Source organism: Variovorax sp. Varisp41 (genome assembly GCF_047325085.1).
In the GTDB taxonomy this organism is placed as follows: domain Bacteria; phylum Pseudomonadota; class Gammaproteobacteria; order Burkholderiales; family Burkholderiaceae_C; genus Variovorax.
The window spans coordinates 3,230,367-3,286,055 of record NZ_CP168540.1 but is presented as its reverse complement, the minus strand read 5'-3'; the positions used below and the strand labels follow the sequence as shown (position 1 = coordinate 3,286,055).

The following is a 55,689-nucleotide window of genomic DNA, read 5'->3' as shown; positions in this document are numbered from 1 at the left end:
TGCAGGGCACCCAGACGCACCTGGAGTTCATTCCCGAGCGCACCACCGACTTCATCTTCGCCGCCTATTCCGAGGAATTCGGCCTGGTGGGCAACCTGGCGCTGATCTCGGCCTTCATCCTGCTGATCTTCCGCGGGCTGGCGATCGCGCTCAACGCCACCACGCTGTTCTCGCGCCTGCTGGCGGGCGCGGTGACCATGATCTTCTTCACCTACGCCTTCGTGAACATGGGCATGGTCAGCGGCATCCTGCCGGTGGTGGGGGTGCCGCTGCCCTTCATCAGCTATGGCGGCACGGCCATGGTCACGCTGGGGCTGGGGCTGGGGATCCTGATGTCGATCGCGCGCGCCCGGAAGCTGGCGCAGAACTGAGCGCGGCCCGAGCATCCCGCCGTCCCCGCGGAATGGGGCGGCTGCCTAGAATGGCTCTTATGATCTCCCGCGAACCCACCATCGAGCGCCTCGCCACGGCGCAACAACTGCTGCTCACGCCCTTCGGCCTCGACGAATCGCACCTGAGCAAGGCCCTGGCCGAGATCACCGCGCACCGCGTGGACGACGCCGACCTGTACTTCCAGTACACCCGCAGCGAGGGTTGGAGCCTCGAGGAAGGCATCGTCAAGACCGGCAGCTTCAGCATCGACCAGGGCGTCGGCGTGCGCGCGGTCAGCGGCGAGAAGACGGCCTTCGCCTATTCCGACGACATCTCCGAGGCCTCGCTGCTCGACGCGGCGCGCACCGTGCGCTCGATCTCCGCCGCGGGCCGCACCGGCCGCGTGAAGACCGTGCCGCGCAAGATCGCCTCGAGCCGCTCGCTCTACGCCGGCCTCGATCCCATCGCCACGCTCGACAGCACCGCCAAGGTGAAGCTGCTCGAGAAGGTCGAGCAACTGGCCCGCTCGCGCGACCCGCGCGTGTCGCAGGTCATGGCCGGCCTCGCGAGCGAGTACGACGTGGTGCTGGTGGCGCGCGCCGACGGCACGCTGGCGGCCGACGTGCGGCCGCTGGTGCGGCTGTCGGTCACCGTCATCGCCGAGCAGAACGGCCGCCGCGAGGTGGGCTCGGGCGGCGGCGGTGGACGCTTCGGCCTGGCCTACTTCGACGACGAGCAGATCGCCGAGTACGTCGACCATGCCGTCAAGTCGGCGCTGACCAACCTCGAGTCGCGCCCCGCGCCCGCGGGCGAGATGACCGTGGTGCTCGGCCCGGGCTGGCCCGGCATCCTGCTGCACGAGGCCATCGGCCACGGCCTCGAGGGCGATTTCAACCGCAAGGGCTCGAGCGCCTTCTCGGGCCGCATCGGCCAGCGCGTAGCCGCCAAGGGCGTGACCGTGCTCGACGACGGCACCATCGCCGATCGCCGCGGCTCGCTCAACGTCGACGACGAGGGCAATGCCAGCCAGCGCAACGTGCTGATCGAGGACGGCATCCTCAAGGGCTACATCCAGGACGCGCTCAACGCCCGCCTGATGAAGGTCAAGCCCACCGGCAACGGCCGCCGCGAGAGCTACGCCCACGTGCCGATGCCGCGCATGACCAACACCTACATGCTCGGCGGCGACAAGGCGCCCGAGGAGATCGTGGCGAGCATCAAGAAGGGCCTGTACGCCGTCAACTTCGGTGGCGGCCAGGTCGACATCACGAGCGGCAAGTTCGTGTTCTCGGCCAGCGAGGCCTACTGGGTCGAGAACGGCAAGATCCAGTACCCGGTCAAGGGCGCGACCATCGTGGGCAACGGCCCCGACGCGCTGACCCGCGTGAAGATGATCGGCGACGACATGGCGCTCGATTCGGGCGTGGGCACTTGCGGCAAGGAGGGCCAGAGCGTGCCGGTGGGCGTCGGCCAGCCCACCTTGCGCATCGACGGGCTCACTGTAGGCGGAACGGCTTAAGACTTTCGTCACTTGCGGAGCGTTTCCTCCCGTTGCTAAGCTGCGCCCTTTTGCGACGACGCATTCAAGGAGCATTTCAATGGGGAACAGGATCCACTCGCCCGCCGCCCTCTGGGCCATGACCGCCCTGGTCGCGCTGGCCAGCGCCGGCTGCGCATCGCGCGGCGGCTCGGGCAGCCAGAGCGAGGCCGCGCCCGCGGCGGCCGCGGCCCCGGCCGCCCCCGCGCGCAGCGGTTCCAAGGCCGGCATGGACGCCCAGGGCAATGTCGTCGATTCGTCCAAGGTCGAGGCCGGCAGCGGCCGCACCGTCAAGGGCCTCAACGGCTACGAAGGCGAGATCACCGGCAACCCGGCGCGCAACAGCAAGTTCGCCCGGCTGCAGATCGGCATGAGCGCGCGGCAGGTCACCGACCTCGCGGGGCAGCCCACCGACCAGGGCGCCTACGTGACCGGCAAGGCCTTCATCCCGTTCTATTTCGGCAGCGACCGCCATCGCTTCGAGATGACCTACAAGGGCCAGGGCCGCCTGATCTTCGCGGGTGGCGGCATGGGCGACTACTCGAGCGGCAACCTGATCTGGATCATCCACAACGCCAACGAGTCGGGCTACCGCTGAGCCCGTGTCCAGGCGCCGGCTCCGTCGGCGCCAAAACAACGAACGCCCGGCCTCGAAGCCGGGTTTTGTTTTTCCGTGCTACATTCGCGCCCATGTCCGCCGCTCTCCGCGCCTATTTCTTTGCCTACTTTTGGTTCCCGGTTTCCGGCGGACGAGAGGCGAGCGCGTAAAGCAGACAGGCACCCCTCCCAAAACCGCCGGCGCAAGCAGCCCCGGCGGTTTTTTTATGCCCTGACGATATTCAATCCAACAAGGAACCTTCATGAGCACGAACACTGCCCCGGCCAGCGAGAGCTGGTATGCGAGCGTCGAAAAAACCAGCAAGACCGACGACGAACGCATCAAGGACATCAACGTGCTCCCCCCTCCCGAACATCTGATCCGCTTCTTCCCGATTCGCGGCACGCCGGTCGAAACGCTGATCACGGGCACACGCCGCAGCATCCACAACATCATGGGCGGCAAGGACGACCGGCTGCTGGTGGTGATGGGGCCCTGCTCGATCCACGATCCGGCCGCCGCGCTCGACTACGCGCGCCGCCTCAAGGTCGAGCGCGAGAAGTACGCCGACACGCTGGAGATCGTGATGCGCGTGTACTTCGAGAAGCCGCGCACCACGGTCGGCTGGAAGGGCCTGATCAACGACCCCTACCTCGACGAGAGCTACCGCATCGACGAAGGCCTGCGCATCGCGCGCCAGCTGCTGATCGACATCAACCGCCTGGGCCTGCCGGCGGGCAGCGAGTTCCTCGACGTGATCTCGCCGCAGTACATCGGCGACCTGATCGCCTGGGGCGCGATCGGCGCGCGCACCACCGAGAGCCAGGTGCACCGCGAACTGGCCTCGGGGCTGTCGGCACCGATCGGCTTCAAGAACGGTACCGACGGCAACATCCGCATCGCCACCGACGCCATCCAGGCCGCGGCGCGCGGCCACCATTTCCTCTCGGTGCACAAGAACGGCCAGGTCGCGATCGTGCAGACCAACGGCAACCGCGACTGCCACGTGATCCTGCGCGGCGGCAAGGCGCCCAACTACGACGCGGCCAGCGTCGAGGCGGCCTGCAAGGACCTCGAGGCGGCCAAGCTGCCGCCCACGCTGATGGTCGACTGCAGCCATGCCAACAGCTCGAAGCAGCACCAGAAGCAGATCGACGTGGCGAAGGACATCGCCGGCCAGATCGCCGGCGGTTCGCGCCGCGTGTTCGGCGTGATGGTCGAGAGCCACCTGCAGGCCGGCGCCCAGAAGTTCACGCCCGGCAAGGACAAGATCGCGGGCCTCGAGTACGGCAAGAGCATCACCGACGCCTGCCTGGGCTGGGACGATTCGACCCAGGTGCTCGAGACGCTGTCGCAGGCGGTCAAGCAGCGCCGCGGCTGATCGCTCAGATCAACGCGGCGAGTTCGGGCCAGTGATGGCGCACCGCGGCGGCCTCGTCGCCGTCGGGCGCCATCAGCGAGAAGTCGGCGAAGTCGAAGCCCGGCCCGACCATGCAGGCGACCAGCGTGAAGTCGCCCGCCGAATGGCTTTCGATCGGCCGCGCGGCTTGCCACTGGCCCGCGGGCACCACGTGCTGGGGCCGCGTGCCGTGCACGTCGACCGGCCCGAGCCGCACATGGGCCGGTGCGGTGCGCAGCGCGGCATCGCAGGTCCACAGCGCGAGCGGCACGCCTTCTAGATGCACCCAGACCTCGTCGGACAGCACCCGGTGCCAGCGCGAATGCTGGCCGGCTTCGAGCAGGAAGTAGATGCTGGTGAGCGCGCTGCGGGCCGCGCGCTCGTCGGCGGGAGTCACCTGCACCGCGGAGCGGAACACCTCGCGGTACCAGCCGCCCTCGGGATGCGGCTGCAGCCCCAGCGTGTCGATGAGTTGGGTGGCGCGCTGGGTCATGGGCGGATCCTCGTTCAGGGTGTGGCCGGAAAGTGCCAGCCGGCCAGGTGCTTCAGGTCGCTGGCCTGGCCGCCGGGAATGCGCTCCGGCAGGGGCTGGGCATGCGATGGGGCCGGCACGCCGACCGCGATCCGCGTCACGCCGGTGGTCTTGCCGAGTCCGGCGACCCAGCTCTGCCAGCGCTCGCCGTTGCGGCGGTCGCGAAAGCCGATGCCGGCGATCTGCCCGGCGGTGGGCGGCGTGGGCGAGAGCAGGTCCAGGTATTCCACGCGGCCGCGCACGATGCCGCGATGGTCGGCCTTTACTTCGTGGCAGTAGGCGGCGGTCCACAGGTCCTCGCGCAGCCGCACGGCATGCACGTCGCCCGCGGCCGGTGGCCCGGGGATCGACTTGGCGCGCGCGCCGGCGGCGGGTTTGCGCCGAACCGGTTCGGCGGCCTCGGCAGGCGGTTCCTGCCTGGGGCGTTTCAGATGGCCGAACAGCCGCGCCACCAGTTGCTCGTCGAGACCATCGGCCGCGCGCCACCAGCCCAGCGGGGCCGGTGCCTCGACCTTGGTGGAAGGGCGCTGGTCGCGTTCGACGGCGGTGGTCCAGCGCGTGAAGAGGCCCGGATGCTCGGGCGTCTGCATGACGCCGAGCGTGGCCAGGGCCTCGAGCACCGTCTCGCAGCGGTAGGGATTGTTCACGCGCAACAGCTTCGCGTTCTTGAGCGCAGTGCGCGCCTTGCCGTAGCGCGTGTCGGCCGGCAGGGCGCGCAGCAGGTCGAGCAGGCGATGGAAGACCCAGATGTCGCGCGGTGTCGGTTGCGGCCAGCCTTCGGCCGAGCCCGCGGCTTCCAGCGCGAGCAGGCCTTCGATCGGTCCGCCGGTGCCCCAGCCCGCGCCCTGCAGATGGCGGAAGTAGGCGCGCAGCGTCGGATCGGCGCGCTCCTCGCGGTGGAAGCAGACACGGCAGCTGCCGCCGCCCATGGCGCCCATCGGATGCGCCGGCATCGCGAGGCCGAGGGCGGTGGCGGGCAGCACCGTGAGCCACGCCAGGTCGCTCGAGGTCATCGAGGCGACGAAGGCATCGGCCGCGCGGCGCAGGTCCACGCCGGCCGCGGCCTGCCGCAGGCGGTTCACCGCCTCGTCGTGCGGGATCGCGACGAAGCGGTTGGGCTCGAGGCCCGCGTCGGCCAGCGCCTGCCGCTCGGCTTCGCTGAAGGTGTCGGGAATGCGGTGGCAGTGGTTGCCGTCGGCATCGAAGTAGCTGTTGCCGCTGTCGTACACGCGGCGCAGCAGGCCGAGCAGCGTGTCGTCGGGTGCCGCGGCCGCCATGCGCGATCCCGCTCAGGCGATGCCGTCGCGCAGGGCCTGCAGCAGCTTGTCGTGCACGCCGCCGAAGCCGCCGTTGCTCATGCAGACGATGTGGTCGCCGGGCCGCGCCGCGGCGACCAGTTGGCCCACCAGCGTGCCGATGTCGCCAGCCACCCGAGCGCGCTCGCCCATCGGGGCCAGCGCCGCGGCTGCATCCCAGTCGAGCCCGGCCGTGTGGCAGAACGACAGGTCGGCCGACTCGAGGCTCCAGGGCAGTTGCGCCGCCATCACGCCGAGCTTCATCGTGTTGCTGCGCGGCTCGAAGGCCGCGAGGATGCGCTCGCCCTGGCGACCCGCGGCGTCGAGCTTCTGGCGCAGGCCGTCGAGCGTGGTGCGGATCGCGGTGGGATGGTGGGCGAAGTCGTCGTAGACCGTGATCGCGCCGCCCGCGCGCTCCACCGTGCCGCGCAGTTCCATGCGCCGGCGCACGTTGCGGAAGCTGCCGAGCGCGCGCGCCGCGTCGGCCGGCGATACGCCCACGTGCTCGGCGGCCGCGATCGCGGCCAGCGCATTCATCTGGTTGTGCAGGCCCGACAGCGCCCATTCGACGCGGCCGACCTGCTCGCCCTCGTGCAGCACGTCGAAGGCGTCGTGCGTGCCGCGCGCCTGCCACTGCGCGCCCGGACCTTCGCCGCCGAAGCGCGCGAGCTCGCTCCAGCAGCCCTGGGCCAGCACGCGCTCGAGGCTGGGCTCGGTGGCATTCACCACCAGCCGGCCGGTGGACGGCACGGTGCGCACCAGGTGATGGAACTGCCGCTCGGTGGCCGCGAGGTCGTCGAAGATGTCGGCGTGGTCGAACTCGAGGTTGTTGAGGATCGCCGTGCGCGGGCGGTAGTGCACGAACTTGCTGCGCTTGTCGAAGAAGGCGGTGTCGTACTCGTCGGCCTCGATCACGAAGGCCGGTCCGTCGCCGAGCCGGGCCGAGACGCCGAAATCGAGCGGCACCCCGCCGACCAGGAAGCCCGGCGCCTTGCCCGCGCGCTCGAGCACCCAGGCCAGCATCGAAGTGGTGGTGGTCTTGCCGTGCGTGCCGGCCACCGCCATCACGTGGCGGCCCAGCAGCACGTGCTCGGCCAGCCACTGCGGGCCGCTGGTGTAGGGCTTGCCGGCGTCGAGGATGGCTTCCATCAGCGGAAACTTCGGCGTGCCGTCGGCCAGTCGGGCGCGCGACACCACGTTGCCGACCACGAACACGTCGGGCGCCAGCGCGAGCTGGTCGGCGCCGAATCCCTCGATCAGGTCGATGCCGAGCGCGCGCAGCTGGTCGCTCATCGGCGGGTACACGCCGGCGTCGCAGCCCGTGACCCGGTGGCCTGCCTCGCGCGCCAGGGCGGCCAGACCGCCCATGAACGTGCCGCAGATGCCCAGAACATGAATATGCATGGGGGCGATTCTAGGGAGGCGCATCGCCGCGGCCCGGTGCGACGGCCTTGGAGGCGGTACTGGTGTTCACGTGCGGGCCATGCTCTGCGGGCAAAATGCCCCGATGGACACGTCCAAGCGTGAAATCGCCGCCTCCGCCGCCCGCCTCGTGGTCGAGGAGGGGCTCGAATACGGCCCGGCCAAGCGCCGGGCGCTGCGCGACCTGGGGCTCTCGGCGCGCACCGCGCTGCCGAACAACGACGAGGTCGAGGCCGAGGTGCGCGACTACATCGCGCTGTTCTGCGCCGACACCCAGCCCAAGGAGCTCCATGCGCTGCGGATGCTGGCCCTCGAATGGATGGAGCGCATGGCGGCGTTCCGGCCCCATGTCGGCGGTGCCGTCTGGCACGGTACGGCCACCCGGCTGTCAGACATTTATATTCAATTGTTCTGCGATGATTCGAAGTCGGCCGAGATCGCGCTGATCGACCATCACGTGGACTACGAGCCGCGCATGGTGACCGGCTTCCATGGCGAGCAGGTCGAGGCCTTGAGCGTGCATGCGCCGAGCCGGGCCCTCGGCGAGGAAATCGGCGTGCACCTGCTGGTCTACGACCTCGACGACCTGCGCGGCGCGCTCAAGCCCGACGCCCAGGGCCGTTCGCCGCGTGGCGATCTGGCGGCGCTGCGGCGGCTGATCGAAAGAGAAAAGGACAACGGATGACTTCTTCGGCCACACGACGCGGCCTGTTGTATGGCGGCGTGGCGGTGGCGGCCGCCGCGGCCGGCCTGGGCGGTGCCTGGTGGCGCCATCGTGGCAGCGGCGCGGCCGGCGAAATGCTCGGGGCCGATTTCTGGGCCCAGCGTTTCGAGCGGCCCGAAGGCGGCGAACTCGCCATGACCAGCTTGCGCGGCAAGCCGCTGCTGCTCAACTTCTGGGCCACCTGGTGCCCGCCTTGCGTGGAAGAAATGCCGATGATCGATCGCTTCTTTCGCGATCATGGTGCCAATGGCTGGCAAGTCGTGGGCTTGGCGATCGATCAGCCGAGCTCCGTGCGCAAGTTCCTGCAGCGCACGCCGGTCACCTATCCGACCGGATTGGCTGGTTTGCAGGGCACGGAACTGGTCAAGAATCTCGGCAATACCGGCGGCGGCCTGCCGTTCACGCTGGTGCTGAACGCCGATGGGTCGGTGGCGGCCCGTAAAATGGGCAAGCTCGAAGAGGCCGACCTGGAGGGTTGGCGACGTGAACTCGTTCACAGTTAGAATTAGATACACAGGTCGGCGTTAACCGCCGAAAGCCGACAATCAACGATGTTCGGCCTAGTTGTATCCTAATAACCGGAAAACCCGGCACTGGAGTCCCATGGATCTGCGCAAACTCAAGACACTGATCGATCTGGTGTCCGAATCGAATATTTCCGAGCTGGAAATCACTGAAACCGAGGGCAAGGTCCGCATCGTCAAGGGTGGCGGTGCCGCGCCCGTCCAGTACGTGCAGACCCTGGCGGCGGCGCCCGCCGCGGCACCGGTCGCAGCGCCCGCCGGTGCTGCAGCGCCTGCCGCCGCCCCGGTGGCCGAAGCCGCTCCGGCCGGCCATGCCGTGAAGTCGCCGATGGTCGGTACCTTCTACCGCGCCGCGAGCCCGGGCGCTCCGTCCTTCGTCGAGGTCGGCAGCAAGGTCAACGAGGGCGACACGCTCTGCATCATCGAGGCGATGAAGATCCTCAACGAAATCGAGGCCGACAAGGCCGGCACGGTCACCCAGATCCTCGGAGAAAACGGTCAGGCGGTCGAATACGGCCAGCCGCTGTTCATCATCGAGTGACCATGTTCAAGAAGATCCTGGTCGCCAACCGCGGCGAGATCGCGCTGCGCATCCAGCGCGCGTGCAGCGAACTCGGCATCAAGGCCGTGATGGTCTATTCCGAGGCCGACCGCGACGCCAAGTACGTCAAGCTGGCCGAGGAGGCCGTCTGCATCGGCCCCGCGCCCTCGGCGCAGAGCTACCTCAACATGCCGGCCATCATCTCGGCGGCCGAAGTGACCGATGCCGAGGCGATCCATCCCGGCTACGGCTTCCTGAGCGAGAACGCCAACTTCGCCGAGCGCGTCGAGCAGAGCGGCTTCCAGTTCATCGGGCCGACGCCCGAGAACATCCGCACCATGGGCGACAAGGTCTCGGCCAAGCAGGCCATGATCAAGGCCGGCGTGCCCTGCGTGCCCGGTTCCGACGGCGAGCTCTCCGACGACGCCACGGCCAACAAGCGCATCGCGCGCGCCATCGGCTACCCGGTGATCATCAAGGCCGCGGGCGGCGGCGGTGGCCGCGGCATGCGCGTGGTCCATACCGAGGCCGCGCTGATCAACGCGATCCAGATGACCAAGGCGGAGGCCGCGGCGGCCTTCAACAATCCCTCGGTCTACATGGAGAAGTTCCTCCAGAACCCGCGCCACGTCGAGATCCAGGTGCTGGCCGACAAGCACCGCAACGCGGTCTACCTCGGCGAGCGCGACTGCTCGATGCAGCGCCGTCACCAGAAGGTGATCGAGGAATCGCCCGCGCCGGGCATTCCGCGCAAGCTGATCGAGAAGATCGGCGAACGCTGCGCGGCCGCCTGCAAGAAGATCGGCTACCGCGGCGCCGGCACCTTCGAGTTCCTCTACGAGAACGGCGAGTTCTACTTCATCGAGATGAACACCCGCGTGCAGGTGGAGCATCCGGTGACCGAGCTCACGACCGGTATCGACATCGTCAAGACGCAGATCATGGTGGCGGCCGGCGAGAAGCTGCCGTTCACGCAGCGCCAGATCCAGATGCACGGCCACGCGATCGAGTGCCGCATCAACGCCGAGGACGCCTGGAAGTTCACGCCGTCGCCGGGCCGCATCACGATGTGGCACCCGCCGGGCGGCCCGGGCGTGCGCGTGGATTCGCATGCGTACACCAACTACTTCGTGCCGCCCAACTACGACTCGATGATCGGCAAGATCATCGTCTTCGGCGACACCCGCGAGCAGGCCATGGCGCGCATGCGCACCGCGCTCAACGAGACCGTGATCGAAGGCATCCAGACCAACATCCCGCTGCACCGCGAGCTGATGGTCGACGCCAAGTTCATGGCCGGCGGCACCAACATCCACTACCTCGAAGAGTGGCTGGCCGCGCACAAGCGCTGAGCCGTCCCTGCCCGCCATGTTCGAACTCCGCCTGCTGGCCCCCGAGGAACGCATCGAGACCCTCGGCGACGCGCTCGATGCGCTCGACGCACTGAGCATCTCGGTCGAGGATGCCGACGCGCAGACCGACGCCGAGCAGGCGCTGTTCGGCGAACCCGGCATGCCGCCGCCCAAGGAGGGCTGGCAGCGCTCGCGCGTGATCGCGCTGTTCGCCACCGAGGAACTGGCGCGCGACGCGGGCTCGGTGCTCGCGCTGCAGGACTTCTTCGAAGGCTGCACGCTGCTGGGCATCGCCGAGCTGCAGGACCAGGACTGGGTGCGGCTCACGCAGTCGCAGTTCGCGCCGGTCGAGATCACGCCCGAGTTCTGGATCGTGCCGAGCTGGCACGAGGCGCCCGCGCAGGCGACGCAGGTGATCCGGCTCGATCCGGGCCTGGCCTTCGGCACCGGCACCCATCCCACCACGCGCATGTGCCTGCGCTGGATCGCGACCCGCGGTGCGCTCGCGGGCCAGCGCGTGCTCGACTACGGTTGCGGCTCCGGCATCCTGGCCATCGGTGCCGCGAAGTACGGTGCGGGCGAGATCGACGCGGTCGACATCGACGAGGCCGCCGTGAGTTCGACGCGCCTCAACGCCGAGGCCAACGGCGTGACGCTCGACGCGGGCCTGCCCGAAGCGGCGCAGGGTCAGTACGGCACGGTGCTCGCGAACATCCTCGCGACCCCGCTCAAGGTGCTCGCACCGCTGCTGTGCGAGCGCGTGGCGCCCGGTGGCTCGCTGGTGCTCGCCGGCATCCTCGAGCGCCAGGCCGACGAGCTGAAGGAAGCCTACGCGCCCTATGTGGCGCTCGAAGTCAGCGACAGCGAGGACGGCTGGATCCTCATGACGGCACGCCGCTGAACGCGCTCGCGCCGGGGGCTTTCTCCGGCGCAAACGGCGCCGCCGGCATCGCGTCGCGCCGAGGGCCCAACCCTACAATCGCCCCCTCATGAGCCTCGTCACGCGTTGCCCCGCCTGCGCCACCACCTTCAAGGTGGTGCGCGACCAGCTCCGGATCTCGGACGGGTGGGTGCGTTGCGGTCGCTGCAGCCACGTGTTCGATGCGACGCTCGACCTGCAGGAGACGCCGGATGCGGCCGGCGTCGCGCCGCCGCCGATGCAGCAGATGCCGCCGGCGCCGGCTCCGATGCCGGCTGGTACGCCGGATACTCGGCCCGATGAATCGGGTGTCGCGGACGATGCGAATTCGCCCGTCCCGCCCCGCGTCGAGGAGGCCGACTTCCTCGATGACGAGGTCGGCGAGGAAGCGCCGCCGCCGCCAGGCGCCGAGCCGATGCCGCCCGTTGCGCCCGCGCCGCCGCCGGCCATGGACACGCGCGAAAGCGCGGACTTCGCGCCGCCCGCGCACGGCATCGTCGCCGACGAGCCCTGGTCCGACCTCGAGGTGCGCGAGCCGCAATGGCGGCCGCCGCCGAGCTCGCTGCCACCGTTTCCCGACATCGATCTCGATCTCGCCGCACCGCCATCGCCGCCGCCCTCGCCGGCACCGCCACTGCCCGCGGTGTGGACGCGCCGTTCCAACGCGCCCGCGATCCCGTCGAATGAAAAGCCCGCGGGCTTCGCGACGCTGCGCCGTTCCGGGTCCGACGAAGACAGCGACGAGGACACCGAGCTCGAGCTCGAGCGCGACGACGCCGATGCGCCCGAGGAAGGCGACGACAAGGACCGGCTGCAGATGCAGAAGGCGCTGCGCCGGGCGCGCGCCAAGTCGGCCAAGATCGCCGCCAGCGCCAAGGCGCACGACGAACGCGGCGAACCGGAGGAGCGCGCGAAGAGCGATGACCCTGCGCTGCTGCCCTTCGCCTCCGTGCTCGACGCGGCGGACGAGACCGAGGAGCGCGCGGCGCACCGTTTCGCCGACGAGATCGACGACGACGAAAGAGACGATCGACCGAAGTCCTTCTGGCAGCGCATCGGCAAGCGGCGCGGGCTGATCGCGCTCGCGGCGATCGCGGGCCTGCTGCTGGTCGTGCAGGTCCTGCGGCACGAGCGCGACGGCATCGTCGCGCGCCAGCCCTCGCTGCGTCCCGCGCTGGCCGCGCTGTGCCAGGCGACGGGCTGCGAGCTCGCGCCGCTGCGCCGCATCGGAGACATCGTCATCGAGGGCGCCGCCTTCGCGCGCGAGAAGAGCGGCGGCAACGACTACCGCTTCAGCTTCAACCTGCGCAGCAATGCCGCGGTGCCGCTCGCGATGCCGTCGATCGAACTGGTGCTGCTCGATACGCAGGAGCGAGCCGTCGTGCGGCGCGTGCTCTCGCCGGCGGACTATGGCGCGCCTGCGGTGCTCGCGGCACGCGGCGAACGCGTGGCCTCGCTGCCGATGACGCTGACGGGGCCCGAGGCCGCGGCTCTGCCGCCGATCGCAGGCTATCGTGTCGAGGCCTTCTATCCCTAGGCGCCTGGCGAGCCGCCGGTTGCGCGCCCGCGCCTTCTTTTCTTTTCTCTCACCTCAACGGATCAGCCCATGGCAGCAGTGATTTGCGGTTCCCTCGCCTTCGACACCATCATGACCTTCGAGGGCCGGTTCGCCGACCAGATCCTCCCGGACCAGTTGCACATCCTCAACGTGTCCTTCCTGGTGCCGGGCCTGCGCCGCGACTTCGGTGGCTGCGCCGGCAACATCGCCTACAGCCTCAACGCGCTCGGCGGCACGGCGCTGCCGATGGCCACGCTGGGCAGCGACGGCGCCGACTACATCGAGCGCATGCGTTCGCTGGGCATCAGCACGGAGTTCGTGCGCCAGCTCGACGACACCTTCACCGCGCAGGCGATGATCATGAACGACGCCGACAACAACCAGATCACGGCCTTCCATCCGGGCGCGATGCAGCAGGCCCACGTCACGAAGGTCGCGGCGCGCGAGGACATCCGGCTCGGCATCGTCGCGCCCGATGGGCGCGAGGCGATGCTGCAGCACGCCGAGCAGTTCGCGGCCGCCGGCATTCCCTTCGTGTTCGATCCGGGCCAGGGCCTGCCGATGTTCGACGGCGAGGCGCTCAAGCATTTCGTCGAGCTCGCGAGCTGGGTGGTGGTCAACGACTACGAGGGCAAGATGCTCTCGCAGCGCACGGGCTGGAGCCTGGCGGAGATCTCGCGGCGCGTGCAGGGCCTCGTGGTCACGCTCGCGGCCGAGGGTTGCGAGGTGTGGACGAGCGGCGAGCGCGAGCACGTGCCGGGCGTGGTGCCGGCCGCGGTGATCGAGCCCACGGGCTGCGGCGATGCATGGCGCGGCGCGCTGCTGTTCGGTCTGGAAAAGGGCTGGCCGCTCGCGCAGTGCGCGGCGCTCGGCAACCAGGTCGGCGCGCTCAAGATCGCGCAACGCGGCCCACAGAACTACCAGGTCGATCGCCAGGCACTCGGCCTGGCCTGACGAGCGACGGCGCGGCGGCGGATGCCACCGCCGCGTCGCCTCGCGATCTGTCTTGCCCAATGAAAAAGCCCGACACCTTGCGGTGCCGGGCTTGATGCCTTTTCAGGGCTGCCGAGAAAACTCAGGGCTTGCTGGCCGTGGGGAACGGCCAGGCTGCCTGGGGATTCAGCGTCGTCTGCGCAGCGGGGGCGGGCGCAGCGGCAGCCTTGGCGGGCGCCTTGGCAGCCTTCTTCGCAGCAGGCTTCTTGGCAGCAGCGGCAGGCTTGGCAGCAGGCTTCTTCGCGGCTTTCTTGGCCGCAGCCTTCTTGGCAGGGGCCTTCTTGGCGGCAGCCTTCTTCGCAGGCGCCTTCTTGGCAGCGGCCTTCTTCGCCGGTGCCTTCTTCGCTGCGGCCTTCTTGGCCGGAGCTGCCTTCTTCGCCGGCGCCTTCTTCGCGACGACCTTCTTCGCGGCTACCTTCTTGGCAGCGACCTTCTTGGCCGGAGCCTTCTTGGCAGCGACCTTCTTGGCCGGAGCCTTCTTGGCGGCGACCTTCTTGGCCGGGGCCTTCTTCGCTACGACCTTCTTGGCCGGAGCCTTCTTCGCTGCGGCTTTCTTAGCCGGTGCTTTCTTTGCAGTTGCCATTTCTGTTTTCTCCTTGATCAAGTTGAAAAAATCAACCTATTGAAGCACTCCGCGCATGTTGGTAGCGCTGGAGCGATTCATGGCGTTGGATTCCGTGCTCCAGCACCATGAACACCTGAGCCCTCGTCCATGCCGCGCTCTTCGGCGCGGTCGGTGGCAAGAGCAATTCTTGAATTCATTTATTGTTATCGAAATATTCAATCCCAGGAGAGCGCACCACCCGATTGGTATTCGATCACGCGGGTCTCGAAGAAATTGCGCTCTTTCTTCAGGTCAATCATCTCGCTCATCCACGGGAACGGATTTTCCTCGTTCGGGAAGAGCGTTTCGAGGCCGATCTGCTGCGCGCGCCGGTTGGCGATGTAGCGCAGATAGCCCTTGAACATGGAGGCGTTCATGCCGAGCACGCCACGGGGCATGGTGTCTTCGGCGTACTTGTATTCGAGCTCGACGGCGCGCATGAACAGCGCCTTGATCTCGGCCTTGAACTCTGCCGTCCAGAGGCCGGGGTTCTCGAGCTTGAGCTGGTTGATCAGGTCGATGCCGAAGTTGCAGTGCATCGACTCGTCGCGCAGGATGTACTGGTACTGCTCGGCGGCGCCGGTCATCTTGTTCTGGCGGCCCAGCGCGAGGATCTGCGTGAAGCCGACGTAGAAGAAGAGGCCTTCCATGAGGCAGGCGAATACGATCAGCGACTTGAGCAGCGTCTGGTCGGTCTCGTGCGTGCCGGTCTTGAAGTTCGGGTCGCTGATCGCGTCGATGAACGGAATCAGGAACTGGTCCTTCTCGCGGATCGACGGCACCTCGTTGTAGGCGTTGAAGATCTCGCTCTCGTCCAGGCCCAGCGACTCGACGATGTACTGGTAGGCGTGCGTGTGGATCGCTTCCTCGAAGGCCTGGCGCAGCAGGAACTGGCGGCATTCGGGGGCCGTGATGTGGCGGTAGGTGCCCAGTACGATGTTGTTGGCGGCCAGCGAGTCGGCGGTGACGAAGAAGCCGAGGTTGCGCTTGACGATGCGGCGCTCGTCTTCGGTCAGGCCGTTCGGGTCTTTCCACAGCGCGATGTCGCGCGTCATGTTCACTTCCTGCGGCATCCAGTGGTTGGCGCAGGTGGCGAGGTACTTTTCCCACGCCCACTTGTACTTGAACGGGACCAGCTGGTTGACGTCGGTCTCGCCGTTGATGATGCGCTTGTCGGCGGCCCTGACGCGGCGCGTTTCAGCCGGAGCGCTGGCGCCGACAGATGCGGGCGCGGCCTGGCGGGCAGGCTGCTGCACGGGTTGCAGCGAAGGTTGTGCCATCGATGAAGCCGACACATCCGCACGGCCGGCGGCGACGCCGGTCGATGCGTGATGCTGCAAACCTTGTTGCATGTCCTTTGGCAAGGAGGGCTTGACTTCTTCGTCCCAGGTCAACATAGAAAAATCCAATGCTCAAATTATCCGAGCAACGATGTGAGTTGCAAAGTGCTCGTTCACATCGCACTCCATTTATGTGGTTGTTATGTTGCTCGCATGCATCGCGCGATGTCGGTCAATGCCTTCAACCGGCCTCCGTCATCGCACGACATCGCATGCGCCTCACGCTTCGTCGCGCAGCGCACCGCGCTGTGTTCGCGGTGCGCTGCGTGCATCACTGGCAGGCTTCGCAGGTCGGATCGTCGACGCCGCAGAAGGCGATGTCGGTCGCGGGGATCGCGCTCATCTGTGCCTTCGCCGCGGCGGCCGCGGCCTCGAGTGCGCTCATGCCCGACGGTGCGTCGCTGCCCGAGGACACCGCGTTGAGGCGACCCGACTGCACCGTCGACTTCTCGGCGTGCGTCGCGCTCTGCGTGCGCAGGTAGTAGGTGGTCTTCAGGCCGCGCAGCCATGCGAGCTTGTAGGTGTCGTCGAGCTTCTTGCCCGAGGCGCCGGCCATGTAGATGTTCAGCGACTGCGCCTGGTCGATCCACTTCTGGCGGCGCGCGGCGGCTTCCACCAGCCACGTCGTCTCGACTTCGAACGCGGTGGCGTAGAGCGCCTTCACGTCCTGCGGCACGCGGTCGATGGGACGCAGCGAGCCGTCGAAGTGCTTCAGGTCCATCACCATCACGTCGTCCCACAGGCCCAGGCGCTTGAGGTCGCGCACCAGGTAGTGGTTGATCACGGTGAATTCGCCCGACAGGTTCGACTTGACCGAGAGGTTGCCGAAGCACGGTTCGATCGAGGCGTCCACGCCGATGATGTTCGAGATGGTCGCGGTCGGGGCGATGGCCACGCAGTTCGAATTGCGCATGCCGTCGGCCTTGATCTTGGCGCGCAGCGCGTCCCAGTCGAGCGTGGCCGAGCGGTCGACCTCGACGTAGCCGCCGCGTGCCTTCTCGAGCAGGTCGAGCGAGTCGATCGGCAGGATGCCCTTGTCCCACAGCGAGCCCTTGTAGCTCGAGTACTTGCCGCGTTCGCGCGCCAGCTCGGTCGAGGCCCAGTAGGCGTGGTAGCAGATCGCTTCCATCGATTCGTCGGCGAATTGCACGGCTTCCTGCGAGGCGTAAGGAATACGCAGGTCGTACAGCGCGTCCTGGAAGCCCATCAGGCCCAGGCCGACCGGACGGTGGCGCAGGTTCGAGTCGCGCGCCTTCTTCACGGCGTAGTAGTTGATGTCGATCACGTTGTCGAGCATGCGCATCGCGGTCGAGATCGTTTTCTTGAGCTTCTCCTGGTCGACCTTGCCGTCCTTCAGATGCTGCAGCAGGTTGACCGAGCCGAGGTTGCAGACCGCGGTTTCGGTGTCGCTGGTGTTCAGCGTGATCTCGGTGCAGAGGTTCGACGAGTGCACCACGCCGGCGTGCTGCTGCGGCGAGCGCACGTTGCAGGCGTCCTTGAACGTGATCCAGGGATGGCCGGTCTCGAACAGCATCGTGAGCATCTTGCGCCACAGGTCGGTGGCCTGCACGGTGCGGCTGGGCTTGATCTCGCCGCGCGCGGCCTTCTCTTCGTAGGCGACGTAGGCCTTCTCGAAGTCGGCGCCGAACAGGTCGTGCAGGTCGGGCACGTTCGAGGGCGAGAACAGCGTCCAGGAACCCTTTTCCATCACGCGGCGCATGAACAGGTCGGGGATCCAGTTGGCGGTGTTCATGTCGTGCGTGCGGCGGCGGTCGTCGCCGGTGTTCTTGCGCAGCTCCAGGAACTCCTCGATGTCGAGGTGCCAGGTCTCGAGGTACGTGCAGACGGCGCCCTTGCGCTTGCCGCCCTGGTTCACGGCCACGGCGGTGTCGTTCACCACCTTGAGGAAGGGCACCACGCCCTGCGATTCGCCGTTCGTGCCCTTGATGTGGCTGCCGAGCGCGCGCACGCGGGTCCAGTCGTTGCCCAGGCCGCCCGCGAACTTCGAGAGCAGCGCGTTTTCCTTGATCGACTCGTAGATGCCGTCGAGGTCGTCGGGCACGGTGGTCAGGTAGCAGCTCGACAGCTGCGAGCGCAGCGTGCCGCTGTTGAACAGCGTCGGCGTGCTCGACATGAAGTCGAAGGACGACAGCACTTCGTAGAACTCGATGGCGCGGGCTTCGCGGTCGATCTCGTTGAGCGCCAGGCCCATCGAGACGCGCATGAAGAAGGCCTGCGGCAGCTCGATGCGGTTCTTGCGCACGTGCAGGAAGTAGCGGTCGTACAGGGTCTGCAGGCCGAGGTAGTCGAACTGGTTGTCGCGCTCGGCCTTCAGCGCCGCGCCCAGGCGGGGCAGGTCGTACTGCAGCAGCTTCTCGTCGAGCAGCTCGTTCTCGACGCCCTTCTTGATGAACGAGGGGAAGTAGTCGGCGTAGGCGGTGGCGCGGTCGGCGGGCATGACTTCGCGGCCGACGATCTCCTTGAAGATCGTGTGCAGCAGCAGGCGTGCGGTGGCGAAGGTGTAGTCGGGATCCTTCTCGATCAGCGTGCGGGCCGCGAGGATCGAGGCCTTGTAGACCTCGTCGAGCGGCACGCCGTCGTACAGGTTGCGCATGGTCTCGGCCACGATCGGCGCGGCCGTGATGCTGTCGCCCAGGCCCTGGCAGGCCGATTCGATCAGGCCCTTGAGTTCGCTGACGTCGAGCGCGACGCGTTCGCCGCGGTCCAGCACGTGCAGCGCGGGGGCCGCGATCTGGGCTTCCTGCTCGCCCTGCTTCGCGCGTTCCTGGGTGCGGCGCTCGCGGTAGAGCACATAGGCGCGTGCCACTTCCTGGTGGCCGCCGCGCATCAGGCCCAGTTCGACCTGGTCCTGCACGTCCTCGATGTGGAAGGTGCCGCCGCCCGGACGCGAGCGCACCAGCGCCTTCACGACGGCCTGGGTCAGCGCGTCGACGGTCTCGCGCACGCTGGCCGAGGCCGCACCCTGGGTGCCGTGCACGGCCAGGAAGGCCTTCATCATCGCGATCGCGATCTTGTTCGGCTCGAACGGGACCACGGCGCCGTTGCGGCGGATGATCTGGTAGTGCGCGAGGTTCTGTCCGGTGGGCGAACCGGCGGTGTCGCGGGGGGACTGGGGCGGCGTGGAGGGGATGGCACGCGCGGCGGTGGGTGTGTTCAGTGCTGTTTGCATTCGCTTCCTCTCGGTTGGCAAAATTCTTGTTGGATGAGCGGCGCTGCTGGGGCCGCTTCGTCGGCGCTGAGGCCGGCCGGGAGACACTATATCTAGGGTGCAGGGGGTGTACAACCCACTAGATGTAGCGTTTTCCTTCAGCCTTCAAGAGGGAGAGGAAAACAGTTTTCGTGATTCGCGGCCATCTTTGCCGCATGAACACTGGCTCATCCTCTCGCAACCCGCGCCCCATGCGGCTTTCGAGCCGATTTGGGCCTGCAAGGCGCATGGTTGCTACGCATCGCGTTTGCGAATGGAGCGATTGCTGCACCGCGATTCCAGCGCATCGCACGGCGCGCATCGATTGAAAAAATTAGCGGTCCACCACCTGCGAGGGAAACATGTGTGGACCCCAGCCGAGGTGATCGCGCAGCCGGTGCCAGTCGAAGCCGGCGCCGGGATCCTGCTTGCGGCCCGGTGCAATGTGCTCGTGGCCCGCGATGTGCGCGATCGGATAGTGCTGCGCGATCGCCGCCGCGAGGCTCGCGAGCGTCTCGTACTGCGCGTCCTCGAACGGCCCGCCCTCGAGGCCCTCGAGCTCGATGCCGATCGAGTCGTCGTTGCAGTTGTCCCGGCCGCGCCACGACGACACGCCCGCATGCCATGCGCGGTCGTCGCCGCTCACGAACTGCCAGAGCTCGCCGTTGCGGCGCACGTAGAAATGCGAGGACACCTCGAGTCCGCGAATGCTTTCGAAGTAAGGGTGCGCGTCCCAGTCGAGCCGGTTGGTGAACAGTTGCTGCACCGCGTCGCCGCCGTACTCGCCGGGCGGCAGGCTGATCGAATGCAGCACCACGAGGTCGATGCGCGCGCGCGCAGCCGCGGGGCGCGGCCCGAAGTTGGGCGAGGGCAGCGCCTTCGCGAAGCGGTACCAGCCGTCGCGCCAGAGCGCATCGTCCGTGGGGCCGAGCGCGCCGTCTTCAGTCGTCGACATGGCTGCTCGCGCCATCGTCGCCGTTGGGCGTGCTGATGCCCAGGCGCGCGATGCGGTAGCGGATCTGGCGCAGGCTCATGCCCAGGCGCGCGGCCGCGGCCGTGCGGTTGAAGCCGCTCTCGTGCAGCGCGCGCACGAGGATCTCGCGCTCCTGCTGATCGAGGTAGGCCTGCAGGTCGGAGGGCAGCGGCGTGGGTACCACGGGGCGCGGCGCGGGCGGGGGCGCGGCCACGACGGGCTTCGCTTCGACAGCCTCGGGTGGAGAGGTTGCCGCGGTCGTCGCGGCGTGCGGCGCGGCGGGTCCGGGCGCGGCCGCCATCCAGCCGCCGCTGCCCGCGCCATCCATCAGGTCGAGCTGCAGTTCGTCGCCGTCGTACAGCGCGACCGCGCGGTGCAGCAGGTTCTCGAGCTCGCGCACGTTGCCGTGCAGCGGATGCTGCGCGAGCTGCCGCAGCAGCGCGTCCGACAGGCGCGGCGCGGGCAGCCCGCCGTCCTGCGCGATGCGCGCGAGCAGCGCGACGCACAGCGCGGGCAGGTCCTCGCGGCGCTCGCGCAGCGCGGGCACCGCGATCTCGATCACGTTGAGCCGGTAGAACAGGTCCTGGCGGAAGCGGCCGGCCTGCACCTCGGCGTGCAGGTCCTTGTGGGTCGCGCTCACGATGCGCACGTCGACCGCGTCCTCCTGCGTGGAGCCGATCGGCCGCACGCTGCGTTCCTGGATCGCGCGCAGCAGCTTCGACTGCATCGCCAGCGGCAGGTCGCCGATCTCGTCGAGGAACAGCGTGCCGCCGCGCGCGGCCTGGAAGTAGCCGTCGCGGTCCTGCGCCGAGCCCGTGTAGGAGCCCTTGCGCGCGCCGAAGAATTCGGCCTCGAGCAGGTTCTCGGGAATCGCGCCGCAGTTCACCGCGACGAAGGGGCCTTCGCTGCGCTGGCTGCAGGCATGGACCGCGCGCGCCACCAGTTCCTTGCCGGTGCCCGATTCGCCGCGCACCAGCACCGGCGCCATGCCGCGCGCGACCTTGGCGATGCGCGACTTCACGAGCCGCATCGGTTCCGAATCGCCGACCAGCCGTTCGAGCGCGGAAGCGCCCGCGCTGCCCGCTGCCGCCAGTGCCGAAGCGCCGTCGCCGGCATCCGCAGCCTTGGCCGAACGTAGGGCGGCCTGAGCGACCGGCTGCTGTTGCTGCGCCTGCACCGCGGAGGCAACGACCGCGCGGAACTGCTTGAGGTCGACCGGCTTGGTGAGGTAGTCGAAGGCGCCGGCCTTCAGCGCCTCGACCGCGTTCTCGGCCGAACCGTAGGCGGTCATCACGACGCAGCGCTCGCTGCGCTGGTTCTTCTGGATGCGCTGGATGATCTCCATGCCCTGGCCGTCGGGCAGCCGCATGTCGGTGATCACGGCGTCGAAGCGCGTGGCCTCGAGGTGCTGCCAGGCTTCGGAGACGCTGCCCGCGGCCTCGACCCGGTAGCCTTCGCGCAGCAGCGTGAGTTCGTAGAGCGTGCGAAGGTCGGGTTCGTCGTCGATGACGAGGATCTGCGCGGGACGCTGGGAGGGCGGATGGGAGCTGCTCACGCCGCTATTGTGTCAGCCGGTTTTCGCTCGCGGCGAAGCCGACGAAGAATTCGTTGCCCTCGAGCGCCTCGCCCGCCAGCGCGCGCCGCTCGTAGCCGATGGTCGCGCCATGGCGCCGGCACAGCTCGCGGCACAGGAACAGTCCGAGTCCGCTCGAGCGGCTTTCCGACGAGAAGAAGGGTTCGAACAGGTGGCGCTGCACCGCGGGCTCGAGCGGTGCGCCGTCGCTCCAGACCTGCAAGGTCGGCCGGCCCGGGCTGCCCGCGCGCTGCAGCGTGGTCACGACCTGGATCGCGCCCTCGCGCAGGCTCGCGTAGCGCGCCGCGTTGTCGAGCAGGTTCACCAGCAGGCGGCGCAGATGCTCGACGTCGAAGCGCACCTCGACGCCCGGCGCGTCGAGCGCGAGGGTCACGCCCTGGCGCCGGGTCTGGCGCATCCACTCCTCGGTCAGTGCCTGCACCGTGGGGTCGAGCACCACCTGCTCGCCGAGCGACAGCACGCGCTGCTGGCGCGCGCGCGAGACGTCGAGCACGTCGTCGACGATGCGCGCGAGGCGCTGTGCGTTGTGCTGCACCATGTGCGTGAGCTGGCGGTGCGCGGGGTCGGTCAGGTCCTCGTTGAGCAGCGCGCTGGCCTGCGTGATGGCCGCCAGCGGGTTGCGGATCTCGTGCGCCACCGCGGCCGACATGCGGCCCATGGCGGCCAGCTTCTCGGTGCGGATGCGGGCCTCGAGCTCGCGCAGGTCCTGCAGGAACATCACGCACAGGCTGCCCATGCGGCGGTCGCTCGAGGGCGTGAGGCGGGTGCGCACGCGCACCTCGCGCGCCGCCCCGCGCGCCTGCGCGACCGGGATCTCCTCGGACTGCGGCTCGCGGCGCGCATAGGTCTGGCGCGCCAGCGCGGCCAGCGCATGCCAGGCCGGCTGGGCATGCAGCGGAAAGGGCAGCCGCAGCTGGCCCAGGCCCTGGCCCAGGATCGCGTCGGCCGCCGGGTTGGCCGCGTGCACCAGGCCCTCGGCATCGATCACCAGCACGCCTTCGCTCAGCGTTTCGATCACCAGGTCGTTGACCTGCGCCTGCATCTGCGCGCTGCTGCGGTTGTGTTGCGACACCGCTTCCTCGCGCGCCAGCCGTCGCGCGAGCTCGTGCGCCAGCAGCGCCACCACGAACAGCCCAGTGCCGGTCAGCGCCGCCTGCACGAAGCGCGCGGGCGAGTCGCCGGGCTGCTGGGCCCAGTGCCAGGCGGCATCGGCCAGCAGCAGCAGCGTGACGCCGGCGGTGGTGCCCATGCTCACCATCACCGTGCCGAGCACCGCGCTCATGAGCACCGGCAGCGCGAACAGCGGCGTGTAGTTGATGTTGCCGCCCTGCGTGACCTGCAGCGCCGCGAAGACCGCGAGGTCGATGCCGGTGCTCAGCATCCAGGTGGCGCCGAAACCGCGCATCGGTGGCTCGAAATGCACGTAGCGCGCGCCCAGCGCGGTCGCCGCGAGGTAGCTCGCCGACAGCGCCACCGCCACCGGCTGCATGGTCTGGCCGAGCGCGAAGCTCACGCCCTGCAGCAGCACCAGCACCAGCGCGACGAAGCAGCGCGCGCCCATGAAGCCGCGCCACAGCCGCAGCAGCGCGGCGCTCTCGCGCGCGCCGGGTTCCAGCACGTCCCAGTCGGTGACCGGTTCGCCGCTGGCCCAGAGGGAGGAGCTGCTGCCCATCGCTGCGACGAAGCCGGCGCGGCGCCGTTCAGGCGCGCTCGGCGAGCTGCCGGTGCGCGGCGCTGCAGAAGGGGGTGCCGTCGGCGCCGCGCACCGCGTCGCTCGCGGGCAGGTGCAGGCCGCAATGCGCGCAGCGCACCATTGCCTGCGGCGCGCCCACCGCGGGCGGCGCGGCGGGGCGCGGCGCGCGGGCGGCGCGCTCCTGCATTTCTTCGCGGCGGTTCTTGCGCCAGAGCCAGATCGCGACCCAGACCACCGCGAGGACGAGAAGGTATTTCATCGAATGTTTTCAGACGGGCGGACGCGCCAGCACCACTTCGAGCACGAAGCGCGAGCCCACGTAGGCCAGCAGCAGCAGCGCCGAGCCCGCGTAGAGCACGCGCCGCGCGGTGCGCCCGCGCCAGCCGAAGCGCGCGCGGCCGATCAGCAGCACCGCGAAGCTGATCCAGGCCAGTACCGAGAAGGCCGACTTGTGGTCCCACTTCCAGGCCCGGCCCGCGGCGCCGTAGAGCTGCTCGCTGAACAGCAGTCCGGCCAGCAGCGTGGCCGACAGCAGCACGAAGCCGGCCGTCACGAAGCGGAAGGTCAGGCGCTCGAGCGTCAGCAGCGGCACGCCGCCCTGCGGCTCGGTGGCCAGGCGGATCTGCTTTTCGGCGCGGGTCGTGAGCCAGGCGTGCACCACCGCGGCGGCGAACAGGCCATACGAGGCGATGCCCAGCGCCAGGTGCAGCGGCAGCCAGGGCGAAGCCGACACGTGCAGCGGCGTGCCGGGAAAGAGGATCGCCAGCAGCACCGCCGCCGCGCCGAGCCAGGCCAGCGCGCGGCGCACCCGCAGTTGCGGGTACATGCGGCTTTCGACCGCGTAGACGGTGAGCACCAGCCAGGCCGTGACCGAGAGCGCGGGCGCGAAGCCGAAGCGGGGTTCGTGGCCGACCATGCCGTGGCCGAGCGCCGCGGCATGCAGCAGCCAGGCCAGGCCGAGCGCCCACTGGGTGGCCTGCCGGCTCAGCCGGGCGCCTGCGGCGGCGGCAAAACCGTAGGCGGCCGCGGCGGCGATGCCCAGCGCCACGCCGAGTGGGGAGGGGATCGCTAAAATCATCGATCGGAGTTTAGCCGCTCACCCTTGCATTTCCGGGTGCCGCGCGCCAGCTTCCCTCCTACCCGTCTCCCGCGACTTCTCCCATCCGTCCCGCCGCAGCGGGCAGCAAGCAAGGCATCCCCTCCATGGCCAGCGCTCTCACCGAAAAATTCTCCCGCCTCGTCAAGACGATGAGCGGCCAGGCGCGCATCACCGAAAGCAACGTGCAGGACATGCTGCGCGAAGTGCGCATGGCGTTGCTCGAAGCCGACGTGGCGCTGCCCGTGGTGCGCGACTTCGTCGCCCGCGTGAAGGAAAAGGCGCTCGGCCAGGAAGTGCTGGGCTCGCTCAAGCCGGGCCAGGCGCTGGTCGGCATCGTCAACCGCGAGCTCGCCGCCACCATGGGCGAGGGCGTCTCCGACATCAACCTCGCGGCCCAGCCGCCGGCGGTGATCCTGATGGCCGGCCTGCAGGGCGCCGGCAAGACCACCACCACCGCCAAGCTCGCCAAGCACCTGATCGAGAAGCGCAAGAAGAAGGTGCTCACGGTCTCGGGCGACGTCTACCGGCCCGCCGCCATCGAGCAGCTCAAGACCGTCACCAGGCAGGCCGGCGCCGAATGGTTCCCGAGCACGGCCGACCAGAAGCCGCTGGACATCGCGCGCGCCGCGCTCGACCACGCCAAGCGCCACTTCTTCGACGTGCTGCTGGTCGACACGGCCGGCCGGCTCGCGATCGACGAGGTGCTGATGGCCGAGATCCAGCAGCTGCACGGCGCGCTGAACCCGGTCGAGACCCTGTTCGTGGTCGACGCCATGCAGGGCCAGGACGCGATCAACACGGCGCGTGCCTTCAAGGAGGCGCTGCCGCTCACCGGCATCATCCTGACCAAGACCGACGGCGACTCGCGCGGCGGCGCGGCGCTGTCGGTGCGCCAGGTCACGGGCGTGCCGATCAAGTTCGCGGGCGTGAGCGAGAAGATCGACGGCCTCGAGGTGTTCGACGCCGAGCGCCATGCGGGCCGCATCCTGGGCATGGGCGACATCGTCGCGCTGGTCGAGCAGGTCACGGCCGGCGTCGACGTGGCGGCGGCGCAGAAGCTCGCGGCCAAGGTCAAGAGCGGCGCGGGCTTCGACCTCAACGACTTCCTCGGCCAGTTGCAGCAGATGAAGCAGATGGGCGGCCTCTCGAGCCTGATGGACAAGCTGCCCACCCAGATGGCGGCCAAGGCCAGCGAGGCCGACATGACGCGCGCCGAGCGCGACATCCGCCGCAAGGAAGGGATCATCCAGAGCATGACGCCGCTGGAGCGCCGCAAGCCCGAACTGCTCAAGGCCACGCGCAAGCGCCGCATCGCGGCCGGCGCGGGCGTGCAGGTTCAGGAAGTGAACCGGCTGCTCAACGAGTTCGAGCAGATGCAGGGGATGATGAAGAAGATGAAGGGCGGCGGCCTCATGAAGATGATGAAGAAGATGGGCGGCATGAAGGGCATGGGCGGGATGGGTGGTCCCGGCGGGCCGAAGCTGCCGTTCTGAGCCGCGTACATATATAGAGAGATGGACGAAGCCCGCCGGGGACGGCCCGGCGGGCTTCGTCGCTTTCAGGTCTGCACCTCGTAGACCGTCGCATGCGCCTCGATCGGCGTCGGCAGCTCCCAGCGGTGCAGCATGCGCTCGATGCCCGCGTTCGACAGCGTCGTGTCGCGCTCGCGGTTGCGGCGCATCAGCTCGGCATGCGGCACCTCGAGGTACACCAGCTCGATGTGCGCGTGATAGGCCCACAGCAGGTCCAGCGTCTTGGTACGCATCTGCTGGCTCAGGTGGGTGGCGTTCCAGACGAAGTGTTCCTGCCTGCGCAGCAGCGCCTTCGCCTGGTCGACCGCATGGTGCGCGGCGAGCCCGTCGTTCTCGCCGTGCTTCAGGCCCAGCTCGGCGCGCGCATCGTCGAAGGACACGACCGGCCAACCCTTGCGCTGCTGCGCCACCCAGTGGTTCTTGCCGCTCGCGGGCAGGCCGCACATCACCGTCACGCGCGAGCCCGGGTTCTGGAACAGCGGGTAGTCGGGGCTGGTGTCCGCGCCGCGGAAGTAGGCCAGGCGCGTGTGGGCGTCGACCATCCGTCGCGGGCCGTCCCAGCAGCCTTCCTCCTGCGCGAGCTGCTCGAACAGCGCGATGTCGGCCAGGCTGTCGGAGCGCTTCTCGTAGTGCCGCCCCAGCATGTCGCAGCGCGCGACGCAGCACAGGTCGGGCAGGCTCAGCTCCCACGACAGCCGATGCACCAGCCGCTCGGGCCGCTCGCCCTTGCGCGAGGCGAAGGCATGGAACGGAAGCTGGTGCACCGCGACGATCCGGCACACGGCCTCGCGCAGCGCGAAGGGCACGCGCGCCTTCCACATCAGCACGCGCACATCGACCGCGCCGCGACGCGAATGGCCGGGCTGGCCGATGCGGCCGCTGGCCTCGTCGATCACCGTGGTGTCGGGCTTGGCGATGTCGTGCAGCAGGCAGGCCATGAACAGCACGAAGCGGCCGTCGGCATCGGCGCGCCGGTAGTGCTCGTCCTGCAGCAGCGCATCGAGCACCATGCGCGTGTGGATGCCGACGTTGCCCTCGGCGTGGTAGTACGGATCCTGCGGCGTCTCCTCGAGGCGCAGCAGGCCCGGCAGCAGTTCGCAGCAGCGTGCCCAGTCGGCGCCTGCGCCGGGCGCGGGCACCAGCGTGCGAAGTTCGTCGAAAGTCATCGCGGCCTCCCGGTGGTCGTGAGTTCGGCGGGATCGCGCAGCGTGCGCAGTCCCAGGTCATGCCAGCCGAGCGGCGGCACCGGCGCATGCAGGTCCGCGCCCGGCGCCAGCCGGTTGGGCAGCAGCGGCCGGCGGCTGTGGTGCGAGCCCGAGCCGAGGATGGTCTGGACGAAGTCCGGGCGCACCCACTTGTAGCGGCCCGTCACCTGGCCGTTCGACTCGGTCTTGAGGTACAGGCCCTCGGCCAGGTCCGACAGGTCGGTCTGCTGCCGCGCCAGCGCGAGCGGCTGGCCCTCGTCGGCCACGGCCTGTTCGAAGGCCGAGCGCCAGCCCGTGCTGCGCGCGAGCGAGGGCCGCACGAGCGAACGCAGGGCCTTCGGCTGGCGCGGCATCGCGCCCTCGTAGAGCACCGGCACCGACAGCACCGGGCCGCCCGCGAGCAGCGCCTGCCGCGCCGGCGTCGAGAGAAAACGCTGCGCCTGGCGGTCGTAGAGATCGAACTCCAAGAAGAAGGCCGGCAGCCGGTCGTACCAGCAGCTGTGCTTGGCGAAGCACCATTCGCCGTACATCACGTAGCGGTCCTCGAGCCGTTCGAGCAGCGCCGCCTCGTGCGTGGCGGCCCAGTGCTTGAACAGGTTGAACTGGCGCTCGCCGGCACCACCCGCGAGGTAGTGGCCGCGCGACTGCAGCAGCAGCTCGCCGGCCGCGCTGAACGACACGGCGGCGTTCGCGCCATCGAGCTTCTCCTCGATGACCACGTGCAGTCCGTGCAGCGCCGCCAGCGGCGTCTGGCCGTCGTCGCTGTCGCCGGGCTGCAGCCGCGAGCCTTCGAGGTGCGCGGTCCGCGGGTACTTCAGCAGCGGCAGCGACGAGAGGGAAGAAGAAAGGGGAAACACGTTTGTTCTCCGGATGGAAACCAGGAAGAACCGACAACGTGCGGGAGCGAAGCTGAGAGGGATCGGGAGCGACTTCGACGGCCGCTGTTTCCAGCGAAGGGCCGTGTCCGGTCAGCGGATGCGCAGCTTGGCGCCCGACATGACCAGTGAAGTGGTGTTGTCGGCGTCAGAGGGTGGTGACGGCGAATCGGGGCACTTGGCGCTCCAGGGGATCGGGAGGATCCGTGGGTTGAAAAAAGGAAGGCGCGATTCTAGGCGCGCCATGAAAAAAGCCGGCCCCGAGGGGCCGGCTTCGTGCGAGGCGTGTGGCGTGCGCGCGTCAGGCCGTGGCCAGCGCCGCGGGGCGCGAGAGGCGCAGCGCATGCATCCAGGCGCGGCGCAGCACGGCCGGCGAACGCGATTCCTCGGGAATCAGCAGGAAGCCGCGGTCGCGCAGCGTGGTGCCCAGCGCGATCTGGCTGGTCAGCACGGTCAGCGGGATCGCCAGCAGCAGCGGCAGGCCGACCGGCATGAGCCACATCAGGGCGCTCGGGTCGATCATCGCGACGCCGACGGCCAGCAGTGCGATCACCAGCGTCATGGGGGCCAGCTGCGAGGCGGCGACCTTCCACGGCACGGCGGCGGCTTCGCGCGGGGGCGACTTCCAGTCGAGCTTGATGCCGGTGAGGGCGACCAGCACGAACAGCGAGTGGGCCAGCATGCGCACCGGGGCCTGCACGATCGCGAGACCGCTTTCCATCACCGAGCTCTTGACCAGGCCCCACAGGCCGCCGAACTGGCGCTGCTCGCCGCGCATCAGCACGGCGGCGACGCCGAGCACGCGGGGCAGGAACAGCAGGCACAGGGTCCAGACCCAGAGGCCGGCGAGTTCGGCCGGCAGCACGCTCCAACTCGAGATCAGGCTGGAACCGCTGAGCCACAGCGCGGTGCCCAGCGTCAGGAACGCGAGCCACAGCGGGGCGGAAACATAGGCCATGGTGCCGGTCACGAACATCGCGCGGTGCACCGAGTGGATGCCGGGCTCGGCCATCAGGCGGGCGTTCTGCAGGTTGCCCTGGCACCAGCGGCGGTCGCGCTGCAACTCGGCCAGCAGGTCCGGCGGTTGCTGTTCGTAGCTGCCGACCAGGTCGGACACCAGCCACACGTGGTAGCCGGCACGGCGCATCAGCGCGGCTTCGACGAAGTCGTGCGACATGATGCCGCCCGACATGCCGCCGGTGCCCTTGATCGGGGCCAGCGCGCAGTGCTTCATGAAGGGCTCGACGCGGATGATCGCGTTGTGGCCCCAGTAGTGCGATTCGCCCAGTTGCCAGAACTGCATGCCCAGCGTGAACAGGCGGCCCGTCACGCGGGAGGCGAATTGCTGTGCGCGGGCATGCAGCGTCACGTGGCCGATGGCCTGGGTGGCGGTCTGGATGATGCCGGCGGTGGGATTGGCTTCCATCAGCTTGACCATCGAGGCCAGGCAGTCGCCGCTCATCACGGAGTCGGCGTCGAGCACGACCATGTAGCGGTAGTCCTTGCCCCAGCGGCGGCAGAAGTCGGCCACGTTGCCGGCCTTGCGGTGCGTGCGGCGGGTGCGCAGGCGGTAGTAGACCTCGACCTGCGGCTGGTTCGGGCTGTCGGCCAGCGCGGCGCGCAGGTCTTCCCAGGCGGCGCGCTCGGCGGCGGCGGTCTCGGGGTTGTAGCTGTCGGACAGCACGAACACGTCGAACTGCTTCGCGTGGCCCGTGGCCGCGACCGATTCGCAGGTGGCGCGCAGGCCGGCGAACACGGTGGCCACGTCCTCGTTGCAGATCGGCATGATGATCGCGGTGCGGGCTTCCGGGTTCATCGGGTGGTTGGCCACCTGCTTCGCCGAGAGCGCGTGCTTGTCGCCGCGCACCGAGACGTAGAAGCCCATGAGGGCGGTCACGAAGCCGGTCACGACCCAGCCCGAGAGCAGGCCGTAGAGGCCGATCTGGCCGTATTCGAGCCAGACGTTGTCGTAGTCGGGCTGCACGCCCGCGAACAGCGTGGAAGCGACCACGGTGCTCAGCACGGTCAGCAGCATGAAGGCCAGGCGGCGCTGCGAGGCGGCGCGCTGCCACGGCTGCCTGGCTTCGGCCGGGGCGCTTTCGCGCTTGCCGCCGGCGCCCAGGCGGACCAGCAGGGCGGTGCCGAGGCTGTTCCAGAAACCGCGCCAGGGGCGCGGCGTCATCGAGCCGCGGTTGAGCGGGGGCGCGGTGACGGCGTTGGGATGGCGTTCCTCACGCACCGGGCTGCGGTGCGAGAAGTCGGAATCGGCCAGGACATTGAGTTGGGAGAAGTCGTTCGGCTTCATGGTGTTTACCAACGTTGCTTGTCGAGGGAGGAGGAGGTGTCGCCGATGGCCGGAAAGCGCTTGAAGACGCAATCGGTCGCGACGCCGCCGGCGCTGGCGAGCGCGGCTGGCGAATGGCCCGCGGCACGGGGCCGCGAGGCGGAAAACTGCTTTTGACGCAGGCCGTCGCGCTGCGGACGCAGTGCGAAAGATGGGCTGTTGAATGCTGTCATGCGACTACAGGGGCAAACCCTGTGCCAGCATGGAAAAGTGCTTTGGAATCAAGTACTTGGGCCACTTCGACCGGAATTTCCCGGGGCCGGAGGGCCAAAGGGGCCTCAAAACCCCCGTTTTTGTCGCCGAATCCCGACAGGCCTGCCGGCCCGCCGAAAAACACCCATATGAATCAACGACTTAGGGGCGTCGCTCGTCGGCGACACCCTCGCCACCGGCAGCGACAGCGTCGGCCTTGAAGTGGCCCGGAGTGAGCTCATGCTTCTGCAGCAGGCGGTAGAACTCCGTGCGGTTGCGGTCGGCCAGGCGGGCCGCGTCGGCGACGTTACCGTCCGTCAGTTTCAGCAGACCGACCAGGTATTCGCGCTCGAAGCGCTGCTTGGCCTCGGCATAGGTCTGGACCTCCACGGTCGGCACCCGCAGCGCCCGCTGCACCAGCGCCAGCGGGATCAGCGGCGAGCTCGACAGCGCGCAGACCTGCTCGACCACGTTGTAGAGCTGGCGCACGTTGCCGGGCCAGGCCGCGGTGGTCAGCGCCTTCAGCGCCTCGGGCGCGAAGCCCGACAGCCGCTTGCCGTACTTGGTCGAGAGCTTCTGCAGGAAGTGGTTGGCCAGCAGCGGGATGTCCTCGCGGCGCGCCGACAGCGGCGGCAGCGTCAGCGTCACCACGTTGAGCCGGTAGTAGAGGTCCTCGCGGAACTGGCCGGCTTCCATCGCGGCGTCGAGGTCGCGGTGGGTGGCCGAGATGATGCGCACGTCGACCTCGATCGACTGGCTGGCGCCCAGCGGGCGCACCGCGCGCTCCTGCAGCACGCGCAGCAGCTTGACCTGCAGCGCGGGCGGCATGTCGCCGATCTCGTCGAGCAGCAGGGTGCCGCCGTCGGCCTGCTGGAACAGGCCCTTGTGGTTGGCGTGGGCGTCGGTGAAGGCGCCCTTCATGTGGCCGAACAGCTCCGACTCGAGCAGCGCCTCGGGAATGGCGCCGCAGTTGACCGCCACGAAGGGCTTGTCGGCGCGCGCGCTGGCCTTGTGGATGGCGCGCGCCAGCATCTCCTTGCCGGCGCCCGAGTCGCCGCGCAGCAGCACCGAGGCGTCGGACTTGGCGACCATGCGCGCCTCGGCCAGCAGCTCGGCCATGCGGTTGCTGCGGCTCACGATGTCGGCGCGCCAGCTGTCGTCGCCGGCCTTGCTCGGCACCGTGGCCGGCGCGCCCAGCGCGAGCGCCTGGGCGATCTTGTCGAGCAGCTCGCGCCCGTCGTAGGGCTTGGTGAGGTAGGTGAAGACGCCGCGCGCGGTGGCTTCCACCGCGTCGGGGATGGTGCCGTGGGCGGTCAGCAGGATCACCGGCAGCGAGGGATGGCGCTTGCGGATCTCGTCGAACAGCGCCAGGCCGTCGCGCCCGGGCAGGCGCACGTCGCTGAGCACCAGCTGAGGATGCTCGATCTCGAGCTGCGTGAGCGCCGTCTCGGCCGAGGTCACGGCCGTGACCTGGTAGCCCGCCGAACTCAGCCGCATCGACAGCAGCCGCAGCATGTCCGGATCGTCGTCGACGACCAGGAGGCGGGCGCCCGAAGTACTCATGGGGTGGACCTGCTTCCGTTCGGTGCCGAGGCCGGGGCCGCGGGCGTGTTGGGCCGCGCGAAGCTGCGCTCGATGGCGCGCAGGGCTTCGATGCGGTCGTTGAGCTGGTCGATGCGGCGCTGACTGTCGCGCAGCTGCTGCACCTGCTTGTCGCGGTCGTCCTCGACGCGGCGCTGCTCGACGTAGCGCGCGGCCAGCGCGCGCGCCAGCGGCTGCAGCTGCTGGGCCTCGGGCGCGGGATTGGCGATCACGCGCTGCAGCAGGCCCAGCGCGCGCGCCAGGTCGGCCGGCACGCGGGTCTGCGAGAGCAGGATCGCGAGCTGCATCTGCGCCGTGGGCGCGTCGCCGGGGTCGCCCAGGCGCTGGATCTCGGCGCTGAGTTCGCCGCCGTTGAGCGGGCGCACCTTGTCGGCGTAGGCCAGCATGGCGGCCACCGGGCCCTGGGTCATCAGCGTGAACAGCGAGGCCGGCTGGGTGGCCGGCGCTTTCGGCTCGGCCTCGACCGGCATCACGCGCGGCAGCACCGGCGGCGGCGGCAGCGCATCGGCCTCCGCGGGCGGCTTGGGCGGCGCGCTGCAGGCGACCAGCAGCAGGAGCCACGGCGCGGCCAGCGCAGCCAGTGCGCGGGTGGCGGTGGAGGGGCGTACGGACGAAAAAGACATGGACGAGGAAGGACGACGCGGGGCGTTGGCGATGGCTACGGGGAGGTGGGGGCGCCGGGAAGCTCAGGCCGTGCGCGGCAGCTCGATGCGGAAACGCGCGCCGGGCCCCTCGGGCAGCAGGGCGATGCGGCCCCCATGGGCTGCAATGTACTCCTGCACGATGGAAAGTCCGATGCCCGTGCCCTTGACCGCGTGTTCCGGTTGGCGTTCGCCGCGGTAGAAGGGCTCGAAGATGCGGTCGCGGTCGCCCTCGGCGATGCCCGGGCCGGCGTCGTTGACGTCGATGCGCACCGCCTCGGGCGTGCCCGAGACCGCGAGCGTGATGGTGCCGCCGCGCGCCGAGAAGCGGATCGCGTTCGACAGCAGGTTGGCGATCGCGGTGCCGAGCTTGGTGCGGTCCACCGTGAGCGCGATGCGCTCGCCCTCGGCGCGCACCGTGAGGCCGTGGGCCTGCCACTGCAGCCGCTGCGACTCGATCTGCTCCTCGATCAGCGGCAGCAGGTCGGTGCGCTCGCGGCGCAGCTCGCGCGCCTCGAAGGCGGCCGCGTTGAAGCGCAGCAGCGCCTCGATCTGGCCCTGCAGCGCCACCGTGTTCTGGTTCAGGATCTGCGCCACCTCGAGTTGCGCCGGGTTCAGCGCGCCGGTCACGCCGTCCTCCAGCAGCGACACGCCCTCGCGCAGCGCCGCCAGCGGCGTCTTGAGTTCGTGCGAGACGTGGCGCAGGAAGCGCGCCTTGTCGGCATCGAGCTCGGTCAGCCGCAGCCGCAGCCATTCGAGCTGCTGTGAGACGCGCCGCACGTCGGCCGGGCCGCGGATGTCGATCGGCTCGTCGAGCCGGTTCTGGCCCAGGCCGACGATGGCGTGCTCGAGCCGCTTGAACGGCCGCGCCAGCCAGATGCCGAAGGCCAGCGCCAGCGACACCGCGAGCACGCTGGCCGCGACCACCTCGCGCATCAGCCGGCGGCGCGCGTTCTCGATGCGCTTGGACAGCGCGTCGTTCTGCATCTCGATCAGGAACTGGGCCTGCTGCGCGATGTTGGTGTTGAGCGCGTCGAGGTCGCGGAACTGCATCGCCATCGTGCTCTCGCGCTGCAGCGCGCTGTCGGCGCTGCCGCTCATCAGGCCCTCGATCACGCCGAGCTGGGTGCGCCAGGCCTCGGTGCTGGCGGGGGCCAGGCCGTTCTTCTCGAGCCGCTCGAGCACGCCGTGGGCCTCGCGCGCGGCATCGTCGAAGCGGCGCCGCAGCACCGAATCGTTGAGCACCAGCGACTGGCGCCCGGCGCGCTCCATCGCCGCGCTGCGCTCGGCCAGCGACTGGGCCGCGCCCGACAGCCGCAGCGCGCGCGCCGCGGCGTCGCGGCTTTGCGTCATCAAGGTGTCGTACTGCAGCACCGAGCGCAGCGCCACGCCCACCAGCAGCGCGGTGATCAGCAGGAAGGCGAACAGCAGGAGCTGCTGGAACGAGCCCCGTATCGATCGCTTCGCCATCAGGCGAGCGCCCCGGCGGCGGACGCGCTCTCGCGCGTGGGCACTTCGCCGCGCAGCGTGTAGGCCAGCGAGCGCGTGATGCGGATGTCGGTCATTTGGCCCACGAGCCGTGCGTCGCCCTCGAAGTTGACGACCCGGTTGCAGGCCGTGCGGCCCATCAGCTCGCTCGCGTCGCGGCGCGAGGCGCCTTCCACCAGCACGCGCTGGGTGCTGCCCACCAGCGCTTCGCCGAAGCGCTTCACGTTGCCGTCGATCACGGCCTGCAGCTTCTGCAGCCGCGCCAGCTTGACCTCGTGCGGCGTGTCGTCGTGCAGCGCGGCGGCCGGCGTGCCGGGGCGCGGGCTGAAGATGAAGCTGAAGCTGGCGTCGAACTGGCAGTCGTCGATCAGCTTCATCATCTTGTCGAAGTCGGCCTCGGTCTCGCCGGGGAAGCCGACGATGAAGTCGCTCGACAGCGCGAGCTCGGGCCGGATCGCGCGCAGCTTGCGCACCGTGCTCTTGTATTCCATGGCGGTGTAGCCGCGCTTCATCGCCATCAGGATGCGGTCGCTGCCGTGCTGCACCGGCAGGTGCAGGTGGCTCACGAGCTGCGGCACCCTGGCATAGGCTTCGATCAGCCGCGGCGTGAACTCGTTCGGATGGCTGGTGGTGTAGCGGATGCGCTCGATGCCGGGGATCTCGGCCACGTACTCGATCAGCAGCGCGAAGTCGGCGATCTCGGCCGTGTCGCCCATGCGGCCGCGGTAGGCATTGACGTTCTGGCCGAGCAGCGTGACCTCGCGCACGCCCTGGTCGGCCAGGCCGGCGATCTCGACCAGCACGTCGTCGAGCGGCCGGTTGACTTCCTCGCCGCGCGTGTAGGGCACCACGCAGTAGCTGCAGTACTTGGAGCAGCCTTCCATGATCGACACGAAGGCGGTGGCGCCTTCCACGCGCGCGGGCGGCAGGTGGTCGAACTTCTCGATCTCGGGAAAGCTGATGTCGACCTGCGGGCGGTCGAGCCGCTCGCGCTCGGCCAGCATCTCGGGCAGCCGGTGCAGGGTCTGCGGGCCGAACACGATGTCGACGTAGGGCGCGCGCGCGATGATGGCGTTGCCCTCCTGGCTGGCCACGCAGCCGCCGACGCCGATCTTCACGCCGCGCGCCTTCAGGTGCTTGACGCGGCCCAGGTCGGAGAACACCTTCTCCTGCGCCTTCTCGCGCACCGAGCAGGTGTTGAACAGGATCAGGTCGGCCTCGTCGACGTTCTGCGTCGGCTCGTAGCCCTGGGCCGCGTTGAGCACGTCGGCCATCTTGTCCGAGTCGTACTCGTTCATCTGGCAGCCGAAGGTTTTGATGAAGACTTTCTTGGCGGTCATGGGGAGCTCTTCTATATGGGAGGGGCCCTCGTCTTGCGGAGGGCCGGGCGGACACGGGGCTTTCGTGGCGAAAGCGGCGGGGCGTGTCCGCGAGAGGAATGCCGGTGCGGCCGAGGGCCTGCGGGCGAGATGCCTACTGCGTGTTGACCGTGTCGTTCTGCACGAACGGCCAGATGTTGAGGAAGGGCTTGTTCAGCGATTCGCGGCTGGCGGTGGCTTCGTCGGGCGTGAGGATCCAGACCTCGCGCAGCATGCCGGCGGCATCGCGCGTGTAGTTGACCAGCAGGTTCTGGCCGACGATCGCGCCGCTCATCACCAGCATGTTCTGGCCGCTGCGGATGCGCGCGCCGGGCGCGAGCCGGTCGGCGCGGCCGTCGAGCATCACGTCGTTGCCGTCGATCACGCGGAACTTGCCGCGCAGGGTGCCGACCGGGAAATTGCGCCCGCCGACCAGCGATTCGTTCTGGGTCTGTGGCCGGGGCACCGCGTCCTGCGCGCTGGCCTGGAGCGGAAAGAAGCTGGAAGTGGCTGCCAGCGTTGCGCAGGCTGCTATGAAATGAAGAGCGTTCGTGGGTATCTTGCAGCGGTTCATGGGGTTCATCCAGAGGCTGTGGAGCGGGGATTCTAGCGAGCGGGGTGCCTGTCCATCGGTGCTTATCCCGACCGTTTTTACCGGGCGCGGCGCCCTGGCCTTTACTTTTCTTTACGGTGCGGATGGACACTCGGAACCCCCCGCGATCCAATAGCCGCTGTCAGCCCAAAGTGCACAAAAACCCATGAAGAAGAACGCAGTCATCGCCCTCGTGGGCGTGTCGATCGTCGCCGCCGCGGGATGGTGGTGGAGCGGCTCGGGCGAGCGCGCCGCGGCGAAGAGCGCCAAGGGGCCGGCCGCCGCGCCGACCGCGCTGGTCACGCTCGCCACCGCCGTGCGCCAGGACGTGCCGGTCACGGTGCAGGTCAACGGCAGCGTGGTCTCGCTCAACAGCGTGGACCTGCGACCGCAGGTGACCAACACGGTCGACGTGGTGCACGTGAAGGAAGGCCAGTTCGTGAAGCAGGGTCAACTGCTCTTCACGCTCGACGACCGCAACGACCAGGCCAACCTGGCGCGCGCCCAGGCCCAGCAGAAGCGCGACGAGGCCACGCTGGCCGACCTCGAGCGCCAGTACAAGCGCAGCCAGGAATTGCTGGCGCAGAACTTCATCTCCAAGAGCGCGACCGATGCCACGCTGTCGCAGCTCGAGGCGCAGCGCGCGGCGGTCGCGGCCGACCGCGCCGCGGTGCAGTCGGCCCAGGTGGCGCTGAGCTACACCAAGCTGCATGCGCCGATCGCGGGCCGCATCGGCGCGGTCAACATCTACCCGGGCACGCTGGTGCAGCCCACGCTGTCGCTGGTCACGGTTACCCAGCTCGACCCGATCGCCGTGAGCTTCCCCGTGCCCGAGGCCAACCTGCAGGACCTGCTGGCCGCCGCGCGCACCCGCTCGCGCGTCGAGGCCGTGGTCACCGGCCGCAAGGACACGCTGCAGGGCACGCTCAACTTCGTCGACAACACGGTCGACCCGCAGATCGGCACCGTGCGCGCCAAGGCCGTGTTCGACAACGCCGACCAGAGCCTGTGGCCCGGCCAGTTCGTCGGCACCCGCATCACGGTGCGCACGCTCGAGGGCGTCACGGTGGTGCCGGCGGCGGCGCTGATGATGCTGCCCGAGGGCACCTCGCTCTACGTGGTCGACAAGGAACGCAACGCGAGCCGCCGCAAGGTGAAGACGCTGCACACCTTCGGCACCAAGGTCGCGGTCAGCGGCGTCGAGCCGGGCGAGCAGGTCGTGATCGAGGGCAGCCAGAACGTGCGGCCCAACGGCAAGGTGCGCGTCGACGACAAGCCGCGCGGCGACGCGCCCGCGACCCCGGCCGCGCCCGGCGGCACCACGGGCGTGACGCCCGGCAGCGCGGCGTCGTCCGATGGCGTCGACATCCGGTCGACGCAGCGGGAACGCGCATGAACATTTCCGAGCTGTGCATCCGCCGTCCCGCGATGACGGTGCTGCTGTCCGCGGCCGTCGTGGTGGTGGGCATCTTCGCCTACTTCAGCATCCCGGTCGCCGCGCTGCCCAGCTACAACACGCCCGTCATCAACGTCAATGCGCAGCTGCCGGGCGCCAGTCCCGACACCATGGCGAGCTCGGTCGCGCTGCCGCTCGAGAAGCAGTTCTCGACCATCCCGGGTCTGCAGACCATCAGCTCGGTCAACACGCAGGGCGTGACCTCGCTCACGCTCGAGTTCGTCAGCAGCCGCGACATCGACGCCGCCGCGGTCGACGTGCAGGCCGCGCTCCTGCGCGCGCAGCGCCAGCTGCCGCAGGAGCTCACGCAGCTGCCCTCGTACCGCAAGGTCAACCCGGCCGACGCGCCGGTGCTGTTCATCGCGCTGATCTCGCCGTCGATGAATCCCTCGGAGCTCAACGACTACGCCGAGAACCTGATCTCGCCCACGCTCTCGACCATCGATGGCGTGGCGCAGGTGGGCGTGTACGGCCGCAAGGCCTTCGCGGTGCGCATCAAGGCCAATGCCGACCTGCTCAACGCGCGCAACATCACGCTCGACGAGCTCGCGCGCGCGGTCAACTCGGCCAACGCCAACACGCCGGTCGGCGTGCTCGACGGCCCGCGCCAGACGCTGACCATCCAGGCCAACCAGCAGCTCACGCGCGCGGCCGACTTCGCCAAGCTGATCGTCGGCCAGCGCAACGGCGCGCCGGTGCGGCTCGACGAGGTCGCGACCATCGAGGACAGCTTCGAGTCGGTCAAGACCGCCAGCAGCTTCAACGGCCAGAGCTCGATCTCGCTGGCCGTGCAGCGCCAGCCCAACGCCAACACGGTGCAGGTGGTCGACGCGGTGCGCGCGCTGATCCCGCGCTTCAAGGCCGAGCTGCCGCAGTCGGTCGAGATCCAGATGGTCAACGACCGCTCGCTGTCGATCCGCGAGGCGGTGCACGACGTGCAGCTCACGCTGCTGGGCACCATTGCGCTGGTGGTGCTGGTGATCTTCCTGTTCCTGCACCGGCTGGTCGCCACCTTGATCCCGGCCGCCACCATCCCGATCTCGCTGATCGGCGCCGTTGCGCTGCTCTATGCCTTCGGCTACAGCCTCGACAACGTCTCGCTCCTGGGCATCACGCTGGCCGTGGGCCTGGTGGTGGACGACGCGATCGTGGTGCTCGAGAACATCATGCGCTACGTCGAGAAGGGCATGGACCCGCTGGCCGCCTCGCTGCGCGGCGCGCGCGAGGTGGGCTTCACCATCGTCTCGATCTCGATCTCGCTGGTGGCGGTGTTCATCCCGATCTTCTTCATGCCGGGCGTGATCGGCCTCTTGTTCCACGAGTTCGCGGTGGTGGTGGCGCTGGCGGTGCTGGTGTCGGCCATCGTCTCGCTGACCCTGGTGCCGATGCTCGCGAGCCGGCTGCTCAAGCAGGTGCCGCGGCCCGAGGGCGGCGCGCGCCACGACCATGAAGAGGAGCATCCCGAGCCCGGCACCGCGATCGGCCGCGCCTTCGAGCGCGGCTACCGCTGGGTGCACGGCAGCTACATGCGCACGCTCGACTGGACTCTGGCGCACCGCGGGCTGATGCTGCTGATGGCCGGCGCCACCTTCGTCGTCACGGCCTGGCTGTTCATCACGATCCCCAAGGGCTTCTTCCCCGAGGAGGACATCGGCCAGATCCAGATCACGACCGAGGCCGCCGAGGACATCTCCTTCACCGCCATGAAGGCGCTGCAGGACCGCGTGTCCGACGCGCTGATGGCCGACCCCAGCGTCGACTACGTGAGCTCCTTCGTCGGCGTGGGCGGCCCCACCGCCACGCAGAACTCGGGCCGGCTGTTCGCGGTGCTCAAGGCGCGCGGCGAGCGGCCGAAGATGTCGAAGGTGCTCGAGTCGCTGCGCCAGCGCTTCCGCGAGATTCCCGGCATCGCCGTCTACATGCAGCCGGTGCAGAACCTGCGCCTGGGCGGGCGCCAGAGCAAGGCGCGCTTCCAGTACACGCTGCAGAGCGTGAACGCCGGCGAGATGGTGCCCTGGGCCACGCGGCTGATGGAACGCATGCGCGCCGACCCCGACTTCCGCGACGTCACCAGCGATTCGCAGAACCGCGGCCTGCAGGCCACGCTGAAGATCGACCGCGACAAGGCCGGCGTGCTCGGCGTGGCCGTGGGCGACCTGCGCACCGCGCTCTACAACGCCTACGGCGACCGCCAGATCGGCAGCATCTACGCGGCCAGCAACACCTACCAGGTGATCCTCTCGGCGGCCGACAACGACCGGCAGTTCGAGGACGACGTCTCGCGCCTGTCGGTGCGCAGCACCACCGGCCGGCTGGTGCCGCTGTCGGCCTTCTCGAGCATCGAGCGCACCGTGGGCCCGACCTCGGTCAACCATCAGGGCCAGCTGCAGGCGGTGACGGTGTCGTTCAACCTCGGGCCCGACGTGCCGCTGGGCAACGCCACCGCCAAGATCGACCGCTTCAAGGAAGAGCTCAAGATGCCGCAGTCGATCATCACCACCTACGGGGGCGATGCCGCGGTGTTCCAGAGCTCGCAGTCCAGCCAGGCCGTGCTGCTGGTGCTCGCGGTACTGGTCATCTACGTGCTGCTGGGCGTGCTCTACGAGAGCTACATCCACCCGATCACGATCCTCGCGGGCCTGCCCTCGGCGGCGGTGGGCGCGCTGATCTCGCTGAAGATCTTCGGCTTCGACCTGACGCTGATCGCGACCATCGGCATCCTGCTTCTGATCGGCATCGTGAAGAAGAACGCGATCATGATGATCGACTTCGCGCTCGACGCGCAGCGCACCGAGGGCCTGCAGCCGGTGGAGGCGATCCGCGAGGCCTGCCGGCTGCGCTTCCGCCCGATCCTGATGACCACGCTGGCCGCGCTGATGGGCGCGCTGCCGCTCGCGCTGGGCCTGGGCGCCGGCGCCGAGCTGCGCCAGCCGCTGGGCGTGGCGGTGGTGGGCGGGCTGATCTTCTCGCAGGTGATCACGCTCTACATCACGCCCGCGATCTACCTCGCGCTCGACCGCTACAGCGGCAGCGGGCCGATGGTCGACCTGCCGAAGGAAGCGCAGGCCGAGGTCTCGCACGCCTGAGCGAGCGCGGCGGGCTCAGGCGCGCCCGCGCCCCTGCCGCGCCGACGCGGGATCGAGGAACAGCTGGCGGAAGTAGTCGCGCAGCGCCGTCATCGCGGGCGAGAACTCCACGCCCTGTTTCCAGCCGAGTCCGATGTTCATGGTGGGGATCGGGTCGCGCAGGTTGATGGTCTCGATGCGCTTGCCCTCGAGCGACCACGGGCGGTAGACCATGTCCGACAGCACCGTCACGCCGCCGCCGTTGGCGACGGTGCTGCGCACCGCCTCCACCGAGCTGGTGCGCAACCGCACCTTCGGCTGGTGCGGCGTGCGGCCCCAGTACTTGAGCGCGGTGGCCGCGGCCTCGTCGACCGTGAGCATGATGTAGGGCTCGGCCGCCACGTCGGCCAGCGTGACCTCGGCCTTGTCGAGCAGCGGATGCTTGGCCGGCACCCACAGCCGGCGCTGCGAGCCGAAGAAGGTCTCGAGCGAGAGCTCGCGCAGCACCACGTTCGAGGTCAGCACCACGCCGAGGTCGTAGCGCCGCGTGATCAGCCCTTCCTCGATCGCCTCGCGCGCCACCTCGTGCACCTTCAGCGTGACCTGCGGATGCAGCTGCTCGAAGCGCTGCAGGTGGTGCGGCAGGAAGTAGCCCAGCACCGTGTAGCTCGCGGCGATGGTCAGCTCGCCCTGCACGGCGGCGTCCTCGTGGGGCATGCGCTGCGCCTCGTCGGCCGCGGCGAGCACCGCGTAGGCATGGCTCAGGAAGCGGCGCCCGCCCTTGGTCAGTTCCACGCCGTGCGGATGGCGCTCGAACAGCTGCTGGCCGAGCATCTCCTCGAGCTCGCGGATCGCGGTGGTCACGGCCGACTGCGAGATGTTGAGCTGCAGCGCCGCGTGCGAGATGCGGCCTGCCTCGGCCACCGCCGAGAAGTACTTGAGCTGGCGAAGGGTCAGGGACATGGCGGGGCTTCGGGGAGTGGATCGGTATCGGCAACGCGGCGCAGCCGGTGCATGGGTTGGTGAAAACCCGATACCGCGCGATCGAATGGCGCCAGCGTAGCAAGGCACGCGCCGCAACGCAGCATCTGTTTTTCAGATATCGAGCGCGCGGAAAACAATGCTTTTCAGCCTTTGGACCGCTCACTAATCTTCGGCCCGTCCATCGAACAAAGGCTGTCACACGTGAAGAAGAAGCGGATCGATCTGAACTCCGACATGGGCGAGGGCTTCGGCCCCTGGACCATCGGCGATGGCGTCGACGCGGAACTGATGCCCCTGATCAGTTCGGCCAACATCGCCACCGGCTTCCATGCCGGCGATCCGAACATCATGCGGCGCATGGTCGCGCTGGCGCGCGAGCACGGCGTGGGCATCGGCGCGCACCCGGGCTTTCGCGACCTCGTGGGCTTCGGCCGGCGCCACATCCAGGCGCCGGCCGAGGAACTGGTCAACGACATGGTCTACCAGCTCGGCGCGCTGCGCGAGTTCGCGCGGCTCGAGGGGCTGGCGCTGCAGCACATCAAGCCCCATGGCGCGCTCTACATGCATGCGGCGCGCGACGAGGCGCTGTCGCGCACGCTGGTCGAGGCGCTGCAGCGCATCGAGCCCGGCCTGCGCCTGTTCTGCATGGAGTCCTCGGTCACCTGCCGCGTGGCGCGCGAGCTGGGCCAGCCCGTGGTGCGCGAGTTCTATGCTGACCGCGACTATGACCTGAGCGGCTCCATCGTCTTCACGCGCCGCGTCGGCGCGCTCGACCCCGAGGCGGTCGCGGCCAAGGTGCTGCGCGCCTGCACCGAGGGCACGGTGCGCACGGTCGAGGGCGAGGACCTGGCCATCGGCTTCGACTCGGTCTGCATCCACAGCGACACGCCCGGTGCGCTCGCGCTGGTGCAGGCCACGCGGCGCGCGCTGGCCGCGCATGGCATCGAGGTTGCAGGGCTCGCCGCGCAGGGCTGATCCCCCTTTCCCTTCCCCGTTTTCCGTTCCGTCCCCAGGAGTGCATCCCATGTCCGCTACCCATGAAGTCCTGAGCCCGCTGCCGGGCACCTTCTACCGCCGCTCGGCGCCCGACGCGCCGCCGTTCAAGTCCGAGGGCGACACGGTGGCCGTGGGCGACGTGCTGGGCCTGGTCGAGGTGATGAAGCAGTTCAGCGAAGTCACGGCCGACGCGGCCGGCCGCCTGCTGCGCTTCGCGGTCGAGAACGCCGAGCCGGTCGATCCGGGCCAGCCGCTGGCCGTGATCGAGACCGCCTGAGGAAGACGACGCGATGACCGCTGCATTCGACAAGCTGCTGATCGCCAACCGCGGGGAGATCGCGGTGCGCGTGATCCGCGCCGCGCAGGAGCTGGGCCTGAAGACCGTCGCCGTCTACAGCGACGCCGACGCCCAGAGCCTGGCCGTGCAGATGGCCGACGAGGCCGTGCGCATCGGCCCGGCCCATGCCGGCAAGAGCTACCTGAGCGCCGACGCCATCCTGCAGGCCGCGGCCGAGAGCCGCGCGGGCGCCGTGCATCCGGGCTACGGCTTCCTTTCGGAGAACGCCGACTTCGCGGCGCGCGTCGAGGCCGCGGGCCTGGTGTTCGTGGGCCCGACGCCGCATGCGATCCGCACCATGGGCGACAAGGCGGCCGCGCGCGCCGCCGCCATGAAGGCCGGCGTGCCCACCGTGCCCGGCAGCGCCGGCGTGGTGAGCGATGCCGGCGTGGCGGTCGAGCTCGCGCGCGACATCGGCTACCCGATCATGATCAAGGCCTCGGCCGGCGGTGGCGGGCGCGGCATCCGCGTGGCGCACGACGAGGCCGAGCTGCGGCAGCAGTTCGCCACCGCCACCGCCGAGGCGCAGGCCGCCTTCGGCAACGGCGAGGTCTACCTCGAGCGCTTCATCCGCAAGGCACGCCACATCGAGGTGCAGATCCTCGGCGACGGCCAGCGCGTGGTGCACTGCTTCGAGCGCGAATGTTCGCTGCAGCGCCGGCGCCAGAAGGTGTGGGAAGAAGCGCCCTCGGCCGCCATCGATGCCGCCACGCGCGCCGCGCTGTGCGAATCGGCGCTGCGCCTCGCGAGCGCCGTGGCCTACCGCGGCGCGGGCACGCTCGAATACCTCTACGACGACGACACGCGCGAGTTCTTCTTCATCGAGATGAACACCCGCATCCAGGTCGAGCATCCGATCACCGAGATGGTCACCGGCATCGACCTCGTGAAGGAGATGCTGCGCATCGCGCTGGGCCAGCCGCTGCGCCTGAAGCAGGAGGACATCCGGCTCGCCGGCGCCGCCATCGAGGTGCGCATCAACGCCGAGAACGCCGCGAAGAACTTCATGCCGAGCCCGGGCCTGGTGACGCGGCTCGCGGTGCCGGGCGGGCCCGGCGTGCGCTTCGACACCCTGATGTTCGCGGGCTGCAGCGTGCCGGCCTACTACGACTCGCTGCTCGGCAAGCTGATCGTGCACGACAGCGACCGCGCCGCCGCGCTCGCGCGCATGCGCCGTGCGCTCGGCGAGCTGCGCGTGGAGGGCATCCACACCACCATCCCGCTGCACCGCGCGCTGTGCGACGACGCCGCGGTCGCGGCCGCGGCCTTCCACACCGGCTTCCTCGAGCAATGGCTCGCGGCGAACCCGCTGGCGGAGCCCGCCGCTTCCGTCCCGACTCTCGAGAAGGTGCCCGCATGACCGCCGCCATCCTCCCGGCCCAGGCCCGCTACAGCTTCGGCGGCGACGAGCACCTGTTCGTCGAGATCAGCGAATCGATGTCGCTGCCGGCCTTCTTCAAGGGCATGGCGATCTGCAACGAGCTGCGCCGCCGCGTGCAGGCCGGCGAGATCGCGGGCGTCACCGAGATCTGCCCGGCCAACGCGGCCTACCTGGTGCGCTTCGATCCCGACCTGATCGCGCCCGACGCGCTGCAGGCCGTGCTCGAGGGGATCGAGGCCGGCATCGGCGAGGCCGACCTGCGGCTTTCGACCCGCATCGTCGAGATCCCCGTGCTCTACAACGACCCGTGGACGCACGAGACCCTGATGCGCTTCCGCGAGCGCCACCAGGACCCGGCCAGCACCGACATCGAATACGCCGCGCGCATCAACGGCCTCGATTCCGTCGATGCCTTCATCGCCGCGCATTCGGGCGCGCCGTGGTTCGTCTCCATGGTGGGCTTCGTGGCCGGGTTGCCCTTCCTGTTCCAGATGGTCGAGCGCGAGCGCCAGCTCGAGGTGCCCAAGTATCTGAGCCCGCGCACCGACACGCCGCGGCTCACCCTGGGCCATGGCGGCTGCTTCAGCTGCATCTACTCGGTGCGCGGTGCCGGCGGCTACCAGATGTTCGGCGTCACGCCGGCGCCGATCTTCGATCCGGCCCAGCGCCTGCCGTACCTCAAGGAGCTGATGGTGTTCTTCCGTCCCGGCGACATCGTCAAGTGGAAGCCGATCGACCGCGCCGAGTACGACCGCCAGGTGGCGCAGGTGGAGGCCGGCGACTACGCGTTGCGCATCGCGCCGGTGTCGTTCTCGCTGCAGGAATTCCTGGCCGACCCCGACGGCTACAACCGACAGCTGCTGAAGGTGCTCCATGGCGATTGAAGTGCTCAAGCCCGGCCTCGCGACCAGCGTGCAGGACGCGGGCCGTCCCGGCTACTACCACCTGGGCATTCCGCTGTCGGGCGCGCTCGACCAGCAGGGCCTGGTGCTGGCCAACCTGCTGGTGGGCAACGACGAGGGCGCGGCCGTGATCGAGAGCACGCTGCTCGGGCCCGAGCTGCGCTTCGACGCGCCCGCGGTGGTGGCGGTGACCGGCGCGCAGGCCAAGGTCAAGCTCAACGGCGCCGAGAGGCCGCGCAACGAAGCCTTCGCGGTGCAGGCCGGCGACGTGCTCGGCTTCGACTTCATGCTGCTGGGCGCGCGCATGTGCATCGCGGTGGCCGGCGGCATCGACGTGCCGCTGGTGCTCGGCAGCCGCTCGACCTACGGGCTCGGTGCCTTCGGCGGCTTCGAGGGCCGCAAGCTGCTGGCCGGCGACCGGCTGCCGGTGGGCACGCCCTCGGCGCGCGCGCGGCCCGGGCGTGGCGTGGCCGCCGAGCTGCTGCCGGTGCTCGCCAAGGAGGTGACGCTGCGCGTGCTGCCCGGCATCTACTTCCATCGGCTGCAGCAGGACTCGGTGCGCAGCTTCTTCGCCGACACCTGGAGCGTGGGTTCGGAGGCCGACCGCATCGGCTACCGCTACAAGAACGGCACGCCGCTGAAGTTCATCGAGCGTACGCCGCCCTTCGGCGCGGGCGCCGATCCGTCGAACATCGTCGATGCCGGCTATCCCTATGGCTCGATCCAGGTGCCGGGCGGGCGCGAGCCGATCATCCTGCACCGCGACGCGGTCTCGGGCGGCGGCTACGCGATGGTCGGCACGGTGATCAGCGCCGACATGGACCTGATCGCCCAGATGCAGCCCAACCACAAGGCGCGCTTCGTCGCGGTCGACATGGCGCAGGCGCTGGCCGCGCGCGCCGAGCGACGACGGCGCATCGAGCGCCTGCGCGCCGCGCTCGCCGACTGAGCGCCCGGGCGGCGCGGCCGCCCACTCATTTCCTTCCCCGTTGCCACCTAGGAGTTCTTCATGAACAGCTTGCCCCTGCGCGTTTCATTGACCGCCGCCGCCTTCGCCGCCACCGTGCTGTGGCACGGCGGTGCCTCGGCCGCCGACTGGTTTCCCTACAAGGCCGAGGCCACCGAGCCCGCCTTCTCGGCCGAGGGCACGCGAAAGCCCATCGACTACGTGCCGCTGCCCAAGGCCTCGAAGAAGTGGGACCTCTGCGTGTCGTTCCCGCACATGAAGGACGCCTACTGGCTCGGCGTGGACTACGGCGTGATCGAGGAGGCCCGGCGCCAGGGCGTGAAGCTGCAGGTGGCCGACGCGGGCGGCTACACCAACCTCGGCAAGCAGGTCTCGCAGATCGAGGACTGCGTGGCGCGCGGCGCCAACGCGGTGATCATCGGCGCGATCTCGGGCGACGGCCTCAACAACGTCATCAAGGCCACGGCCGCGAAGAAGGTGCCGGTGATCGACCTGGTCAACGGCATCAACTCGCCCGACCTCTCGGCCAAGTCGCTCGTGTCCTTCCACACCATGGGCCAGTCGACCGGCGCCTACCTCGCGAAGAAGCATCCGGCCGGTTCGCCGCCGGTCAAGGTCGGCTGGTTCCCGGGCCCGGCCGGCGCGGGCTGGGTCGAGGCCGCGCACAAGGGCTTCATGGAGGCGGTCAAGGGCAGCGCGGTGGTGGTGCTCGATCCGAAGTACGGCGACACCGGCAAGGAGGCGCAGAGCAAGCTGATCGAGGACGTGCTGCAGGCCAACCCCGACCTGGCCTACCTGGCGGGCACGGCCGTCACGGCCGAGGCCGCCACCGGCATCCTGCGCTCGCGCAACCTCGACAAGAAGGTGCAGGTGCTGTCCTTCTACATGACGCCGGGCGTCTACGAGGGCATCCAGCGCGGCCGCATCGTGGCGGCGCCGGCCGACTCGATGGTGATCCAGGGCCGCATCGCGGTCGACCAGGCGGTGCGCCTGCTCGAGGGCAAGGAGGTCGCGAAGCACGTGGGCCCGAAGATCTTCGTGGTCGACAGCAGCAACATCCAGAGCGTGAAGCAGGCCGACATCCTGCCGCCGACCGGCTTCAAGCCGGTGTTCGAGGTCAAGTAGGCCCGCGATGCCACCCCTGCTGCAGACCCGCGGACTCGGCAAGCGCTATCCGGGCGTGCTGGCGCTCGACGGCGTGGACTTCGAACTGCGCGCGGGCGAGGTGCACGTGCTGTTCGGCGAGAACGGCGCCGGCAAGTCGACGCTGATCTCGCTGCTGGCCGGCGCCAATGTGCCGAGCGCCGGCGAGATCCGGCTGCGCGGCGAGCCGGTGCGCTTCGCGAACGTGCACGAGGCGCGGCGCCACGGCATCAGCGCGGTGTTCCAGGAGTTCTCGCTGATCCCCACGCTGTCGGTGGCGCAGAACCTGAGCCTCGGCGAGGAGCCGCGCCGCGGCGGCCTGCTCGACCGCGGCGCGCTGCGCGAACGTGCCCGCGCGATGCTGGCCGACCTGGGCTTCGCGATCGACGTCGATGCGCCCGTGGCCGGCCTCACGCGCGCGCAGCAGCAGATGGTGGAGATCGCCAAGGGCCTGCGCGGCGAGGTCTCGGTGCTGATCCTCGACGAGCCCACGGCCTCGCTGACCGATGCCGAGACGCAGCGCCTGTTCGCGCTGGTGGCGCGGCTGCAGGCGCGCGGCGTGGGCATCGTCTACATCTCGCACCGCATGCAGGAGATCGCGCGGATCGCCGACCGCATCACGGTGCTGCGCGACGGCCGCCAGGTGACGACGGTCGAGGCGCGCGAGACCGATGCCGACCGCCTGATCGAGCTGATGAGCGGGCGTGCCATCGAACAGGTCTATCCGCGCATCGCCTTTGCGCCGGGTGAGACGGTGCTGGAGGTCGAGGGCCTGCATTCGCCCAACGGCGTGCGCGGCGCCAGCCTCAGGGTGCGGCGCGGCGAGGTGGTCGGGCTGGCCGGCCTCGTGGGTTGCGGCAAGTCGGAATTGTTCCGCGCGGTCTGCGGGCTCGATGCGGTGAGCGCGGGCCGCGTGCTGTTCAAGGGCCAGCCGCGCACCGGCGCCAGGGTGCGCCGGCTGCTCGACGAGGGCCTGTTCTACCTGCCGCCCGACCGCAAGGGCGAGGGGCTGGTGCTGGGCTTCAGTTCGCGCGCCAACATCACGCTGCCGCTGGTGCACGGCCCGCTGCGCGGCCATGGCGGCTGGCTGCGCAAGCGGCTCGGGCGCCGGCTGTCCACGGCCGCGGCCGAGCGCGTGGAACTCGCGCCGCGCAACCTCGAGCGGCCGGTGGCGCTCTTGTCGGGCGGCAACCAGCAGAAGGTGCTGTTCGGCAAGGGCATGACGCGCGACGCCGCGCTCTACGTGTTCGACGAGCCCACGGTGGGCGTCGACATCGGCACCCGCAGCGCGCTCTACCAGGTGATCCGCAAGCTCTGCGAAGGCGGCGCGGCGGTGGTCGTGATCTCCTCCGACCTGCCCGAGGTGCTGCACCTGAGCCACCGTGTCTACGTGATGTGCCGCGGCGAGATCGCCGGCGAGCTGCAGGGCGACGCCATCGGCGAGACCGCCGTGCTCAATCTCTTCTTCGGTCCCAGCGAGAACAACAAGCCATGACTTCGTCTTCCTCCGTCGCCACCGCCGTGCCTTCGGCACCGGGGCCCGCCGGCCGCGCGCTGGCCCTGCTGCGCGCCCTGTTCCTGCGCCTGGGCGTGCTGCCCTTCATGCTGGCGATCGCCTTCGTGGTGTTCGGCACCCTGTCGGACCAGTTCCTCACGGTGCAGAACCTGGTCAACCTGCTGCGCCAGTCGGTCTACCTGATCCTGGTGGCCATGGGCCAGATGCTGGCGCTGGTGACCGGCGGCTTCGACCTCTCGGTCGGCACCGTGATGGCGATCACCTCGGTGGTGGCGGCGCTGGCCATGCAGTTCTTCGGCGCCGCGCTGCCCGACGCCGCCTGGCTGGCGATCGCGCTGGGCTGCGCCTGCGGCATGCTGGCCGGGCTCGCGGTGGGGCTGGTCAACGGCATCGGCGTGGCCTTCATCGGCGTCTCGCCCTTCATCGTCACGCTGGGCGTGCAGTCGATCGGCTTCGGCCTGGCGCTCTACCTCACGGGCGGCGTGCCGGTGTCGGGCCTGCCCGCGGGCTTCAGCGAGCTGTTCGGCTTCGGCACGCTGCTGGGCGTGCCGGTGCCGATCTGGGTCACGGCGGCCTGCGTGGCGGCCATGGGCGTGCTGATGGGCCGCATGCCGACCGGCACCCACCTGCTGGCCGTGGGCGGCAATGCCAAGGCCGCGGCGCTGTCGGGCATCGACACCCGGCGCGTGCTGCTCGTGGCCTACCTGCTGTGCGCGGGCCTCGCGGCCGTCAGCGGCCTGCTGCTGACCGCGCGCGTCGAGACCGGCGAGGCCAACCTCGGCGGCACCGTGGCGCTGGAATCGATCGCGGCCTGCGTGATCGCCGGCGTGAGCCTGCGCGGCGGCCTGGGCCGGGTGCCGAACGTGGTGATGGGCGCGATCTTCATCGGCCTGGTGCAGAACGGCATGAACCTCGCGAGCGTGGGGTCGTACCTGCAGATGGTGGTGCTGGGCGCGCTGCTGATCGTGGCGGTGGTGGCCGACCAGCTGCGCCACCGGATGGTGGCGCCGGGCTCGCACTGACGCACCGAGCTAGTTGGCGAACTCGTCGCGCGGCCCGCCCTCGGCCGCGAGGTGCGAGATGTCGCTCCAGCCCACGAGGCTGAAGCCCTCGCTGCTCCACAGCATGCGGTTGATGGCCGCGTTGCCGAGCTGCCAGGTGCGCGGCGCCTGCAGCTCCTGGCGCGTGGCGGCGCGGTAGAGCACGTCCATCACGCCGCCGTGCGCGACCAGCGCCACCAGCTCGCCCGTGTGGCGCGAGGCCAGGTCGGCGGCCACGCGCGTGATGCGCTCGCGGAACACCAGCAGGCTCTCGCCGCCCTCGGGTTCGAACTCGGGATCGCGCTCGCGCCAGCGCCTGGCCTGTTCGGGCAGCTCGGCCTCGATCTCGGCGAAGCTCATGCCCTCGAAGCGGCCGAAGGCGCGCTCGCGCAGGCCGGGTTCGGGCCGGACCTCGAGGCCGTGCGGCCTGGCGATCTCGAGCGCGGTCTGCCAGGCGCGCGAGAGGTCGCTCGCATAGATGGCGGCCAGCGGCTCGTCGGCCAGCGCCTGGCCCACGCGCTGGGCCTGCCAGACGCCGGTGGGATTGAGCCCGATGTCGAGCTGGCCCTGGATGCGCGTGTCGACGTTCCAGGCGGTTTCGCCATGGCGAACGGCGATCAGGCGGGTGAGGTCTTCCATGGTCGAAATTCTAGGAGGGCGGCATTTCGGATCGTGCCGCCGCTCCAGGCCCGAGGCGGGCCCTTACTGTTGCTTCTTCGCCGTCGGCAGCTCGATGTTGACGCGCCGCACGCCCTCGGGCGGCTTCGGGAAGCCCTGCAGCGCGGCCTGGAACATCACCGGCAGCACCGCGGCGCTCGAGGTGTAGGGGCCGTCGTTGCGCGCGCGGGTCTCGTAGACCACGCGGTTGCTGCCGAGCTCGCGCAGCACCACGCCGACCTCGCGCTCGTACCAGGGATTGGAGGCCTGCGGGATCATCGGCGCGCCATACCAGCCGCCGCCGTACCAGCGCCGGCCGTAGCCGTAGGGGCCGTAGCCATAGCCGTAGCCGAAGGGGCCGTCCCAGAGCCAGGGATCGGCCCAGGGCGACAGCGTGGTGGTCACGCGGGCGCTGATCTGCGCCGTGTAGCGCGGGTTGGCGTCGTCGCGGCGCAGGCCGACCTGCTCGAGCGCGGCGGCGGCCATGGCCTCGAGCGAGGCCTGGCGCTCGCCGTTGGCCTGCTGCGAGGGCAGGCGCTCGAAGCGGTAGGTGGCGCCGGCGGGAACGGTGTCGATCGAGGAGAAGCTCTTCACGTCGCTGTCGACCACCCAGGAGGTGGCGCAGCCGGACAGGGTTGCTACCAAAAGGAGAGCAGGAAGAGCAGAGAAGGCGCGTTTCATGAGGGTCTCCGGGCCGGTGGGCCCAAAATTCCCCTGGGTAGCCGGATCAGCCCTGGACGATGCGCAGGGCGGCGGGTGCCTGGGAGAGCGGGTCGAAGGAGGGCGTGTCGAAGGCCTTGTCGCCGTTCTCGTCGGCCACGCCCGTCGGCTTCAGACCCTTGAAGTCGTGCAGCGTTCCGTCGAGCAGGTGCGAAGGCACCACGTTCTGCATCGCGCTGAACATGTTCTCGATGCGCCCCGGGTACTTGCGCTCCCATTCGCGCAGCATCTCGCCGACCTGCTTGCGCTGCAGGTTCTCCTGGCTGCCGCACAGCGTGCACGGAATGATCGGGAACTCGCGGTGCTGGGCCCAGCGCACGAGGTCCTTCTCGGCCACGTAGGCCAGCGGCCGGATCACCACGTGGCGGCCGTCGTCGCTCACCAGCTTCGGCGGCATGCTCTTGAGCTTGGCCGCGAAGAACATGTTGAGGAAGAAGGTCTGCAGCATGTCGTCGCGGTGGTGGCCCAGCGCGACCTTGGTGGCGCCCAGCTCGTCGGCCACGCGGTAGAGGATGCCGCGGCGCAGCCGGCTGCACAGGCCGCAGGTGGTCTTGCCCTCGGGGATCACGCGCTTGACGATGCTGTAGGTGTCCTGGTTCTCGATGTGGAAGGCCACGCCGAGGTCGCTCAGGTACTTCGGCAGCACTTCCTCGGGGAAGCCGGGCTGCTTCTGGTCGAGGTTGACCGCGACGATGTCGAAGTGGATCGGCGCGCGGGCCTTGAGCTTGAGCAGGATGTCGAGCAGGCCGTAGCTGTCCTTGCCGCCCGACACGCAGACCATGACCTTGTCGCCTTCCTCGATCATGTTGTAGTCGACGATGGCGCGGCCCACCTCGCGGCACAGGCGTTTCTCGAGCTTGTGCGTTTCGCGCTCGATCTTCATCGAGTTGGCGGGCGGGGGCGAGGCGGAGGCGTCGGCGACGGGCGCCTCGTCGATCCAGACGGCGTTCATGGCAAAAGGGCTGCCCGGGGCAGCAAAAAACGGGGGAAGGGGGCGATTTTGCCCCGGATCACCATTCCCCGGCTTCGATGCGGATCGCGACCTCGCAGTCCTCGAAGATCTCGAGCTTGGCGATCTTCACGCGCACGCCCAGCACGCCGGGCAGCTGCAGCAGGCGCTGCGCGAGCTTGCCGATCAGGCTTTCGAGCAGGTTCACGTGCTCGGCCGTGCACTCGTCGATGATGATCCGGCGCACCTTGCGGTAGTCGAGCACGTGGAAGATGTCGTCGTCCTTGGGCAGCAGCGGCTGCGGGCCGAGGTTGAGCTCGGCATCGACCTGGATCGGCTGCGGCGCGACCTTTTCCTGCTCGAGGATGCCGAGGTTGGCATCGAAGCGCAGGCCGTTGAGGGTGAGCGTCTGGCGCCCGAGGGGGGTGGTGGGTGACATCGGGTGGTGCTCGAAAAAAGGTGCGGCGGTCGGCGGGGTCAGCTCACATGTGCGAGAAATCGCGCTCGAACTTCATCAGGTGCTGGCCGCCGTCCACCAGCAGCGTGGTGCCGGTGATCGAGCCGTTCTCGAGCGCGAAGCGCACGGTGGCGGCCACGTCGGCCGGCGTGGACGAGCGCCCCAGCGGCGACAGCTTGTGCAGCTGCGCGAACTTGTCGTCGTCGTGCATGTGGCTCGGCAGCGTGAGGCCGGGCGCCACGCCCACCACGCGCACGCGCGGCGCGAGCGCCAGCGCCAGCATCGGCGTGGCGGCCTCGAGCGCGGCCTTGGAGAGCGTGTAGCTGAGGAAATCGGGGTTGGTGTTCCACAGCTTCTGGTCGAGCATGTGGACCACCGCGCCGGTGAGCGTGCCTTCTGGATCGCGTTGCGCGAGGTGCGCGTGCAGCGCCTGCGCCAGCACGATCGCGGCCCCCGTGTTGCCGCGCGCATGGCGGTCCATCAGCGCGTAGCTGAAGCTGGCCGCGTCGTCGTGCTCGAACAGCGCGGCGCTGTGCACCACCGCGTCGACCCGGCCGAAGTGCGCCGCCACCTGCGGCAGCAGCGCGCGCGTGGCGGCCTCGTCGAGCAGGTCGGCGCCGAAGGCATGGGCCTCGCCCGCGAGCGCGGCGCAGTCGGCCACCGTCTGCTCGGCCTCGGCGCGCGACTGGCGGAAATGCACCGCCACGCGCCAGCCGCCCGCGGCCAGCGCCAGCGCGATCTCGCGCCCCAGCCGCTTGCCCGCGCCCGTGACGAGGACGGTGCGGCGCTCGGGGGGCGTGGCGGTGGAGGAGGGCGCGGCGCTCATGCGGAAGGTGGGGGCTGGAGGATGCGAGGAGAATCGGTGCCCGTGACGACACAGACCCACAGCAGTTTACCCATCGCCCTCGACACCCTGATCGCCCGTGCCGTCGAGCGCGCCGGCGGCTGGATCGGCTTCGACCGCTTCATGGCGCTCGCGCTCTATGCGCCGGGCCTCGGCTACTACGCCAACAGCCTCGCCAAGTTCGGCCAGATGCCCGAATCGGGCAGCGACTTCGTGACCGCGCCCGAGCTCACCCCGCTGTTCGGCCGCGCGCTGGCCGCGCAGCTGGCCGAGGCGCTCGAGAAGACCGGCACCGCCACGGTGTGGGAGTTCGGCGCCGGCTCGGGCGCGCTCGCCGCCCAGTTGCTCGATGCGCTCGATGCCCTGGGCCGCAGCGACGTGAACTACCGCATCGTCGACCTCTCGGGCACCCTGCGCGCGCGCCAGCAGCAGGCCTTGGCGCGCTTCGGCGACCGTGTCGAATGGCGGCTCGAGCTGCCCGCGGCGATGCAGGGCGTGGTGGTCGGCAACGAGGTGCTCGACGCGATGCCGGTGCAACTGCTCGCGCGCCATGGCGGGCGCTGGTTCGAGCGCGGCGTGGTGCGCAATGCGGCAGGCGACGGCTGGGCCTGGGCCGACCGCGAGACCGAGCTGCGGCCGCCGGTCGAGGTGCCGGGCGAGCACGACTACCTGACGGAGATCCATCCCCAGGCCAAGGCCTTCGTCGCGACGCTGGCGGACCGGCTCGAGCGCGGGGCTGCCTTCTTGATCGACTACGGCTTTCCCGAGAGCGAGTACTACCACCCGCAGCGGCACATGGGGACGGTGATGTGCCATCGGGCGCATCTCTCGGATGGGGATCCGCTGTCCGACGTGGGGTTGAAGGACATCACTGCGCACGTTGACTTCACGGGGGTGGCGTTGGCGGGGCAGGAGGCGGGGCTTGCCGTGCTGGGGTATGCGAGTCAGGCGCGCTTTCTGTTGAACTGCGGGCTGGTTTCGTTGATGGAGACGGCTTCCGTGGGGGAGAGGGCGATGGGGGCTCGGCTGGTGCATGAGCATGAGATGGGGGAGCTGTTCAAGGTGGTGGGGTTTGCTGTGGGTGATGCTTGGGAGGCGCTTGGGTTTGTTGAGGGGGATCGGAGTCATACGCTCTGATCTTTTTTGAAGGCGTGCTTTTGTTGAGGCTGTTGGCCGGGTCTCGCCCCGGCGGGCGAGTCACTTTTCTTGTCTCGCCAAGAAAAGTAAGCAAAAGAAGGCGACCCCACTGTCTGCGACCCGCAGCGAAGCTGCGGGCAACCTGCGGTGCTCGCGTTTCGCGGGGTCTCGCAGAACTCGCTTCGCTCAAACAGCTGCGAGCCCTTATCCGCGAAACGCTGCGCTCCTCGGCGCAGCCAGAGGGGGTGGGTCGGGCCATCGCTGCGCTCGGCCCAGCAGACCCTTCGGGCCTTCGCTTCGCTCGGCCTCGAAAGAAGACCCGGAGCGGAAGCATTCCTGCACCCCACACAAGGACGCGCCATGGCGCGTTGACCCTCATCCCCTCTGGCTGTGCCGAGGAGCGCAGGGGAAAGCGGGATAAGGGCCGCAGCTGTCTGAGCGCAACGAAGTGGAGCGAGTTCTGCGGACCCCCGCTTTCCCCGAGCACCGCAGGTTGCCCGTAGCGAAGCGGAGGGACACAGACAGCGGGGTCGCCTTCTCTTTGGTTACTTTCTCTTGGCGAGACAAGAGAAAGTGACTCGCCCGCCGGGGCGAGACCCGGCCGACAGCCTCACCAGAGAGAGCCAAATAAAAAACGCCCCAGACAGTCATAAGCATTCAACGAAGAGTTCGTTGCCCAACCCCCCCATCCCCGCCTACATTGCGGCACATGAGCCAAGTCCTCGTCCCCGAGCGCACCCAATCCTTCGAGATCCGCCCCTTCCCCGCCCCCGTAGGCGCCGAAGTCATCGGCCTCGACATCGCGCGTCCCATCCCGGAAGAAGACTTCGCCCGCATCCACCGCGCCCACCTCGACCACCACGTCCTGGTCTTCCGCAACCAGCAGATCACCCCTCAGCAGCACATCGACTTCAGCCGTCGCTTCGGCCCGCTCGAGATCCATGTCCTGCACCAGTTCCAGCTCGAGAACCACCCCGAGATCCTCATCGTCTCCAACATCAAGGAGAACGGCGAGCCCATCGGCCTCGGCGA

General features: G+C 69.4%; 50 protein-coding genes (2 of these 50 running past the window's edge). 24 read left to right on the top strand and 26 right to left on the bottom strand.

The features are described from left to right. From rodA to ACEN9J_RS15220, 4 genes are all read left to right on the top strand, one after another. On the top strand, positions 1-371 hold the 3' portion of the coding sequence (gene rodA, locus ACEN9J_RS15235; RefSeq protein ID WP_261211311.1) for a rod shape-determining protein RodA. It extends 784 nt beyond the left edge of the window; the window shows 371 of its 1,155 coding nt (coding positions 785-1,155); its start codon lies off the left edge, out of view; the stop codon is at positions 369-371. A gap of 59 nt (positions 372-430) precedes the next feature. Next, positions 431-1,891 carry a metalloprotease TldD gene (gene tldD, locus ACEN9J_RS15230; protein WP_057591162.1) on the top strand — a complete coding sequence of 487 codons (1,461 nt, stop codon included), beginning with the start codon at positions 431-433 and terminating at the stop codon, positions 1,889-1,891. A gap of 79 nt (positions 1,892-1,970) precedes the next feature. After that, positions 1,971-2,507: a hypothetical protein gene (locus ACEN9J_RS15225; RefSeq protein ID WP_216087441.1), complete on the top strand. Its 537-nt coding sequence runs from the start codon at positions 1,971-1,973 to the stop codon at positions 2,505-2,507. A 262-nt stretch (positions 2,508-2,769) separates the two neighbouring features. After that, entirely contained in the window at positions 2,770-3,888 is a 1,119-nt protein-coding gene (locus tag ACEN9J_RS15220) for a 3-deoxy-7-phosphoheptulonate synthase (RefSeq protein WP_057591158.1), read from the top strand. Between the two features lie 4 nt (positions 3,889-3,892). Here ACEN9J_RS15220 and ACEN9J_RS15215 read toward each other — a convergent pair whose 3' ends face one another. From ACEN9J_RS15215 to mpl, 3 genes are read right to left on the bottom strand one after another with little or no spacing between them, the layout of a single operon-like run. Next, the gene (locus ACEN9J_RS15215; protein WP_093353427.1) at positions 3,893-4,399 is read right to left on the bottom strand and encodes a cupin domain-containing protein; all 507 of its coding nucleotides are present in this window, start codon (positions 4,397-4,399) and stop codon (positions 3,893-3,895) included. Positions 4,400-4,413: 14 nt separating this feature from the next. Then, on the bottom strand, positions 4,414-5,715 hold the full coding sequence (locus tag ACEN9J_RS15210) for a hypothetical protein (protein ID WP_413764489.1): 1,302 nt from the start codon (positions 5,713-5,715) through the stop codon (positions 4,414-4,416). Positions 5,716-5,727: 12 nt separating this feature from the next. Beyond that, complete coding sequence (gene mpl / locus ACEN9J_RS15205; RefSeq protein WP_413764488.1) at positions 5,728-7,137, bottom strand: UDP-N-acetylmuramate:L-alanyl-gamma-D-glutamyl-meso-diaminopimelate ligase; 1,410 nt, start codon at positions 7,135-7,137, stop codon at positions 5,728-5,730. A gap of 103 nt (positions 7,138-7,240) precedes the next feature. On the opposite strand from mpl, the gene ACEN9J_RS15200 reads away from it, so the two are divergent. The 7 genes from ACEN9J_RS15200 (at position 7,241) to ACEN9J_RS15170 (ending at position 13,727) form a co-directional block, all read left to right on the top strand. Beyond that, entirely contained in the window at positions 7,241-7,840 is a 600-nt protein-coding gene (locus ACEN9J_RS15200; protein ID WP_057591151.1) for a hypothetical protein, read from the top strand. Beyond that, entirely contained in the window at positions 7,837-8,382 is a 546-nt protein-coding gene (locus tag ACEN9J_RS15195) for a TlpA family protein disulfide reductase (RefSeq protein ID WP_261211303.1), read from the top strand. The genes ACEN9J_RS15200 and ACEN9J_RS15195 overlap by 4 nt, the downstream gene beginning before the upstream one ends. A 100-nt stretch (positions 8,383-8,482) precedes the next feature. Further along, complete coding sequence (gene accB, locus ACEN9J_RS15190; RefSeq protein ID WP_057591148.1) at positions 8,483-8,944, top strand: acetyl-CoA carboxylase biotin carboxyl carrier protein; 462 nt, start codon at positions 8,483-8,485, stop codon at positions 8,942-8,944. Between the two features lie 2 nt (positions 8,945-8,946). Then, complete coding sequence (gene accC / locus ACEN9J_RS15185; protein WP_057591146.1) at positions 8,947-10,296, top strand: acetyl-CoA carboxylase biotin carboxylase subunit; 1,350 nt, start codon at positions 8,947-8,949, stop codon at positions 10,294-10,296. Between the two features lie 16 nt (positions 10,297-10,312). Next, a complete protein-coding gene (gene prmA, locus ACEN9J_RS15180; RefSeq protein WP_057591145.1) occupies positions 10,313-11,197 on the top strand; it encodes a 50S ribosomal protein L11 methyltransferase in 885 nt (294 codons plus the stop codon). Positions 11,198-11,285: 88 nt separating this feature from the next. Then, positions 11,286-12,752 (top strand): zinc-ribbon and DUF3426 domain-containing protein, encoded by a 1,467-nt coding sequence (locus ACEN9J_RS15175; protein WP_413764487.1) that lies wholly within the window; start codon positions 11,286-11,288, stop codon positions 12,750-12,752. A 69-nt stretch (positions 12,753-12,821) separates the two neighbouring features. Beyond that, complete coding sequence (locus ACEN9J_RS15170; RefSeq protein WP_413764486.1) at positions 12,822-13,727, top strand: carbohydrate kinase family protein; 906 nt, start codon at positions 12,822-12,824, stop codon at positions 13,725-13,727. A 121-nt stretch (positions 13,728-13,848) separates the two neighbouring features. On the opposite strand, the gene ACEN9J_RS15165 is transcribed toward ACEN9J_RS15170, so the two are convergent. From ACEN9J_RS15165 to ACEN9J_RS15130, 8 genes are all read right to left on the bottom strand, one after another. Further along, positions 13,849-14,349, bottom strand: coding sequence for a histone H1-like DNA-binding protein (locus tag ACEN9J_RS15165; protein ID WP_082321630.1), 501 nt, complete (start codon positions 14,347-14,349; stop codon positions 13,849-13,851). A 197-nt stretch (positions 14,350-14,546) separates the two neighbouring features. Further along, positions 14,547-15,767 (bottom strand): ribonucleotide-diphosphate reductase subunit beta, encoded by a 1,221-nt coding sequence (locus ACEN9J_RS15160; protein ID WP_413764485.1) that lies wholly within the window; start codon positions 15,765-15,767, stop codon positions 14,547-14,549. A 214-nt stretch (positions 15,768-15,981) separates the two neighbouring features. Next, positions 15,982-18,900: a ribonucleoside-diphosphate reductase subunit alpha gene (locus ACEN9J_RS15155; protein ID WP_057591137.1), complete on the bottom strand. Its 2,919-nt coding sequence runs from the start codon at positions 18,898-18,900 to the stop codon at positions 15,982-15,984. 352 nt (positions 18,901-19,252) lie between these two features. Beyond that, positions 19,253-19,873, bottom strand: a complete 621-nt coding sequence (gene ampD / locus ACEN9J_RS15150) for a 1,6-anhydro-N-acetylmuramyl-L-alanine amidase AmpD (protein WP_413764484.1) — start codon at positions 19,871-19,873, stop codon at positions 19,253-19,255. Then, complete coding sequence (locus ACEN9J_RS15145) at positions 19,860-21,446, bottom strand: sigma-54-dependent transcriptional regulator (protein WP_413764483.1); 1,587 nt, start codon at positions 21,444-21,446, stop codon at positions 19,860-19,862. Before ACEN9J_RS15145 ends, ampD begins: the two co-directional genes overlap by 14 nt. A gap of 4 nt (positions 21,447-21,450) precedes the next feature. After that, positions 21,451-23,157, bottom strand: a complete 1,707-nt coding sequence (locus tag ACEN9J_RS15140; protein WP_413764481.1) for a two-component system sensor histidine kinase NtrB — start codon at positions 23,155-23,157, stop codon at positions 21,451-21,453. Between the two features lie 28 nt (positions 23,158-23,185). Further along, the gene (locus ACEN9J_RS15135; protein WP_261211288.1) at positions 23,186-23,437 is read right to left on the bottom strand and encodes a PP0621 family protein; all 252 of its coding nucleotides are present in this window, start codon (positions 23,435-23,437) and stop codon (positions 23,186-23,188) included. A 9-nt stretch (positions 23,438-23,446) separates the two neighbouring features. Next, complete coding sequence (locus ACEN9J_RS15130; protein ID WP_413764480.1) at positions 23,447-24,256, bottom strand: inner membrane protein YpjD; 810 nt, start codon at positions 24,254-24,256, stop codon at positions 23,447-23,449. 125 nt (positions 24,257-24,381) lie between these two features. Here ACEN9J_RS15130 and ffh point away from each other — a divergent pair, with 125 nt between their 5' ends. Beyond that, a complete protein-coding gene (ffh, locus tag ACEN9J_RS15125) occupies positions 24,382-25,770 on the top strand; it encodes a signal recognition particle protein (RefSeq protein WP_261211284.1) in 1,389 nt (462 codons plus the stop codon). A gap of 65 nt (positions 25,771-25,835) precedes the next feature. Here ffh and ACEN9J_RS15120 read toward each other — a convergent pair whose 3' ends face one another. The 9 genes from ACEN9J_RS15120 to ACEN9J_RS15080 all read right to left on the bottom strand — a co-directional run bounded on the left by ACEN9J_RS15120 (position 25,836) and on the right by ACEN9J_RS15080 (position 36,088). After that, positions 25,836-26,975, bottom strand: a complete 1,140-nt coding sequence (locus ACEN9J_RS15120; protein WP_413764479.1) for an AAA family ATPase — start codon at positions 26,973-26,975, stop codon at positions 25,836-25,838. Next, positions 26,972-27,871, bottom strand: a complete 900-nt coding sequence (locus ACEN9J_RS15115) for an RNA ligase family protein (RefSeq protein ID WP_413764478.1) — start codon at positions 27,869-27,871, stop codon at positions 26,972-26,974. Before ACEN9J_RS15115 ends, ACEN9J_RS15120 begins: the two co-directional genes overlap by 4 nt. A gap of 319 nt (positions 27,872-28,190) precedes the next feature. Beyond that, a complete protein-coding gene (mdoH, locus tag ACEN9J_RS15110; protein WP_296741818.1) occupies positions 28,191-30,194 on the bottom strand; it encodes a glucans biosynthesis glucosyltransferase MdoH in 2,004 nt (667 codons plus the stop codon). A gap of 5 nt (positions 30,195-30,199) precedes the next feature. Continuing rightward, complete coding sequence (locus ACEN9J_RS15105) at positions 30,200-30,406, bottom strand: hypothetical protein (protein WP_057591126.1); 207 nt, start codon at positions 30,404-30,406, stop codon at positions 30,200-30,202. Positions 30,407-30,587: 181 nt separating this feature from the next. Further along, entirely contained in the window at positions 30,588-31,988 is a 1,401-nt protein-coding gene (locus ACEN9J_RS15100; protein ID WP_057591125.1) for a sigma 54-interacting transcriptional regulator, read from the bottom strand. Then, a complete protein-coding gene (locus ACEN9J_RS15095) occupies positions 31,985-32,650 on the bottom strand; it encodes a hypothetical protein (RefSeq protein WP_261211277.1) in 666 nt (221 codons plus the stop codon). The genes ACEN9J_RS15100 and ACEN9J_RS15095 overlap by 4 nt, the downstream gene beginning before the upstream one ends. Before the next feature lie 63 nt (positions 32,651-32,713). Then, entirely contained in the window at positions 32,714-34,138 is a 1,425-nt protein-coding gene (locus ACEN9J_RS15090) for a sensor histidine kinase (RefSeq protein WP_057591123.1), read from the bottom strand. Beyond that, entirely contained in the window at positions 34,138-35,496 is a 1,359-nt protein-coding gene (miaB, locus tag ACEN9J_RS15085; RefSeq protein ID WP_413764477.1) for a tRNA (N6-isopentenyl adenosine(37)-C2)-methylthiotransferase MiaB, read from the bottom strand. Before miaB ends, ACEN9J_RS15090 begins: the two co-directional genes overlap by 1 nt. A gap of 133 nt (positions 35,497-35,629) precedes the next feature. Beyond that, positions 35,630-36,088: a hypothetical protein gene (locus ACEN9J_RS15080; RefSeq protein ID WP_413764476.1), complete on the bottom strand. Its 459-nt coding sequence runs from the start codon at positions 36,086-36,088 to the stop codon at positions 35,630-35,632. 184 nt (positions 36,089-36,272) lie between these two features. On the opposite strand from ACEN9J_RS15080, the gene ACEN9J_RS15075 reads away from it, so the two are divergent. Further along, positions 36,273-37,502: an efflux RND transporter periplasmic adaptor subunit gene (locus tag ACEN9J_RS15075; RefSeq protein ID WP_082321631.1), complete on the top strand. Its 1,230-nt coding sequence runs from the start codon at positions 36,273-36,275 to the stop codon at positions 37,500-37,502. Continuing rightward, on the top strand, positions 37,499-40,648 hold the full coding sequence (locus tag ACEN9J_RS15070) for an efflux RND transporter permease subunit (RefSeq protein ID WP_057591120.1): 3,150 nt from the start codon (positions 37,499-37,501) through the stop codon (positions 40,646-40,648). The genes ACEN9J_RS15075 and ACEN9J_RS15070 overlap by 4 nt, the downstream gene beginning before the upstream one ends. 15 nt (positions 40,649-40,663) lie before the next feature. On the opposite strand, the gene ACEN9J_RS15065 is transcribed toward ACEN9J_RS15070, so the two are convergent. Next, a complete protein-coding gene (locus tag ACEN9J_RS15065) occupies positions 40,664-41,590 on the bottom strand; it encodes a LysR family transcriptional regulator (protein ID WP_057591119.1) in 927 nt (308 codons plus the stop codon). 222 nt (positions 41,591-41,812) lie between these two features. On the opposite strand from ACEN9J_RS15065, the gene ACEN9J_RS15060 reads away from it, so the two are divergent. From ACEN9J_RS15060 to ACEN9J_RS15025, 8 genes are read left to right on the top strand one after another with little or no spacing between them, the layout of a single operon-like run. Continuing rightward, positions 41,813-42,586, top strand: coding sequence for a 5-oxoprolinase subunit PxpA (locus ACEN9J_RS15060; protein WP_057591118.1), 774 nt, complete (start codon positions 41,813-41,815; stop codon positions 42,584-42,586). Between the two features lie 49 nt (positions 42,587-42,635). Continuing rightward, positions 42,636-42,884 carry an acetyl-CoA carboxylase gene (locus ACEN9J_RS15055; protein WP_057591117.1) on the top strand — a complete coding sequence of 83 codons (249 nt, stop codon included), beginning with the start codon at positions 42,636-42,638 and terminating at the stop codon, positions 42,882-42,884. Between the two features lie 13 nt (positions 42,885-42,897). Beyond that, a complete protein-coding gene (locus tag ACEN9J_RS15050; protein WP_413764475.1) occupies positions 42,898-44,304 on the top strand; it encodes an acetyl-CoA carboxylase biotin carboxylase subunit in 1,407 nt (468 codons plus the stop codon). Further along, a complete protein-coding gene (locus ACEN9J_RS15045) occupies positions 44,301-45,209 on the top strand; it encodes a 5-oxoprolinase subunit B family protein (RefSeq protein WP_413764474.1) in 909 nt (302 codons plus the stop codon). Before ACEN9J_RS15050 ends, ACEN9J_RS15045 begins: the two co-directional genes overlap by 4 nt. Next, the gene (locus tag ACEN9J_RS15040; RefSeq protein WP_057591114.1) at positions 45,199-46,176 is read left to right on the top strand and encodes a biotin-dependent carboxyltransferase family protein; all 978 of its coding nucleotides are present in this window, start codon (positions 45,199-45,201) and stop codon (positions 46,174-46,176) included. Before ACEN9J_RS15045 ends, ACEN9J_RS15040 begins: the two co-directional genes overlap by 11 nt. Positions 46,177-46,236: 60 nt before the next feature. Beyond that, a complete protein-coding gene (torT, locus tag ACEN9J_RS15035) occupies positions 46,237-47,319 on the top strand; it encodes a TMAO reductase system periplasmic protein TorT (protein WP_413764473.1) in 1,083 nt (360 codons plus the stop codon). A 7-nt stretch (positions 47,320-47,326) separates the two neighbouring features. Then, a complete protein-coding gene (locus ACEN9J_RS15030) occupies positions 47,327-48,832 on the top strand; it encodes a sugar ABC transporter ATP-binding protein (RefSeq protein WP_413764472.1) in 1,506 nt (501 codons plus the stop codon). Then, positions 48,829-49,875, top strand: coding sequence for an ABC transporter permease (locus ACEN9J_RS15025; RefSeq protein WP_413764471.1), 1,047 nt, complete (start codon positions 48,829-48,831; stop codon positions 49,873-49,875). The genes ACEN9J_RS15030 and ACEN9J_RS15025 overlap by 4 nt, the downstream gene beginning before the upstream one ends. Before the next feature lie 9 nt (positions 49,876-49,884). On the opposite strand, the gene ACEN9J_RS15020 is transcribed toward ACEN9J_RS15025, so the two are convergent. From ACEN9J_RS15020 to ACEN9J_RS15000, 5 genes are all read right to left on the bottom strand, one after another. Beyond that, positions 49,885-50,532 carry a histidine phosphatase family protein gene (locus ACEN9J_RS15020; protein ID WP_057591111.1) on the bottom strand — a complete coding sequence of 216 codons (648 nt, stop codon included), beginning with the start codon at positions 50,530-50,532 and terminating at the stop codon, positions 49,885-49,887. A 63-nt stretch (positions 50,533-50,595) separates the two neighbouring features. Continuing rightward, entirely contained in the window at positions 50,596-51,231 is a 636-nt protein-coding gene (locus ACEN9J_RS15015) for a DUF4136 domain-containing protein (protein ID WP_413764470.1), read from the bottom strand. A gap of 46 nt (positions 51,232-51,277) precedes the next feature. Continuing rightward, positions 51,278-52,222 (bottom strand): tRNA 2-thiocytidine(32) synthetase TtcA, encoded by a 945-nt coding sequence (gene ttcA, locus ACEN9J_RS15010; protein ID WP_057591109.1) that lies wholly within the window; start codon positions 52,220-52,222, stop codon positions 51,278-51,280. 58 nt (positions 52,223-52,280) lie between these two features. Next, positions 52,281-52,658: a dihydroneopterin aldolase gene (locus tag ACEN9J_RS15005; RefSeq protein ID WP_057591108.1), complete on the bottom strand. Its 378-nt coding sequence runs from the start codon at positions 52,656-52,658 to the stop codon at positions 52,281-52,283. Between the two features lie 43 nt (positions 52,659-52,701). Next, a complete protein-coding gene (locus tag ACEN9J_RS15000; protein WP_057591107.1) occupies positions 52,702-53,502 on the bottom strand; it encodes an SDR family oxidoreductase in 801 nt (266 codons plus the stop codon). A 21-nt stretch (positions 53,503-53,523) separates the two neighbouring features. Between ACEN9J_RS15000 and ACEN9J_RS14995 the strand changes: the two genes are divergently transcribed. Together ACEN9J_RS14995 and ACEN9J_RS14990 are read left to right on the top strand one after the other, a co-directional pair. After that, positions 53,524-54,657 (top strand): class I SAM-dependent methyltransferase, encoded by a 1,134-nt coding sequence (locus tag ACEN9J_RS14995; RefSeq protein ID WP_296741862.1) that lies wholly within the window; start codon positions 53,524-53,526, stop codon positions 54,655-54,657. Positions 54,658-55,366: 709 nt separating this feature from the next. Further along, positions 55,367-55,689 carry the 5' portion of a TauD/TfdA dioxygenase family protein gene (locus ACEN9J_RS14990; RefSeq protein ID WP_413764469.1) on the top strand. It continues 559 nt past the right edge of the window, so only the first 323 of its 882 coding nucleotides appear in the window; the start codon lies at positions 55,367-55,369; the stop codon falls past the right edge of the window.

What these genes read in the sequence shown, in the direction of transcription:
- tldD (WP_057591162.1), top strand. Translation starts at nt 431, where the DNA reads ATGATCTCCCGCGAACCCACCATCGAGCGCCTCGCCACGGCGCAACAA.
- ACEN9J_RS15225 (WP_216087441.1), top strand. Translation starts at nt 1,971, where the DNA reads ATGGGGAACAGGATCCACTCGCCCGCCGCCCTCTGGGCCATGACCGCC.
- ACEN9J_RS15220 (WP_057591158.1), top strand. Translation starts at nt 2,770, where the DNA reads ATGAGCACGAACACTGCCCCGGCCAGCGAGAGCTGGTATGCGAGCGTC.
- ACEN9J_RS15215 (WP_093353427.1), bottom strand. Translation starts at nt 4,399, where the DNA reads ATGACCCAGCGCGCCACCCAACTCATCGACACGCTGGGGCTGCAGCCG.
- ACEN9J_RS15210 (WP_413764489.1), bottom strand. Translation starts at nt 5,715, where the DNA reads ATGGCGGCCGCGGCACCCGACGACACGCTGCTCGGCCTGCTGCGCCGC.
- mpl (WP_413764488.1), bottom strand. Translation starts at nt 7,137, where the DNA reads ATGCATATTCATGTTCTGGGCATCTGCGGCACGTTCATGGGCGGTCTG.
- ACEN9J_RS15200 (WP_057591151.1), top strand. Translation starts at nt 7,241, where the DNA reads ATGGACACGTCCAAGCGTGAAATCGCCGCCTCCGCCGCCCGCCTCGTG.
- ACEN9J_RS15195 (WP_261211303.1), top strand. Translation starts at nt 7,837, where the DNA reads ATGACTTCTTCGGCCACACGACGCGGCCTGTTGTATGGCGGCGTGGCG.
- accB (WP_057591148.1), top strand. Translation starts at nt 8,483, where the DNA reads ATGGATCTGCGCAAACTCAAGACACTGATCGATCTGGTGTCCGAATCG.
- accC (WP_057591146.1), top strand. Translation starts at nt 8,947, where the DNA reads ATGTTCAAGAAGATCCTGGTCGCCAACCGCGGCGAGATCGCGCTGCGC.
- prmA (WP_057591145.1), top strand. Translation starts at nt 10,313, where the DNA reads ATGTTCGAACTCCGCCTGCTGGCCCCCGAGGAACGCATCGAGACCCTC.
- ACEN9J_RS15175 (WP_413764487.1), top strand. Translation starts at nt 11,286, where the DNA reads ATGAGCCTCGTCACGCGTTGCCCCGCCTGCGCCACCACCTTCAAGGTG.
- ACEN9J_RS15170 (WP_413764486.1), top strand. Translation starts at nt 12,822, where the DNA reads ATGGCAGCAGTGATTTGCGGTTCCCTCGCCTTCGACACCATCATGACC.
- ACEN9J_RS15165 (WP_082321630.1), bottom strand. Translation starts at nt 14,349, where the DNA reads ATGGCAACTGCAAAGAAAGCACCGGCTAAGAAAGCCGCAGCGAAGAAG.
- ACEN9J_RS15160 (WP_413764485.1), bottom strand. Translation starts at nt 15,767, where the DNA reads ATGTTGACCTGGGACGAAGAAGTCAAGCCCTCCTTGCCAAAGGACATG.
- ACEN9J_RS15155 (WP_057591137.1), bottom strand. Translation starts at nt 18,900, where the DNA reads ATGCAAACAGCACTGAACACACCCACCGCCGCGCGTGCCATCCCCTCC.
- ampD (WP_413764484.1), bottom strand. Translation starts at nt 19,873, where the DNA reads ATGTCGACGACTGAAGACGGCGCGCTCGGCCCCACGGACGATGCGCTC.
- ACEN9J_RS15140 (WP_413764481.1), bottom strand. Translation starts at nt 23,157, where the DNA reads ATGGGCAGCAGCTCCTCCCTCTGGGCCAGCGGCGAACCGGTCACCGAC.
- ACEN9J_RS15135 (WP_261211288.1), bottom strand. Translation starts at nt 23,437, where the DNA reads ATGAAATACCTTCTCGTCCTCGCGGTGGTCTGGGTCGCGATCTGGCTC.
- ACEN9J_RS15130 (WP_413764480.1), bottom strand. Translation starts at nt 24,256, where the DNA reads ATGATTTTAGCGATCCCCTCCCCACTCGGCGTGGCGCTGGGCATCGCC.
- ffh (WP_261211284.1), top strand. Translation starts at nt 24,382, where the DNA reads ATGGCCAGCGCTCTCACCGAAAAATTCTCCCGCCTCGTCAAGACGATG.
- ACEN9J_RS15120 (WP_413764479.1), bottom strand. Translation starts at nt 26,975, where the DNA reads ATGACTTTCGACGAACTTCGCACGCTGGTGCCCGCGCCCGGCGCAGGC.
- mdoH (WP_296741818.1), bottom strand. Translation starts at nt 30,194, where the DNA reads ATGAAGCCGAACGACTTCTCCCAACTCAATGTCCTGGCCGATTCCGAC.
- ACEN9J_RS15105 (WP_057591126.1), bottom strand. Translation starts at nt 30,406, where the DNA reads ATGACAGCATTCAACAGCCCATCTTTCGCACTGCGTCCGCAGCGCGAC.
- ACEN9J_RS15100 (WP_057591125.1), bottom strand. Translation starts at nt 31,988, where the DNA reads ATGAGTACTTCGGGCGCCCGCCTCCTGGTCGTCGACGACGATCCGGAC.
- ACEN9J_RS15095 (WP_261211277.1), bottom strand. Translation starts at nt 32,650, where the DNA reads ATGTCTTTTTCGTCCGTACGCCCCTCCACCGCCACCCGCGCACTGGCT.
- ACEN9J_RS15090 (WP_057591123.1), bottom strand. Translation starts at nt 34,138, where the DNA reads ATGGCGAAGCGATCGATACGGGGCTCGTTCCAGCAGCTCCTGCTGTTC.
- miaB (WP_413764477.1), bottom strand. Translation starts at nt 35,496, where the DNA reads ATGACCGCCAAGAAAGTCTTCATCAAAACCTTCGGCTGCCAGATGAAC.
- ACEN9J_RS15080 (WP_413764476.1), bottom strand. Translation starts at nt 36,088, where the DNA reads ATGAACCGCTGCAAGATACCCACGAACGCTCTTCATTTCATAGCAGCC.
- ACEN9J_RS15075 (WP_082321631.1), top strand. Translation starts at nt 36,273, where the DNA reads ATGAAGAAGAACGCAGTCATCGCCCTCGTGGGCGTGTCGATCGTCGCC.
- ACEN9J_RS15070 (WP_057591120.1), top strand. Translation starts at nt 37,499, where the DNA reads ATGAACATTTCCGAGCTGTGCATCCGCCGTCCCGCGATGACGGTGCTG.
- ACEN9J_RS15065 (WP_057591119.1), bottom strand. Translation starts at nt 41,590, where the DNA reads ATGTCCCTGACCCTTCGCCAGCTCAAGTACTTCTCGGCGGTGGCCGAG.
- ACEN9J_RS15055 (WP_057591117.1), top strand. Translation starts at nt 42,636, where the DNA reads ATGTCCGCTACCCATGAAGTCCTGAGCCCGCTGCCGGGCACCTTCTAC.
- ACEN9J_RS15050 (WP_413764475.1), top strand. Translation starts at nt 42,898, where the DNA reads ATGACCGCTGCATTCGACAAGCTGCTGATCGCCAACCGCGGGGAGATC.
- ACEN9J_RS15045 (WP_413764474.1), top strand. Translation starts at nt 44,301, where the DNA reads ATGACCGCCGCCATCCTCCCGGCCCAGGCCCGCTACAGCTTCGGCGGC.
- ACEN9J_RS15040 (WP_057591114.1), top strand. Translation starts at nt 45,199, where the DNA reads ATGGCGATTGAAGTGCTCAAGCCCGGCCTCGCGACCAGCGTGCAGGAC.
- torT (WP_413764473.1), top strand. Translation starts at nt 46,237, where the DNA reads ATGAACAGCTTGCCCCTGCGCGTTTCATTGACCGCCGCCGCCTTCGCC.
- ACEN9J_RS15030 (WP_413764472.1), top strand. Translation starts at nt 47,327, where the DNA reads ATGCCACCCCTGCTGCAGACCCGCGGACTCGGCAAGCGCTATCCGGGC.
- ACEN9J_RS15025 (WP_413764471.1), top strand. Translation starts at nt 48,829, where the DNA reads ATGACTTCGTCTTCCTCCGTCGCCACCGCCGTGCCTTCGGCACCGGGG.
- ACEN9J_RS15020 (WP_057591111.1), bottom strand. Translation starts at nt 50,532, where the DNA reads ATGGAAGACCTCACCCGCCTGATCGCCGTTCGCCATGGCGAAACCGCC.
- ACEN9J_RS15015 (WP_413764470.1), bottom strand. Translation starts at nt 51,231, where the DNA reads ATGAAACGCGCCTTCTCTGCTCTTCCTGCTCTCCTTTTGGTAGCAACC.
- ttcA (WP_057591109.1), bottom strand. Translation starts at nt 52,222, where the DNA reads ATGAACGCCGTCTGGATCGACGAGGCGCCCGTCGCCGACGCCTCCGCC.
- ACEN9J_RS15005 (WP_057591108.1), bottom strand. Translation starts at nt 52,658, where the DNA reads ATGTCACCCACCACCCCCCTCGGGCGCCAGACGCTCACCCTCAACGGC.
- ACEN9J_RS15000 (WP_057591107.1), bottom strand. Translation starts at nt 53,502, where the DNA reads ATGAGCGCCGCGCCCTCCTCCACCGCCACGCCCCCCGAGCGCCGCACC.
- ACEN9J_RS14995 (WP_296741862.1), top strand. Translation starts at nt 53,524, where the DNA reads ATGCGAGGAGAATCGGTGCCCGTGACGACACAGACCCACAGCAGTTTA.